We start from the raw sequence: 57,671 nt of genomic DNA on the forward strand, positions 1-57,671 counted from the left end.
GCGTGTCGCTCTCGCTCAAGGCCACCCAGGAGGACCCGTGGCAGGTCTTCGCCCGCACCCACGCCATCGGCCAGGTTGCACCGGGTAAGGTCACCAAGCTCGTTCCCTTCGGTGCGTTCGTTCGCGTTGCCGACGGCATCGAGGGCCTCGTGCACATCTCCGAGCTGTCGGGTAAGCACGTTGAGCTCGCCGAGCAGGTTGTCTCGGTTGGCGAAGAGGTCTTCGTCAAGGTCATCGACATCGACCTCGAGCGTCGCCGCATCTCGCTGAGCCTCAAGCAGGCCAACGAGGGTGTTGACCCCGAGGGTACCGAGTTCGACCCGGCACTCTACGGCATGCTCACCGAGTACGACGAGCAGGGCAACTACAAGTACCCTGAGGGCTTCGACTCCGAGACCAACGAGTGGCGCGAGGGCTTCGAAGCTCAGCGCGAGAAGTGGGAGCAGGACTACGCTGCCGCTCAGGCACGTTGGGAAGCTCACAAGAAGCAGGTCGCACAGGCCGCAATCGAAGAGGCAAACGCACCCGAGGCTCCGGCCGCCGGTTCGTCCTTCTCGAGCGAGTCCACCGGCGCCGGCACCCTTGCCGACGACGAGTCGCTCGCCGCACTGCGCGAGAAGCTCTCCAGCAACAACTAATTTTCTTAGTGGTTCGCTGAGCACTTCGCTTCAGTAAACAAACGGGCCGTTCTCCTTCGGGAGGGCGGCCCGTTTGTTGTACGTCCGGGGGTATGGTGGATCTGTACCAACCGCGAAAGGGCACAGCGTGTATCTGATCGGCCTCACCGGGGGAATCGCCTCCGGCAAATCCACCATCGCCAAGAGACTCAAAAAACGTGGTGCCGTGCACCTGGATGCCGACCGCCTCGCCCGCGAGGTTGTCGAACCGGGGGAGCCCGCACTCGAGCGGATCCGCGCACGCTTCGGCGATGCGGTGATCGCCGAAGACGGCTCGTTGAACCGCCCAGCGCTCGGCGCAATCGTGTTTACGGATCCCGCCGCGCTGGCCGATCTCAACGGCATCGTGCACCCCGCCGTTCAGGCACGGACCCGGGCCCTGTTCGCGGCCGCCGAGGCCGAGAACCCGAACGCGGTGGTCGTGTACGACGTGCCGCTGCTGGTCGAGGCCAAGCTGCCGTATGAGTTCGACGCCGTCGTCGTGGCCGAGGCGCCCGCCGAGGTGCGCATCGAGCGCATGGTGCGCCTCCGCCAAATGGAGCGCGCCGAGGCCGAACGCCGCATTGGGGCGCAGGCCACCGATGCCGAGCGTCGCGCCGTCGCGACCCACCTCATCGACACCGGGGGCACCCTCCTCGACACCCTGGCCACGGTTGATGCCTTCGCCGACACCGTGCCTGGCCTCGACACACGGGCATAACGAAGTTGATGCCTTCGCCAACACGGTGCCGGGCCTCGACACACGGGCATAACGAAGTTGATGCCTTCGCCGACACGGTGCCTGGCCTCGACACACGGGCATAAAGAGGGGCCCGGATGAGTAATCATCCGGGCCCTTCTTTCGTAACGATCGAGGCTAGTGGCGCGAGGCGGCCGTCTCATCGCGGTTGATCATCGCGAGGAAGATCACGGTGAGCAGCGACAGCACGATCAGCATGATGAACGTGACGTCCCAGCCGAAGGTGTGCACCACAAAACCGATACCGGTCGAGGCCATGGTGGCACCGATCACGTATCCGAACAGACCGGTGAAACCGGCGGCCGTTCCGGCGACGTGACGCGGGGAAAGGTCGAGTGCCTGCAGCCCGATCAGCATCACCGGGCCATAGATCAGGCCACCGATCAGGGTCACGGCGATCAGCGGGATCCACAGCGGTGCATCAGCCGGGAGCAGCCAGTACACCGCGGTCATGCCGGCCACCGCAACCATGAAGGCGATTCCGGTCATCGAGCGGTTACCGCGGAACACCTTGTCCGAGAGCACACCACAGAGAATGGTGCCACCGATACCGGCGAGCTCAAACAGTGAGAATCCGGCAATACCGCCCTCGACGCTGGCGCCGCGCACCTCAGAGAGGTAGATCGGGGTCCAGGTGAGGATACCGTAGCGCAGGGCATAGACGAACACGTTGGCCAGCGCGAGCAGCACCATGGTGCGGTTCGTGAGCACGTGCTTCTTGACGACGCTCCAGGTGCTCTCCTTGGACTCGGCATCCTCATCCACGCTCACCTTTGCGGGGTCATCCCGGAACTCCTCGATCGGGGGCAGGCCCTGTGACTCCGGGGTGTCCCGGATGGTGATGAACGCAAACACGGCCACGGCCAGCGCCACGAGCGCGGGCAGCCAGAATGCCGAGGTCCAGTCGTTGCCCGTCATCTGCAGACCCACCGCGGCCAGCACACCCACGGCGAATCCACCGACGTTGTGCGCCACGTTCCAGATCGCGGTCTTGATGCCGCGCTCGCTGGTCGAGAACCAGTGCACGAGCACGCGGCCGCTGGGAGGCCAGCCCATACCCTGGAACCACCCGTTGATGAACATCACCACCGCGAAGATACCGATCGAGGCGGTCACGGCGGGTACGAACGCAACAAAGAGGTTCGCCACCGCCGACAGCGCGAGGCCAATCGGCAGGAAGTAGCGGGCATTCGAGCGGTCGGACACGATGGCCGAGAAGAACTTCGAGAAGCCGTAGGCGATCAGGGTCGCGTTGGCGACGATTCCGACGCCGACCTTGTCAATGCGGCCCTCCTCGATGAGGAGGGAGGCAACCAGGGGCAGGTTGTTACGGATCAGGTAGAACCCGGCGTAGCCGATGAAGATTCCCATGAATACCTGCGTGCGCAGGCGCGGGTACTTCCGCGCGGCCTCCTCCGGGGAGACCCGCGGAGCGGGTGGTGGTGCGGCAAACAGGCGCAGTGCCCGCGTCGAGATCGACATTGATAGCGTCCTTTGGTCCGGGGCCCGCCCCCTCACCCCCGGATAGGGGCGATAGCAAGGCGTGACCGAAGCAACCATAGGCAGCTACGACGATTCGTCACGGATGCACGTCGCAAAACGAATGTTCGTCTGTCATCCCGGTGTGTCCGGGATTCTCGCGTTACGGGCGGTAATAGCCCGACGCTCTCGGAGGAAATCCAGGCGGAGGGACTATCGAACGCGCGCCTCGAGGAGCGCGACGCTCACCGTGCCGCCCTTCGTGGTGAGGTCACCCACGCGCTCGAACCCGAGCCGGGTGTGGAAGGCGAGCGAGCCCGGGTTGGGCGGATCGGTGTTCACCTCGCAGGTGACCGCGCCCAGGTCGGCGGCGCGGGCGGCGTCAAAGACCGCGGCGTAGAGCACCGGGCCGAGGCCCCGCCCCCGGGCGGTCTCCGCCACGATGATCCGGTCGACGTAGAGGAAGTCGCCTCCGCGCGCGGAGAACCAGGCGTAGTTTTCGCTCTCGTAGGCGGCACCAGGGGCAAAGGCAATGATTACGCCCAGGATTTCGGCGGGTGAATCAGAATCCACCACCGCGCGGGCGAGGTGGGAGGTCTCGATCAGGACGCGCAGTTCCGGGGTCGTGAGCGCGTTGACCGCGGGAACGGCCGCGTTGTTGAGCGTGAGGACCGCGGTGAGCTCGTCGGGGTTGGCGGAATCGAGGGGGCGGGTAGTGATGGCCATTCCTCAACCCTAACCGCCAGGCCCTACCCGCTCGTCCCTCTCGGCCTGGCCTAGGCCGCGGGCAGTGGCTCCAGCCCGGTGCGATTCACGCTGAGCTCCCAGATGCGCGCAGCCAGCTCGGCATTGCGCAGCTTGCGGGGCAGCCGCTCGCGTACCGGGGCACCGCGACTCGAAAGGAACCGCGGCCCCCAGAGCGTTCCGCCCTCCAGATCTTCCTGCAGGGTTGCGCGTACCGCGGGCCATGCCCCGGCGTCTTTCCCCTGAGAGAACAGTCTTGCGGGCACGGCCCGGTAGGCGGGCCAGGGCACATACGGGAGCGCGGGGCGGCGATCCGGCGCCAGCTCATCCATCGCGACACCGGGGTGTGCGGTAACGCTGGTGACCCCCGAACCCGCCGCGCGTAGGCGGCGATCCAACTCGAAGGCGGTGAGCATCTGGGCGAACTTGGATGCCGTATAGAACGGGAGTGAACGATAGGGCTGGCCCTCGTGGTTGACGTCTGCCGGGTCAAGCTTTGCGAGGGTGTAGCCGAGGCTGCCCATGGTCACGATCCGCGATCCCGGGGTGCGTTCAAGCGCCGGCAGTGCGCGGGCAATGAGCGCGAAGTTGCCCAGCTGGTTCGTTCCGAAAACCAGCTCGTCACCCGCGGGGGTCTTCTGGTGGACGTCCTGGGGCTTGAGACCGGCGTTGAGCACCAGGGCGTCGACCCGGCGCAGCGCGGAGATCTCCTCTGCGGCCGACTCGATCGAGCGTGCATCGGCGAGGTCGAGGCGAATGAAGCCCAGCTTCGCGGCGGGGTTCCTGATCGAGAGTGTTTCCAGCGCGCGCGTGGCGCGCTCCTCGCTGCGCGCGGCGATGATGACCTCCGCGCCGGTGGACGCCAGCTGCTCGGTGATGAAGTAGCCGATTCCCGCGGCTCCTCCGGTCACGACGAAGGTCTTGTTCGCGGCGCGGGGGAGGCGTTCCGGATTCCAGGTGCTCATGGGCTCACGTTAGCGGACATAACGAAAGGTTTGTAAGCATTGGGGTGCGCCGGCGGCGAACGCTTCGCCCGGTGTCGGTGGTGATCCGTAGACTGAGGGTATGGAACCCACCCGCTCCGTTCGTCCGTTCGAGGTCATCAGCGAATACACCCCGAGTGGTGATCAACCCACCGCCATCGCAGATCTCGCCGCGCGCATCAACGCCGGCGAGGCAGACGTCGTGCTCCTGGGTGCCACCGGTACCGGTAAGTCCGCCACCACCGCGTGGCTGATCGAGCAGGTGCAGCGCCCCACCCTTGTGATGGCGCATAACAAGACCCTCGCGGCCCAGCTCGCCAACGAGTTCCGAGACCTCCTGCCCAACAACGCGGTTGAGTATTTTGTCTCCTACTACGACTACTACCAGCCCGAGGCTTACGTCCCGCAGACTGATACGTTCATTGAGAAAGACTCCTCGGTCAACGCCGAGGTTGAGCGCCTGCGGCACTCCACCACCAACTCGCTGCTGAGCCGCCGCGACGTCGTCGTGGTCTCCACTGTCTCCTGCATCTACGGTCTGGGTGCGGCCGAGGAGTACTTAGACGCCATGGTGGCGCTGCAGGTAGGCGAAAATGTGGGGCGTGATCGCCTCATCCGCCGCTTCGTGGGCATGCAGTACAACCGCAACGACATCGACTTTTCCCGCGGCAACTTCCGCGTGCGCGGCGACACCATCGAGATCATCCCCGTGTATGAGGAGCTCGCGGTGCGGATCGAGCTGTTCGGCGACGAGATCGAGGCCATCTACTCGCTACACCCGCTCACCGGCGAGATCGTCAAGCAGCTCGATGCCGTTTCGATCTTCCCGGCCACGCACTATGCGGCGAGCCCCGAAACCATGCAGCGCGCGATGAAGACCATCGAGGAGGAGCTCGAGATTCGTCTCGCCGAGCTCGAGGGGCAGGGCAAGCTGCTCGAGGCCCAGCGGCTGCGCATGCGCACCACGTTTGACCTCGAAATGATGCAGCAGATCGGCTTCTGCTCGGGTATCGAGAACTACTCGCGCCACATCGATCAGCGCCAGGCGGGGGAGGCCCCCAACTGCCTGCTCGACTACTTCCCGGATGACTTCCTCACCGTCATTGACGAGTCTCACGTGACCGTGCCGCAGATCGGCGCGATGTTTGAGGGCGATGCCTCCCGCAAGCGCACCCTGGTCGATCACGGCTTCCGCCTGCCCAGCGCGATGGACAACCGCCCGCTGACCTTCTCTGAGTTCAAGAACCGCGTGGGCCAGACGGTGTATCTGTCGGCCACCCCGGGAAAGTACGAGATGGGCATCGCCGATGGCGTGGTTGAGCAGATCATTCGCCCCACCGGCCTGGTCGACCCCGAGATCGTGATCAAGCCGAGCGAGGGCCAGATCGACGACCTGCTCGAGGAGATCACCGCCCGCGCCGAGCGCGATGAGCGTGTCCTCGTCACCACGCTGACAAAGAAGATGGCCGAGGAACTGACCGACTTCCTCACCGAGGCCGGGGTGCGCGTGCGCTACCTGCACTCCGATGTCGACACCCTGCGCCGGGTCGAGCTCCTGACCGAGCTGCGCCAGGGTGTGTACGACGTCCTGGTGGGTATCAACCTGCTGCGTGAGGGCCTCGACCTCCCCGAGGTCTCGCTCGTCGCGATCCTCGATGCCGATAAGGAGGGCTTCCTGCGGTCGGCCACCTCCCTCATCCAGACCATCGGTCGTGCGGCGCGTAACGTCTCCGGCGAGGTGCACATGTACGCCGATAAGATCACGCCGTCCATGCGTCTCGCGATCGACGAGACCGATCGCCGACGCGAAAAGCAGGTCGCGTACAACCTCGAACACGGGATCGACCCGCAGCCGCTGCGCAAGAAGATCGCCGACATCACCGACCAGCTGCTGCGCGAGGGCGCCGACACCGCCGAGCTCCTCGTCGGCAAGCAGGGTGATAAGAAAAAGTCACCCACCCCGCGTCTGCGTCGCGAGGGCATCGCGGCCGAGGGGGCGGCCGAGCTGGAGTCGGTCATCGCCGACCTCACCGAGCAGATGCTCGCCGCCGCGGCCGAGCTGAAGTTTGAGCTGGCCGGGCGCCTGCGCGACGAGGTGCAAGACCTCAAGAAGGAGCTCCGCCAGATGGAGAAGGCCGGGCATATTTAGCTCGGGGATGCGCGGGATGCCGGGGGGAGTGCCACACTGGAATCATGATTCTTGAACACGCAGTGCTCCCGGTGGTTCCCGGCCGCGAGGCCGAGTTTGAAGTGGCCTTCGACCGGGCTCGCACGCTGATCGCGCAGATCTCCGGTTTCCGCGGGCTCGAACTGCGCCGCAGCCTCGAAACCCCGGAGCACTACCTGCTGCTCGTGCGGTGGGAAACCGTCGAGGATCACACCGAGGGGTTCCGGGGTTCACCGCAGTATCAGGGTTGGCGAGAGCTGCTCCACGAGTTTTACTCGCCGTTCCCCGTGGTGGAGCACTTTGTGGCCGTAGCCGAGGTCTCAGATCCCGGCCCGAGGGGCTAGCCCGGCTCGCGAACCTGTGGACTTAATTAGCGAAGCGTGTCCCCCGTTCAGGTGTCGCGGCCATCGGGCGTAGGATGACTCCATGCTGTCCGATTCATCATCCTCGCAAGGCCCCAAAACCTCCCGCCGCGGCGCGGAGAAGGAGCATCGGCGCGCGTCAGATGCGGGCGGACGAGGCGGCGGCGCTGTGCCGGGAAACCGCCGACACCGCGCACGTTTCGCGCTGCTGGCGGGGGCGATTCCCGTGGCCCTCATCGCGCTGCTCGCGATTCCCGGCGATGATGGCGTGCTGGGCGCCGTGGGTGCCGATGCTCGGGGTATCGAGCTCTCGGTGGCCGGTGCGTTTCACGCCAAGGCCGCCCCCGGCGGGGTGTCAAACTCGGCGGTGTACATCATCGGCGACTCCTACTCCCGAGACAGCGGGGCGAGCGATCCGCAGCACGACAATATGCACCTCGTCGCCGCGCACTTCGGGTGGCCGGTAGACAACCTCGCCGTGGGCGGGGTCGGATACGGGGTGTCCATCGAGGGATCAAACAGTCAGGGTGAGTGTGGGCAAACCCGTTGCCCCTCGTATCTGGAACAGATTGCGCAGATTCCCGCCACCGCCACCCGAATCCTGGTGAACGGCGGCAAAAATGAGGTCAACGTCGACGAGGCCGACTCTGATGCGCACATCGACACGTTCTATGCGATGCTGCGTGCCGCGCACCCGACCGCCGATATCGTGGCGACCAGCCCCCTCTGGCAGCAGGAGGATGAGCCCGATTCGATGGCGCACATGCGCGCACGGGTCGAGGCCGATGTGGAGGCCATTGGGGGGAAGTATCTCGATCTCGGCCAGCCGCTGGTGTCGGAACCCGACCTGATTTCCGACGATGGGGAACACCCCAACGATGACGGTCAGGCCGTACTCGCCGGTGCCATCGTGAACGCGTTCACGAAGCTGGGGGATCGCGAGTGGACCACGGCGAAGGGCATCCAGCCCGTGCCCGCCCCCACGCAGCCGTAGCCGGGTTTCGCCAAATCGGTGCCCGAGCGAAACGCAATGTCGGTGGTGCCGCGTAGACTGAGCGGGTGTCGATCCAACTGCCTGATTCCCTGAATTCGCTTAGCGTCCGTGGCGCACGCGTGCACAACCTGCGCGACGTTAACCTCGAGATTCCCCGCAACTCGCTCGTGGTATTTACCGGCCTCTCCGGCTCCGGTAAATCCTCGCTCGCGTTCGATACCATTTTCGCCGAGGGGCAGCGCCGCTACGTCGAGTCGCTCTCGGCGTACGCCCGCCAGTTCCTCGGGCAGGTGGATCGTCCCGACGTCGACTTCATCGAGGGGCTGAGCCCCGCGGTGTCGATCGACCAGAAGTCGACGAACCGCAACCCGCGCTCCACGGTGGGTACCATCACCGAGGTGTGGGACTACATGCGTCTGCTGTGGGCTCGCATCGGTATCGCGCACTGCCCCGAGTGTCACGAGCCCATCCAGAAACAGACCGTACAGCAGATCGCCGATCAGCTCATGGAGCTTGAAACCGGCACCCGCTACCTCATCATGAGCCCGGTCGTGGTGCAGAAGAAGGGCGAGTTTGTTGACCTCTTCGCCGAGCTCGTGGCCGCCGGCTTCTCCCGCGCCCTCGTCGACGGCGAGCAGATTCAGCTGAGCAGCCCGCCCACCCTGAAGAAGAGCTACAAGCACGACATCTCGGTCGTTGTTGACCGCCTGGTGGCCGGCCCTGAGCTCCTCGGCCGCCTCACCGACTCCCTCGAAACCGCGCTGCGCCTCACCGACGGTATCGTCCAGGTCAGTTTCGTGGATCGCGAGGGGGAGGATGCCCTCCGCAGTTACAGCGAGAAGCTTTCCTGCCCGAATAACCACCCGATCTCGCTCACCGAGATCGAGCCGCGCACCTTCTCATTCAACGCGCCGTTTGGTGCCTGCCCCGAGTGCTCGGGCCTCGGTACGCGCATGAGCGTCGATGAAGAACTCCTGGTCGGAGACCCGGAGGCAAGCATCAATGGTGGGGCAATCGTGCCCTGGTCCACCCAGGGCAAGGGTCTCTACCAGTACTACGAGAAGCTCCTGGTGGGCCTTGCCGACGACCTCGACTTCTCGCTGAACACCCCCTGGAATCAGCTTCCCAAGAAGGTACAGGAGGCCGTCCTCCGCGGCAACAACTTCTCCGTCAAGGTCCGCTACAAGAACCGCTTCGGTCGCGAGATGACGTACTCCTCCGGCTTCGAGGGCGTGATGCCCTATATCGAGCGTCAGTACCTGCAGGCCGAAACCGATACCCAGCGCCAGCGCTGGACCGAATACCTGCGCGAGGTGCCCTGCCAGGTGTGCGCGGGGAAGCGCCTGAAGCCCGAGGTGCTGGCCGTGCTCATCAACGGCGAGAACATTTCCGACGTGGCCGAGCTCAGCCTGACCGACGCCCGCGCCTTCATGGAGACCCTGACCCTCTCCGAGCGTGAGGCAAAGATTGGCGCCCAGGTGCTGCGCGAGATCAAGGTGCGCCTCGACTTCCTGATCCAGGTTGGCCTGAACTATCTGAACCTCGCCCGATCCGCCGGCTCGCTCTCCGGTGGAGAGGCCCAGCGCATCCGCCTGGCCACCCAGATCGGCTCCGGCCTGACCGGCGTACTCTACGTGCTGGACGAGCCGAGCATCGGTCTGCACCAGCGCGATAACCGCCGCCTGATCGAAACGCTCGTCGCGCTGCGCGACCTCGGTAACACCCTGATCGTGGTGGAGCACGATGAAGACACCATTCGCACCGCCGACTGGATCGTCGACATCGGCCCCGGTGCCGGCGTCAACGGTGGCCGCGTGGTCCACTCCGGTGGCTACAAGGAGCTGCTGGCCAACACCGAGTCCGTGACCGGAGACTACCTCTCGGGTCGCCGCGCGATCGCTCCGCCGAGCGTGCGCCGGCCGATTGATAAGCAGCGCATGCTGCACGTTATCGGCGCAACCGAGAACAACCTCAAGAACGTCAGCGCGGACTTCCCGCTCGGCGCTTTCGTCGCCGTGACCGGTGTCTCCGGCTCGGGAAAGTCCACCCTGGTGAACGACATCCTGTACCGGGTGCTCGCGAACAAGCTCAACGGCGCCCGTCGCGTGGCCGGAAAGCACACCCGCATCACCGGGCTCGAGCACCTCGACAAGGTCATCCACGTTGACCAGGCCCCGATCGGCCGCACCCCGCGCTCGAACCCCGCCACCTACACCGGCGTGTTCGACAAGATCCGCAACCTCTTCGCCGAAACGCAGGAGGCCAAGGTCCGCGGCTACCTGGCCGGACGCTTCTCCTTCAACGTCAAGGGCGGGCGCTGTGAGGCCTGTGCGGGTGACGGCACGATCAAGATCGAGATGAACTTCCTGCCGGACGTCTATGTCTCCTGCGAGGTGTGCCATGGCGCGCGCTACAACCGGGACACCCTGGCCGTGCACTACAAGGGCAAGAACATCTCCGAGGTTCTCGACATGCCGATCGCCGAGGCGGCCGACTTCTTCGAGCCGATCTCGGCCATCCACCGCTACCTGAAGACCCTCGTGGAGGTGGGGCTGGGCTACGTCCGACTGGGGCAGAGCGCGACCACGCTCTCCGGCGGTGAGGCGCAGCGTGTGAAGCTCGCGACCGAGCTGCAAAAGCGCACCAACGGGCGTTCGGTCTACGTGCTGGATGAGCCGACCACGGGTCTGCACTTCGAGGACGTGCGCAAGCTCCTGCTGGTGCTGGATGGCCTGGTGGACAAGGGCAACACGGTGATCACGATCGAGCACAACCTCGACGTGATCAAGTCCGCCGACTGGATCATCGACATGGGCCCCGAGGGTGGTGCTGGCGGTGGCACGATCATTGCCACCGGTACCCCCGAGCAGGTTGCCGAAAACCCGGCGAGCTTCACCGGCATGTTCCTCAAGGAGATCTTTGAGCTGAACCCGGAGCGCTTCGAGCGGGTGCTGCCCAAGGCAACCGCCACCGCCCCCGTCGCTGCGAAGAAGACTCCCGCCAAGAAGGCGACGACGGGGAAACCCGCGGCGAAGTCGGCCGCGAGCACCGCGGCCGCGAAGACCACGGAGAAGCCTAAGCGGGCACGCTCCTCGAAGGTCGTGACCACCCGCGTAGCCCCGACCAAGACGCGGAAGACGGGTACCGACTCCTAAATGAGCGACGTCCTCAGCTATCGTCCGAAGGCGGGGGAGATACCCACGAGCCCCGGCGTGTATCGGTTTTCCGACGCGTCGGGGCGGGTTCTCTATGTCGGAAAGGCGAAGAACCTCCGGCAGCGCCTGAGCAACTACTTTGCGCCGCTGCGCAGCCTGCACGAGCGTACCCGGCGGATGGTGACCAGCGCGGCGAAGGTCGACTGGACCGTGGTCGGCAGCGATATCGAGGCGCTGCAGCTCGAGTACACCTGGATCAAGGAGTTTGATCCGCCCTTCAACGTCAAGTTTCGCGACGATAAGACCTACCCGTACCTGTGTGTGACCCTCGGCGAGGAGTCGCCGCGGGTCATGGTTACGCGCAACCACAAGATCCGTGGTGCCCGGTACTTCGGCCCGTACCCGAAGATCTGGGCCGTGCACGAGACCATGGACCTCATGGTCAAGGCCTTCCCGATTCGTACCTGTAATGACGCGAACTATAAGCGTGCCATGCAGACCGGGAAGCCGTGCTTTGCCGGGCAGATTGGGAAGTGCGGCGGGCCGTGCTCGGGAAAGGTGACCATCGAGGAGCACCGCGAGCGGGTGAACGACTTCGTGTCGTTCCTCGCCGGCGGTGACCGCCGGTTCGTGACCGAGTTCACCAACAAGATGAAGCAGGCCTCGGCCGAGCTCGACTTCGAAAACGCCGCCCGCTACCGCGACACCCTGCTCTCGCTTGAGGCCGTGCTTGAAAAGAGCGCGATGGTGCTGCGGGACTCTCTCGATGCCGATGTCTTTGGTGTGGTGCACGATGAGCTCTCGGCCGCCGTGCACCAGTTCATGGTGCGTGGGGGTCGCATCCGCGGTGTGATGAGCTGGACGGTGGATAAGGAGCTTGAGCTTTCGACCGGTGAGCTGGTGGACGGCCTGCTGCAGCGCGTCTACGCGAGTGCCGACCGGGTGGATATTCCGCGCGAGATCATCGTGCCAGAACTGCCCGAGGACGTGAGCGAGCTCGAGGAAATTCTCGCCGAGCGCCGCCACGCAAAGGTGCGGATCAAGACCCCGCAGCGCGGCGAAAAGGCCGCGCTGATGCAGACCGCGCAGATCAACGCCGCCGGGACGCTCAAGCTCTACAAGACGCGCCGCACGGCCGATTTCGCGGCTCGCTCCCAGGCTCTGGCGGACATCCAGGAAGCCATCGGGATGGATCAGGCACCGCTGCGCATCGAGTGCTACGACGCCTCGCACCTGCAGGGTACAAACATCGTGGCCTCGATGGTGGTGTTTGAGGACGGCCTGCCGCGTAAGGACCAGTACCGCCGCTTCAACGTGGCCGAGTCCACCGATGACACCGACTCGCTCTACCAGGTGCTCTCGCGCCGCCTGGCGTACCTGGGCGAGCCCGAGGAGCCCGTTCTCGAGGCCGCCCTCGCCGCCGGCCCCGCGGCCCCCTCGGGCACCGATGCGGACGGGGAGGCCCTGGCGATCGCGGCGGAGATCGTCGCGAAGCCGAAGAAGTTTGCCTACCCGCCCCAGCTGCTGATCGTCGATGGCGGCCAGCCACAGGTGGCCGCGGCGAAGCGCGCGCTCGAGGATTCCGGCCAGACCGGCATCCAGCTCGCCGGGATCGCGAAGCGACTCGAGGAGCTGTGGTTGCCGGATAGCGACTACCCGGTGATTCTGCCGCGCAACAGCGAGGCTCTGTTCCTCATTCAGCGTCTGCGAGACGAGGCGCACCGGTTCGCAATCACGCACCAGCGTTCGCGTCGCAAGCGGGACATCACCACGATCCTGGGTGAGATCCCGGGCCTCGGCCCCGCCAGAATCTCGGCGCTGCTGAAACACTTTGGCTCGGTTTCGCGGCTGCGCGAGGCCGATGCGGTGGCGATTGCCGAGGTGCCGGGCTTGGGGGAGACCCTGGCCGAAACCATCGTTTCGACGCTGGCGGCCCCGCGGGAGAAGTAGCGAGCGCCCGCCCTGGGTGCGCGCTGAGCGCCGGTTTGTGGACCCCGTTTCCCGGGCCCCTGAGCCGGCACCGCTCGCGCTTGGCTCGTGTGAACGCTACTCTGGGAGTTTCCGCCGGACGACTGTGAATGTGCTCGAACTTTCGCACAGCGGTCGCGGCTCAAGAGATCCCCGGAAACCCGGGGCGACACGCCGTAACGGCGCAGATACTTACAGTGTCCCTCGAATGGGGCACGCGGGATCCCACGGAACCGCGCCGCGCCGGATAAGCTAGACGATGCCCACGAACCAAGACGGGGCAGAAAGGGTAGGCCATGAACGTCCAAGCCGAAGGAACACCCCAGCAAGAGGTGCTCATCGTTACCGGCATGTCCGGTGCGGGGCGATCGACCGTGGCCAACGCCCTCGAAGACCTCTCCTGGTACGTGGTGGACAATCTGCCCCCGCAGATGCTGCGGCCGCTGATCGACCTGGCCGAGCGCGCCGAGGGTGCGCTCCCCAAGATCGCGGTGATCGTCGATGTGCGCGGTCGTGATTTCTTTGGCGACCTGCAGTCAATGATTCAGACGCTGCGCGAGGGCACCCTGTTGCGGGTTTTGTTCCTCGATGCGTCGGATACGGTGCTCGTGCGTCGCTTTGAAGCGGTCCGCCGACCCCATCCGCTGCAGGGTGGAGGCACCACCCTGGACGGAATTGCATCCGAGCGTGCACGTTTGGCCACAATTCGTGAATCCAGTGACATGGTGATCGACACCTCCGAGCTGAATGTCCACCAATTGGGCGGAAAAATCCGCGACTATTTCGCGGCCGAAGGTACCCCCGGCGTCACCCTCACGGTGATGAGTTTCGGGTTCAAATATGGAATACCGACGGACGCCGATATGGTTGCTGATGCACGTTTTATTCCGAACCCCTTCTGGGTGCCGGAGCTACGCCCGCTTACCGGGCAGGATGCTGCGGTCAGTGAGTACGTGCTCTCCCAGCCTGGAGTCGAGGAATTCGTCTCCAGCTACCTGAACGTGCTGGAGCCGGTTCTCGCCGGCTACCAGCGTGAAAACAAGCGGCACGCCATGCTCGCGATCGGCTGTACGGGTGGTAAACACCGTTCCGTCGCCATCGCGACCAAGATTGCCGCTGCCCTGGCCGCGTCTCCGGGCGTCGCAGTGACACTGTCTCACCGCGACCTGGGGCGCGAGTAGTACCGGGCAGAACTTACCCTTTCAGAGATTCAACGATTGGAACACGCGTGGCATTGACCGACGAGGTCAAGAAAGAACTCACCTCGGTTGTCTCACCCAAGACAACCGTGCGCGCAGCGGAGCTCACCAGCATCCTGCGCTTTAGTGGCGGACTTCACCTGATTAACCAGCGCCTGGCCATTGAGGCCGAGGTTGACACCCCCGAACTTGTTCGCCGCGTCCGGAAGGACCTGGCGGAGCTCTTTGGCATCCGCAGCGAGGCCGGCCGTATGGCCCCCTCGGGATCGCGCCGAAACGAGTTCTTCCTCATTCGAGTGCTGGATGGCGAGACCCTTGCCCGGCAGACCGGTCTGATGGACCAGCGTCGTCGCCCGGTTCGCGGCCTCCCGAACCGACTGACCACCGGTGGCCGCGAGGAGCTCGCGGCGATCTGGCGCGGCGCCTTCCTGGCTCGCGGAACCCTCACCGACCCGGGTCGCAGCGCGGCCCTGGAGGTCACCTGCCCCACCGGCGAGTCTGCAATGGCGCTCGTGGGTGCTGCCGGTCGCCTGGGCATCCCCGCCAAGGCGCGCGAGGTGCGCGGCATCAACCGCGTCGTGATCCGCGACGGTGAGGCCATCGGTGCCATGCTGATCGCGATGGGTGCCGCGGGAACCGTCGCCGAGTGGGAGGCCCTGCGCCAGCGCCGCGAGGTGCGGGCGACCGCCAACCGCCTGGTGAACTTCGATGACGCCAACCTGCGCCGCTCCGCGCAGGCCGCCGTGGCCGCCTGTGCGCGGGTCGAGCGGGCCATCGAGATCCTCGGTGAGGAAATCCCGGACCACCTCAAGTACGCCGGTCAGCTGCGCCTGACCCACCGCGAGGCCAGCCTCGACGAGCTGGGTCAGCACGCCGAGCCGCCGATGACGAAGGACGCGATCGCGGGCCGGATTCGTCGTCTGCTCGCGATGGCCGACAAGCGCGCCACGGACAAGGGCATCCCCGGTACCGAGGCAAACCTGCCCGCGGACATCGACGCGGTGTAATTTCAGTAATTTCTCGATATCGAGAAATTATCGGGGGCAACTTCCGGTTGCCCCCGATAGGCTGAGTATGTGACTCAGTGGTTCGCCCCCAAATGCGAACCCCACAAAAGAGGAGATAGGTTTATGGCTATTTACACCCTTCCCGACCTGGGCTACGACTACGGCGCTCTGGAGCCCGCAATCAGCGGCGCAATCATGGAGCTGCACCACTCGAAGCACCACCAGGCATACGTCACCGGCGCGAACACCGCCCTCGAGCAGCTCGCCGAGGCCCGTGACTCCGGCAACCTCGCAAACGTCAACAAGCTGCAGAAGGACCTCGCGTTCAACCTCGGTGGCCACATCAACCACTCGATCTTCTGGACCAACCTGTCCAAGGACGGCGGGGACAAGCCCGTTGGTGAGCTCGAAAGCGCCATCAACGATTTCTTCGGTTCGTTCGACAAGTTCCAGGCTCACTTCACCGCCGCGGCGCTGGGTGTGCAGGGTTCTGGCTGGGCCGTTCTGGCCTGGGACGCCGTGGGTCAGCAGCTGATCGTTCAGCAGTTCTTCGACCAGCAGGCAAACTTCCCCGCCGGCATCATTCCCGTTCTGATGCTGGATGTCTGGGAGCACGCCTACTACCTCGACTACCGCAACGTTCGTGCAGACTACGTGAAGGCGTTCTGGACCATCGTTGACTGGGAAAACGTGCAGCAGCGCTTCGAAAACGCACGCTCGAACGCAAACGGACTCCTGGTACTGTCTTAAGGGACAGAGAAGTCCCGGATAGCACTCGCTGTCCGGGACTTTTTCGTTTGCGCACTGTTCACCACAGAAAAATAGCAGCGCTTCGGCGCTCCAGCGACAGGAGAAATCCTTTGACCGTCAAGATCGGTATCAACGGCTTTGGCCGTATTGGCCGTAACTACTTCCGCGCCGCCCTCGCCAAGGGCAGCAACATCGAGATCGTCGCCGTGAACGACCTGACCGACAACAAGACCCTCGCGCACCTGCTGAAGTACGACTCCATCACCGGTCGCCTCGATGCAGAGGTTACCTACAACGAGAACGAGATCGTTGTGAACGGCAAGGCCATCAAGTCCTTCGCCGAGCGCGACCCCGCAAACCTCCCCTGGGGCGAGCTGGGTGTCGACATCGTGATCGAGTCGACCGGTTTCTTCACCAAGGCCGAGCTCGCTCAGAAGCACATTGACGCCGGTGCCAAGAAGGTACTGATCTCGGCTCCCGCTTCGGGCGACGCCGCGACCTTCGTCATGGGTGTTAACGAGCACGAGTACGACCCGGAGAACCACCACATCATCTCCAACGCGTCCTGCACCACCAACTGCCTGGCCCCGCTGGCGAAGGTCTTCAACGACAACTTCGGCATCGAGACCGGTCTGATGACCACCGTGCACGCGTACACCGCAGACCAGAACCTGCAGGATGGCCCGCACAGCGACCTGCGTCGCGCCCGCGCCGCCGCCGTCAACATCGTGCCGACCTCGACCGGTGCCGCCAAGGCTATCGGCCTGGTTCTGCCCGAGCTGAAGGGCAAGCTGGATGGCTTCGCTCTGCGCGTTCCGGTACCCACCGGTTCGATCACCGACCTGACCGTGACCACCTCGCGTGAGCTCACGATCGACGAGATCAAGGCTGCCTACAAGGCCGCTGCTGAGTCGGGTCCGCTCAAGGGCATCCTGAAGTACACCGAGGACGAGATCGTCTCGAGCGACATCGTGACCGACCCGCACTCCTCGATCTTCGACGCCGGTCTGCTGCGCGTCCAGGGCAAGCAGGTCAAGCTGTCGTCCTGGTACGACAACGAGTGGGGCTATTCCAACCGTCTCGTAGACCTCACCGTCTACGTCGCGGATAAGCTCTAACCACCAACTAGCAGCAAAGGAACCCCGCGAGCATGACGCTTCGTACTCTGGACTCCCTGGGAGATCTCGCCGGCAAGCGCGTGATCGTCCGCTGTGATCTGAACGTCCCTCTGTCGGACGGCAAGATCACCGATGACGGCCGCATCCGTGCGTCCCTGCCCACGCTCAACACGCTCATCGAGCGTGGTGCGCGGGTTGTGATTGTTTCCCACCTCGGCCGCCCCAAGGGCGAGCCGGAGGACCGCTACAGCCTCGCTCCGGTGGCCGCTCGTCTGAGTGAGCTGCTGGGCCGCGAGGTGGCCTTCGCGTCGGACACCATCGGTGCCTCCGCCGCCGAGGCCGTCGCGGGCCTCGAGAACGGATCCGTTGCGCTGCTGGAAAACCTGCGCTTCAACGCCGGTGAGACCGCGAAGGACGACGCCGAGCGCGCCGCCTTCGCGGCCTCGCTGGCGCAGTTCGGAGACGCTTTTGTCTCCGACGGATTTGGTGTTGTTCACCGCAAGCAGGCGAGCGTTTACGAGCTCGCCGGCCTGCTCCCCAGCGCTGCCGGCCTGCTGATTGCGGCCGAGCTCGACGTGCTTGACCGCCTGACCGAAACCCCCGAGCGTCCCTACGCGGTCGTGCTGGGTGGCTCGAAGGTGTCGGACAAGCTCGGCGTGATCGGTCACCTGCTGCCGCGCGTTGACCGCCTCCTGATCGGTGGCGGCATGCTCTTTACCTTCCTGGCCGCTCGCGGTTACAAGGTGGGTTCGAGCCTCCTCGAGGCCGACCAGATCGACACCGTTCTGGGGTACCTCGCTGAGGCCGAAAAGCTCGGTGTGGAGATCGTTCTGCCCACCGACGTGATCGTCGCGGAGAAGTTTGCCGCCGACGCCGCTCACGAGGTGCGCCCGGTCGACTCGATCGAGGACACCGCGTTCGGTGCCTCCGGCATCGGACTGGACATTGGCCCGGACACCGCCGCCGCGTTCGCGCAGGCCGTGGCCGGCTCCAAGACCGTCTTCTGGAACGGCCCGATGGGTGTGTTCGAGTTTGAGGCCTTCTCCGGCGGAACCCGCGCGGTTGCCGAGGCCCTCACCGCTGTAGACGGCCTGAGCGTTGTGGGTGGTGGCGACTCCGCCGCCGCCGTGCGCGCGCTCGGATTTGCAGACGATCAGTTTGGTCACATTTCAACCGGCGGTGGCGCGAGCCTCGAATTCCTCGAGGGTAAGCGCCTGCCTGGACTGGAGGTCCTCGGATGGTAGCCACCCGTACCCCGCTCATCGCGGGTAACTGGAAGATGAACCTGGATCACCTCCAGGCCATCGCGTTCGTTCAGAAGCTCGCCTGGGCCTTGGATGATGCCAAGCACAGTGAGGCGGACGCCGAGGTTGCGGTTTTCCCGCCCTTCACCGATCTGCGCAGCGTACAGACCCTGATCGCCGCCGACAAGCTGAAGATCGCCTTCGGTGCACAGGACGTCTCGACGCAGGAGTCGGGCGCCTACACCGGCGAGATCTCGGCCGCTTTCCTCGCAAAGCTCGACGCTCAGTACGTGATCATCGGTCACTCGGAGCGTCGCACCCTGCACAACGAGGGCGATGACGTTGTCGCAGCCAAGACCGCCGCCGCACTCAAGCACGGTCTGGTTCCGGTCATCTGCGTCGGCGAGACCGCCGAAGACCTCGAGAAACACGGACCGAGCGCCGTGCCGGTTGCTCAGCTGGAGGAGGCCCTGGCCTCGGTTTCGGCCGACTCCGACATCGTCGTGGCTTACGAGCCCGTCTGGGCCATCGGCTCGGGCAAGGCCGCCACGCCCGAGCAGGCAGAGCAGGTCTGTGCCGCCCTGCGTGAGAGCCTCCGCGCTCGTCTCGGTGACGCGATCGCCGACCGCACCCGCATCCTCTACGGTGGTTCGGTCAAGGCCGCAAACATCGCCGGTTTCATGCGTGAGCCCAACGTGGACGGCGCTCTCGTCGGTGGCGCAAGCCTCGACGTGGACGAGTTCGCCGGGATCGTTCGCTTCCGTCAGCACGTCGGAAGCTAGCGAACCGCACAATTTCGTCGGTCCCGGCAGAAATGCCGGGACCGATTTGTGTTTGATACGCGTCGCCTGGTCCCGAAAGGGTATCGGACGCGATAAGCTGAATCAGTACGGCCGCAGACAGGGTTTGTGGCCACGTTATACTTGACCGGATCGCGTGGATGCGCGTTCGGCACATGAAAGGTCCTTCGTGGAGATTCTTCAGATCGTTCTGCAGGTGCTGCTGGGCATTACCAGCCTCCTGCTCACCTTCCTTATCCTGCTGCACAAGGGTCGCGGAGGCGGTCTCTCCGACATGTTCGGTGGTGGCGTTTCGTCGAACCTCGGTGCATCCGGTGTGGCCGAGCGCAACCTGAACCGGATCACCGTGATCCTCGGTCTGGTGTGGTTCGTCGCGATCGTGGCTCTGGGCCTGATCACGAAGTTCCAGTCGGTTATCTAACGTTCCGCACTCTGCATTTCTCAGACTGAGCGGTATAAGGAGTAAACATGGCTACCGGAGGTAGTGCAATTCGGGGTTCTCGCGTCGGTGCGGGCCCCATGGGCGAGCAGGATCACGGCTTCCACGCGGATCGCGTGGCGGTCTCCTACTGGGATGCCCTGGGCAACAAGACCGTTCGGTACTTCGCGGCAAACCTGCCCGACGAGGAGATCCCCGAGACCATCGACAGCCCCACCAGCGGCCTGCCCGCCGGTCGGGACAAGGAGAACCCGCCGGCGCTGGCCAAGCTGGAGCCCTATAAGACGCACCTCGCGTACGTGAAGGAGCGTCGCACCGAGGAGGAGGCAGCCTCCCTCCTCGAGGATGCCCTGACCGCCCTGCGCGAGCGTCGCGGTACGGCTTCGCCGCGCAAGTAGTTTTCACCTGAGGTGCCCCGGGGTTTTCCCGGGGCACTTTGCGTTTCCGCCGACCGCGCGTGCCGTTCTTCTGGGCATCGTGCAAATCCCCAGCCAGAGCGGGCACGATTCGAGGGTTGCCCGCGAACCCGCCGGTAACGGTCGGACAGCGTTGTGATGGCTTCGGGGGACACATGAGTAATGGGCGTACGACTACCCGCGCGGGACGAGCGATGGGGGCCGGAGTGCTTATCGGGGTGTGTTCCCTGCTGTTCTCCGGCTGTATGGCACAGGTCGAAATCGAGTCTCGGGGCGGCGACCTTGAGGGTGTGAGCATTGAGGGCCGCGAGTCCGTGGTTGCGCAGCTCGATTTTGACACCGGGGCCGTGCAGCTGCCGCTGGATCAGTTTTCGGCGGACGCCCCCGAGTTTACGAGTCGAATGACCGCGGCAATGGAGACGCTGGTGCAGCGCTGTCTGGTGGAGCGCGGGTTCCCCGGTCCCGTCACCATCGAGTCAAAGGTCTCGGAGGAGGGCCGCACGTTCGGCGCGTGGAGCGTATCGAAGGCGGCGGCATTCGGGTTCGCGGGGGAGCCTGAACGCACCGCCGAGGATGCCGTGCCACGCGGGGCCGGCTACGACGAGGCGTTTGGATCGTGTCTCGACGACATGAGGAATTCGCTCCGGTCTGAGTTCAGCTATACGGATGCGGCGAATATTGATCGGCAAATCTCCACCGCTGCCTATGGGCTGACCGTGCAGTCGGCTGCGGGCAAGCAGGCCTACGAGGATCGCGCGCTGTGTGCCGAAAGCAAGGGCATCGTGATGGATCCCGATCGAATCAGCGCATCCGTCCAGTATTACGAGGAAGCTCCCGACATGCAGATTCGCACCGCCACGGCGTTCGCGGAGTGTTCGGTATCGACGGGGGCGGTGCAGACGCTCTTTGACCTGATGGCGCGGTACCAGACCGCGATGATTGAGCGGTCTGCGGGCGCGCTCAGTGAGCATCAGAAGAAGCTCGCCGAGATTAGCGCGCGCTTCGACGCGATCATCAGCGGCGCGGAGGTGCCCGAGTGAACGGGCGCGGAGGGTCCCTGAGGCGTGTATTGCCCGCCACTATCGGTGCCCTTCTCGCGGTCGGGCCGCTGTCGGGGTGTGTCGGGCAGGTCGGGATATCGCCGGTTACCACCGCGACGGCGAGCATCGATCTGGACGCGGGAACCGTGGAGCAACCCCTGGACCGCTATGACGGCGACGCGAACGCCTTCGTCGCAAAATATCGCCACGCGCTCGCCCTGAACGTGGATCGCTGCGTCGTGGAGAGGGGGTTCCCCGCGTTGGCGCTGCGTGTGGAGTGGGCCGAGATTGGGCCGCAGGAGCGCAGCGAGTTCCTGCGGTGGAAGCTCGATTCCGTTGCACAGTACGGTTTGGATCCCGACGCCCGTGATCCGGTACCAAACGTACCGATATCGTCGAGTGCGGGTGAGGAAGCTGCAAGCAAGGCATGCAGCGAAACGGCCACCGGTGATTTCACCGAGGTATTTGATTTTCTGTACGGGCTGCGTGTGGATAAGGACGTGAAAAACCGCGCGATTGCCATCACCACGCTGTACACACTTCTCGGCGGGTACCAGGGTGCCCTCATCGCCGAAAACCTGAGCGACCTGGAGGCGGTCGTCGAAAGACGCGATGCGCTGGAGCGAGATCTCGACCAGCGAATCGCGGCCGGATAGTGGCGGCAGAAGCCGGCGGACAGGCCGAGGTGCGGCTGCGACGCATCACGCATCCGGCGCGGATCATCGTGTTCCTCGTTGTCATCGCCGTACTGCTTGCGGGATCGTTTCTTGCCGGTCAGGCGCTCACCTCACCCACCGATCAGGCCCTGCGGGCGGCACCGGATGCGGTGCCGGTGACCGCCCGGGTTGAGACGCGGGTGGTGTCCACCGGGATTCGCATTGCGGCCAGCGTGCGTGCCGGGACCACCGTCGCCGTGTACTACGGTGGGGCGGCGCGTCCGGCCGAAGCCACGCCGCCCGAACCAGCGGCCGACGTTCCTCCCGAAGCCGCGGGCGCCGCGCCCGCCGGTCAGAAGCCCGCCCAGAAACCGAGCGAGGCCGCGGCCGGAACACCCGCCGACGAGACGGTGCTCAGCGATGTGCGCGTCGAAGCGGGGGAGACCCTGGGTTTCATCCGGCTCATCGCCGAGATATCCGGACGCCCGGTCGTCACCATCCCGGCATCCGTTCCGCTCTACCGCGACCTCGTGGTGGGAGATCGCGGCAATGATGTGCGCGCACTGCAGCGAGTACTCGTGGATGCCGGACACGGCCATATCCGCGTGACGGGCACCCTGACCGCGGCGGATCTCGCGGTGTTCACCACGCTGTATCGGGCAGCCGGCTACGCGCTCTCGACCATCGGTGATCGTGGCCCCGGGCTCGCCCGCGCGGAGTTCATCGCTCTGCCCGCGGGCGGCCTGCCGATCATCACCATCGCCCCGGTCGGGACGGGCCTCTCCGGCGGCACACCCCTGCTGAGCCTGGGGGACAGCCCCGCCACCATCGTGGGCCGCGCCAGCGTCGTGCAGGGCGACCGCCTCGCGGTGGGTACGGCGGTGCAGGTCACCGCGGGTGGTGGCGTGCCGCTCGCCAGCGAGGTTGTCGCCCTGGGCGAGGTGGGAACCGATGAATCAACCGGCGGGATGGGCCGAGACGTCACCGTGCGCATGCCCGATGATCCGGAGGGGGTACTGACCGCGGCCGCGATGATCCAGATCCTCTCCGGCGACATCGGCACCGAGGGCGCGGCCATTCCGGTGATCGCCATTCGGCAGGACGAGCGTGGCAGCTACGTGCGCCTCGCCCGGCCGGAAGGGGAGGGCCCTACGCCCACTGCCGCGACGGATGCGCGTCGGGTCGACCTCACCGTGACGGCCCAGGCCGAGGGGTGGGCCGCGATCGAGCCCCGCGAAGACCTGCCCGTGGGCACCGCGCTCGAGGTGGGGCCGTGAGCGACCCCGCGAACGGCACGCAGAACGGTGTAGACACGGAACCCCTGCTGAGTCTGCGCGGAATCGGTCGACACTTCGGCAGCGGAACAGGCACCACCCACGCGCTGCGCGACATCACCTTCGACGTCTTCCCGGGTGAGTTTGTGGCCATCATTGGGCCCTCCGGCTCGGGGAAGTCGACGCTCCTCAACGTGCTGGGACTCCTCGACACCGCGAGCGAGGGGGAGTACCGGATCGCCGGATCCTCGGTGTCATCGCTGAGCCAGCGCCAGCGAGACACCCTTCGCGCACACACCCTCGGGTTCGTGTTTCAGGCATCCCACATCCTCCCCGGCGAGAGCGCCGCCGAAAACGCGGCGCTGGGGCTGCGCATTCAGGGAGTCGCCCTCCCCGAACGGAGGGCCGCCGTTCGAGGGGCACTGGAGCGCCTTGGCATCCTCGCGCGGGCGCAGGCGCTTGGGAAGAACCTCTCCGGGGGTGAGCGTCAGCGCGTGGCCATTGCGCGCGCCATCGCCACCGGACCGCGGCTCCTGCTCGCCGATGAGCCCACGGGCGCACTCGACTCGGAAAACTCGGCGCGCATCATCGAGCACCTGCACACCCTGAACGCCGAGGGCGTGACCATCCTGGTGATCACCCACGACCCGGTGGTCGCGGCCTCGGCCACGCGTCGCCTGGTGCTCACCGACGGGCGCATCCGTGAGGAGGCGGGTGTAGCCGCGGCCCCGCAACAGGAGCCGCCGCACCACGCAGCACTGCAGGCCAGACCAGCCCACCGCACCACACCGCCTGATAGGCGGCCCGCCCGGGGCCGGACCCGCTCCGGGATCGCGCGGTTTGGTGACGAGATCCTGGAGGCGATTTCCACCCACGCGGGCCGCCCCGGCCGCACGATGATGCTGCTCTTTGCATTCCTGCTGGGAGCGGGCGGGCTCGTGGGCTCGATCGGGCTGAGCCAGAGCGCCGCCGCCCAGGTTTCCCAGCGCCTCACCAGCGCGGGTCTCGACGAGGTCGTGGTCTCCTCGCTCGGTGGCGGGATCGTGACCGACCCCGCCAGCAGCACGAGGATTCGCGAACTGGAGGGTGTGGTGGGAGTGGGCTACCGGGCGCAGGTGAGCGCCGTAAACGCCCGGGTATCCCTCCTCCCGCCGGGCACCGTGGCCGAGCAGCCAGGATTCACCGGACGCACCATGTATGCCTCAGCGGAGTACCTGCGGCTCGTCACGGCCACGACTCGGCCAGCATCGGCCCCGGCGGTCCTGGAGGCCACCTGGTCCGGTGACGTCGCCCTGGTTGGTGCCGCAGCAGCCCGAGAACTGGGCATCGCCGAGGCCGCACCGGGCATGCGAATCTTCGTGGCGGGCACCCCGGTGGAGGTGATCGGGATCATCACCTCGGCGGGCCGTGAATCCCTGCTGGATTCCAGCGTGGTGCTCTCACCCGCCCTCGCCGATCGGGTGCGGGGCGAACAGGCCGAGCTCGTGGTGCGCACGCAGCCCGGATACCCCGCGGCCCTCGCCGCGGCCATTCCGCCGATCGTTGCGCCGGGGAATCCCGGGGTCGTCACCGTGCAGACGGTTGCCGACCTTCGGGCGTTGCAGCGCGGTGTGAACGCCGACCTCGGCACCCTCGTGGGCATCATCTCGATCGTTCTGCTCGTGCTCGCCTGCCTGAGCGCCGCCACCTCGATGTACCTCACCGTGCGCGCCCGCGCCGCGGAGATCGCGCTGCGCCGCGCGGTGGGGGCAAGCAGGGCTATGATCTGGCGCATGTTCACCCTGGAGGGTGCCACCATCGGCGCGGCCGGAGGACTTGCCGGCAGCGCCGCGGGCATCGCAATGGTGCTGGTTGCCAGCGGCGTCCAGCAGTGGACCCCCATCCTCGACCCCGCCATCATCGGCGTGGGCGTCCTCGTCGGCACCCTCACCGGCATCGCCGCCGCCGCATACCCGGCCCTCGTGGCCGCCCGAGCCGACCCGGCCCAGGCTATCCGCGAGTAGCCGTTCACACCAGCCCGCGCCGATCCCGCCGACGCCACCCGCGAGTAGTTCTCGTGCCCGCGCGAGCCCACGAACGAGGGTCACGAACCCGAAGCCTTCCCCGATAGCATGACCAACATCGGACCCGACAACTCGAATTGGATGTTATGGAACTCTTACCCCGCCTCGCCGCCCTCGCCGAAAAGGTGCGCGATCAGCACCAGCAGATTGCCACCGAGGAGGCGACCAAAAACGCCTTCATCATGCCCTTCATCGCAACCGTCCTCGGCTACGACGTCTTCAACCCGATCGAGGTGATTCCCGAGTTCACCGCGGACGTCGGGATCAAAAAGGGCGAAAAGATCGACTACGCGATCATGCAGGATGGCGAGATCCAGATGCTCATTGAGTGTAAGAAGGCGGGTGCTCCGCTCAACCTCGAAAATGCGTCGCAGCTCTACCGATACTTTGCGGTCACGAGCGCTCGTATCGCCGTGCTCACAAACGGCATCGTGTACAACTTCTACTCCGATATCGATGCGCCCAACCGCATGGACGAGAAGCCGTTCCTCGTGCTTGACCTTCTGGACATCGATGAGAGCATCGTCGGGGAGCTGCAAAAGCTCACCAAGACCGACTTCGATCTCGAATCCATCATCAGCGCCGCGGGTGAGCTCAAGTACATCGGGCAAATCAAGCGCGTTATCGGCCGCCAGTTCCGCGAGCCCGATGACGAGTGGGTGCGGTTCCTCACCACCCGCGTGTACGAGGGTGTCATCACGCAGAAGGTGCGCGAACAGTTCCGCGGGCTCGTGACCAAGGCCGCCGGGCAGTACCTCAACGACCAGGTAAACGACCGCCTGAAGTCGGCGCTGGGAAGCGCCCGTCCGCTGACGATTACCCGGGTCGAGGAGGAGGAACCCGAAGTAAAACCGGTCAGCAGTGAGGCCCGGCCGGAACCCGATGACGATGACGGTATCAACACCACCCTCGAAGAACTTGAGGGATTCCACATTATTCGAGCAATCGTCTGCTCGGACGTTGATGTTGACCGCGTGGTCTATCGCGACGCAAAATCCTACTTCGCGATTCTCTTCGACGACAACAACCGTAAGCCCATCGCAAGGCTCCACTTCAATCGCGCCCAGAAGTACCTCGGTTTGGTGGACGCGGAAAAGAACGAGACCCGAATTCCCATCGAAAACCTCACCGAAATCTATGCGCACGCCGATGCGCTCCGCGAGACAGCTCGCCGCTATCACGAGGTCTAAGTACCCGCACGTAAAAACACCGCGGCCCCCGTTCTCGAAAGAACGGGGGCCGCGGTGCGTAGGGGAGACCTAGTAGGACTGTGCGATCAGATCCTCGGGAACCTCCGAGGCCGCAGCCTCGTCCACGAAGAATACCGTGCGGCGACGGCCCTTCACACCCGCGATCGGGACATCCGCGTAGGATGCACCGGCGAGTGCGAGGCCCAGCGGCGACGCCTTCTCCGCGCCGGCCAGCTCCACCCACACGCGGCGGGAGGTGTTGATCGCGGTGCGAGTCAGGGTGAGACGCTCGCTCGGCGGCTTCGGCGAGTTACGTACCGGCAGAACCGTGTGGTCCTTGTCCAGTACCTCGGTGAAACCGGGGAACAGCGACGCGGTGTGGCCGTCCGGCCCGACACCCAGGAAGGTGATGTCGAAGCGGGGCAGGTTCGAGTCGCCATCGGCGAAACGAGCCAGCTCCTCGGCATAGGCCACGGCGGCGGCATCCAGGTCGAGACCGGCATCCGATGCGGGCATCGGGTGAATGTTCTCGGCCGGGATGGTCAGGTGATCCAGCAGAGCCGAATACGCCTTCACGTCGTTGCGGTCCTCGTGGCCGGCGGGCACAAAGCGCTCGTCGCTCCACCAGAAGTGAACACGAGACCAGTCAACGCTGTCGCGCGCGGCGGAAGCATTGATGGATTCGAGCACCGCGATCCCCACACGGCCACCCTCCAGCACAACGTTTACACGATCGTATTCGTCGAGCAGGTCGAGGGTCTTGGTGAGGAAGCGTGCGGCCAGGGAGGCCGTCAGCGCTTCGCTGTCCTTATGAATGAGGACGCGGCGTTCGTTGGTCATCGTTGATCCCTTACTTTACTTCGTGGTGGACTCGGCCAGCAGCTCGGCCAGTCCGGTGGTGATTACATCGCCGTACAGTGCGTCCGGGTCAAGTCGGCGCAGTTCCTCAGCAAGGCAGTCGCGTAGGCTGCGGCGGGGCAGCGCAATCTCGTGCTCGGGCTGACCCGGCAGCTTCAGCGTAGCCGAAGTGCTGGTGAACGGACGAACGATGGACACCTCGCCGCTCTCGCGGACCAGGGTCACCGAGTGGATTCCGGTGTCGTTCGGGCCGCGCTCGGTCTCCACCTGCTCGACCGGGGCCTGCAGCGCGCTACGCAGCCACGCGGCGAGCAGGATGGTCGAGGGGGAGTCCGAAGCACCGGACACGATGACCTTGGTGACCGGCTCGTACGGCGGCTGGTCCAGCGCCGCGGCGAGCTGTGCACGCCACAGGGTCAGACGGGTCCACGCGAAGTCGGTGTCACCGGCGGTGTAGGTGGTGGCACGAACGTTGAGTTCGGCCAGCACGTCCTCACCGATCGAGGCGTCGGTGATTCGGCGCTGCGCCATGCGACCCAGCGCGGTGTGCGCTACGTCGGCCGGAGCCTTGCCGGGCCACCAAGCCACAACCGGAGCATCCGGCAGCAGCAGGCCGGTGATCAGCGATTCCTCGCTGGTCGCGACCGCACCGTAGACGCTGAGGATGATGACCTCGCTCGCACCGGCGTCGCCACCGACGCGGATCTCCGCGTCCAGGCGATCAACGGTACCGGTGGTGGCCTCGTTGGAAACCACGATCACGCGCATCGGGTGCTCACGAGAAGCCTCGTTTGCGGCCTGAATGGCGTCCTCTTCCTGACCGTGCTCGGAGCTGATCACGAGGGTCAGCACGCGGCCGAGGGCAACGGCACCGCCGTCTTCGCGCAGGGTTACCAGGCGCTTGGCCACCGCACTGACGGTGGTATCGGGCAGTTCGACGATCATGGGCGTCTCCAATTCCGGCCGTCACGCTGCAGGAGTTCATCGGCCGAAGCCGGTCCCCAGGATCCGGGCTGATACTGATCAAGCGGGCCACCCTGTGCGGCCCAGAACTCCTCGATCGGGTCGAGGATCTTCCAGGAGAGCTCAACCTCCTCGTGGCGCGGGAACAGGGGCGGGTCGCCCAGGAGAACGTCGAGAATCAGGCGCTCATAGGCCTCGGGGCTCGCCTCGGTGAACGCGTGGCCATAACCGAAGTCCATGGTCACATCGCGCACCTGAGTGCTGGCGCCGGGAACCTTCGAACCGAAACGAATCGTGACGCCCTCGTCCGGCTGGACGCGGATCACGAGTGCGTTCTGGCCGAGCTCAGCGGTCTGGCTCTCCTCGAACAGGTACTGCGGTGCACGCTTGAACACAACGGCGATCTCGGTCACACGACGGCCAAGACGCTTACCCGCACGCAGGTAGAACGGCACGCCGGCCCAGCGACGGGTGTTGATGTCGAGGCGCATTGCTGCGTAGGTCTCGGTGATCGACTCGGGGTTCATGCCGTCCTCATCGAGGAAGCCGGGAACCTGCTCGCCACCCTGCCATCCGCCGGCGTACTGGCCGCGGGCGGTAGCGGTGGAGAGGTCCTCGGGCAGACGCACGGCGGCCAGAACCTTTTCCTTCTCGGCACGCAGGTCCGAGGCGTCGAAGGAGTTGGGCTCCTCCATCGCGGTCAGGGCCAGCAGCTGCAGGAGGTGGTTCTGGATGACGTCGCGGGCGGCACCGATACCGTCGTAGTATCCGGCACGACCACCCACGCCGATGTCCTCGGCCATGGTGATCTGTACGTGGTCTACGTGGTTGGCGTTCCACAGCGGCTCGAACATCTGGTTTGCGAAGCGCAGAGCCAGGATGTTCTGAACGGTTTCCTTACCGAGGTAGTGGTCGATACGGAAGACCGAGTCGGCGGGGAAGACGGATTCGACCACGGCGTTGAGCTCGCGGGCGGTCTTCAGGTCCGAACCGAACGGCTTCTCGATGACCACGCGACGCCAGGAATCTTCCTTGTGGTCGGCGAGGCCCGAGCGGCGCAGCTGCTCGGTCACGATCGGGAAGGCCTTCGGCGGGATCGACAGGTAGAACGCGTGGTTGCCCATGGTGCCGCGCTCGCGGTCCAGGGTCTCCACGGTCTGCTTCAGGCGGTCAAACGCCTCGTTGTCGTCGAACTCTCCGGGAACGAAGCGGATACCCTGCGCAAGCTGGGCCCACACCTCTTCCCGGAACTCGGTCCGGGAGTGCTCCCGGACCGAGTCGTGCACTACCTGCATGAAGTCCTGGTCTTCCCAATCACGGCGGGCGAACCCGACCAGGGAGAAGCCCGGGGGCAAGAGCCCCCGGTTCGCCAGGTCGTAAACGGCCGGCATGAGTTTCTTACGTGACAGGTCACCGGTAACACCAAAGATGACCAGTCCGCTCGGGCCGGCGATTCGGTTCAATCGCCGGTCCGAGCTCAGCCGGAGCGGATTAAACTCCGGCGTAATATCCACGGGGGACATGGGACTCCTAGAAGGTTTTGCGGGGGGTTGTTAGCGCGCGATGGCGGCGAACAGGGTTTCGATGGTGCTGGCCGGGTCGGTCAGGGTGAGGGTAACAACCGGGCGACCGTGGTCGGCCAGTACGCTTGCGTCACCCTGTGCCTGAGCGCCAATCAGCTCACCGAAGGTAAACGGACGCTCCGGGATCTCGAGGTCCGCCGGGGCGGTCTCGGTGATCTGCAGGAATACGCCCACGGCCGGTCCGCCCTTGTGGAACTGACCGGTCGAGTGCAGGAAGCGCGGGCCCCAACCGAAGGTGACCGGACGACCGGTTACCGCGGCGAACTGGTCGCGAATACCCTGCAGCTGCGGGTTTGCGACACGGTCTACGTAGGCCTGCACGGAGAAGTAGCCATCCTCGGGGAGGGTGCCGATCAGGGCAGCCAGAACCTCGCGGACGGTGGTGGCGGAGCCGATAACCTCGGCCGGGCCGCGCACCTCGATACCGGCGTCAACGAACGCCGGCTCGGTGGGCTCGGGGCGGGAGTCCAGCAGACCGCGGGTAGCGATCTTGGCGGACTCCACGTCGGGCTGGTCGAACGGGTTGATCCCGAGCAGACGACCGGCCACCACAACCGCGTACTCCCACACCAGCAGCTGGGCACCCAGGCTGCCGCTGACGAGGATTTCACCCTCGCGTGCGTGGTTGTCGAAGTGGGTGTGGGCGTTGTCTACCAGGCGCACGATCTGGGTGTCCGCGTAGCCCGCGGTCACCTCGGTCGAGAGCGGCTCGAGAACAACCGGCAGAACGCCGGTGCCGAGCTTGCCGGTGGACTCGGCGATCAGCTGCTCAACCCAGTCGCCGAAGCCGACGATGTGGCTGCCGTCGGTGACGATACCGAGCTTGCTGCGGTGGGCGATGGCCGCACCGAGCACGAGGCCCGGGTTGGTCTCGTTGTCTACCGCGAGCTCAACCGAGATGGCCTCGGCCTCGTTCAGCAGCTCCTCGATGTCCGCACCGGCGAGTCCCGAGGGGACCAGGCCGAAGGCGGTGAGGGCCGAGTAGCGGCCACCCACGTTGGGGTCCGCGTTGAAGACGGTGTAACCGGCCTCACGTGCGGACTTGTCCAGCGGGGAACCCGGGTCGGTGACCACGATGATGCGCTCGGTCGGGTTGATACCCGCCGCGGTGAACGCAGCCTCGTAGGCGCGACGCTGGCTGTCGGTCTCCACGGTCGAACCCGACTTGGAGGACACCACGAGGGCGCTGGTCTCCAGGCGGTCGCCCAGTGCGGCCAGGATCTGACCGGGGGCGGTCGAGTCCAGGATGGTCAGCGGGGCACCGAGGGTGTTGGTGATAACCTCGGGGGCCAGCGAGGAGCCGCCCATGCCGCCCAGCACGATGTGGTTCACACCGGCTGCGCGCAGAGCGTCGCGCAGCTCAAGGATGGGAGCCACCAGCGGACGCGAGATCGCAACGGCCTCGGTCCAGCCCAGACGGATCGAGGACTCGGCCTCGGCGTCTGCGCCCCACAGGGTGGGGTTCTGCGCGGTGATACCCGAGGCGACCAGGTCGGCAACCAGGGTGGGGACGGCCGCGGCTACGGCCTCCTTGACGTCTCCGGAGAGGTGGATTTCGAAGCTCACTTCGAGGCCTCCAGAGCGGCGTTCACGGTGTCCAGCAGTTCGTTCCAGGAGACGATGAACTTCTCAACGCCCTCCTTCTCGAGCTGAGCGGTCGCGTCGTCGTAGGAGACGCCCGAGGCGGCCACGGCATCCATGATCTCGTGAGCGGCGGCGTAGGCCACGGTCACGGTGTCACCGGTGATGACGCCGTGGTCGGCGGTAGCCTCGAGGGTCTTCTCCGGCATGGTGTTGACAACACCGGCGGCAACCAGCTCGGTCACGTACAGGGTGTCGGGCAGAGCGGCATCCTTGACACCGGTCGAGGCCCACAGCGGACGCTGCTTGTTGGCACCGGCGGCCAGCAGGCCGGCTGCGCGCTCGGAGGCGAACTCCTGCTCGAAGGCCTCATAGGCCAGCTGAGCGTTGGCAACGCCAGCCTTCGACTTCAGGGCCACGGCCTCGGGGGTGCCCACGGCGTCGAGGCGAGCGTTGATCTCGCTGTCCACGCGCGAGACGAAGAACGAGGCAACCGAGTGGATGCCCGAGATGTCGATGCCCTTGGCCTTGGCCTGCTCGAGACCGGCGAGGTAGGCGTTGACCACGGCGCGGTAGCGCTCGAGCGAGAAGATCAGGGTCACGTTGACGCTGATGCCCTCGGCGATCACGGCGGTGATGGCCTCGAGGCCCTCAACGGTTGCGGGGATCTTGATCATGGCGTTGGGGCGGTTGACCTTGGCCCACAGCTCCTTAGCCTGCGCGATGGTCGCGGCGGCGTCGTGAGCGAAGCCCGGCTCGACCTCGATCGAGACGCGGCCATCGAAGCCCTTGGAGGAGGCGTAGATGTCGGCGAAGATGTCGCTTGCGGCGGCAACGTCGTCGGTGGTGATCTCGAAGACTGCCTTCGATGCGTCAACACCGGCGGCCTTGAGTTCGGCTACCTGCTCGGCGTAGCTCTCACCGTTGCTGAGTGCACCGGCGAAGATGGTCGGGTTGGTGGTCACGCCGACGACGTTCTTCTCGGCGATCAGGGCCTGGAGGCTGCCGGACTGGATGCGTCCACGGGACAGGTCGTCGAGCCAGATGCTGACGCCGGCGTTGGACAGCGCTGCGGTACGTTCGTTAGTCATTGAATCTTCTTCTTTCCTGTTCAACGCCTACGCGTTGAGCGAGTCCTTGGCCGCGGCCACAACGGCCTCGGTCGTGATACCAAACTTGGTGTACAGGGTCTTCTCGTCTGCCGAAGCACCGAAGTGCTCCAGGGAGATGGAACGTCCACGGTCGCCAACAATTCCCCGCCAGGTGAGGGCGATACCGGCCTCAACCGAAACGCGAGCGGTGATGGCGGCCGGGAGTACCGACTCCTGGTAGGCGGCGTCCTGCTCGGCGAACCACTCGAGCGAGGGAACCGAGACGACGCGGGCCTGGATACCCTCGGCGGCGAGAACGGTGCGGGCCTCAACGGCCAGCTGTACCTCGGAACCGGTGGCGATCAGCAGCACCTCGGGGGTACCGTTCGGTGCCTCCAGCAGGGTGTACGCGCCACGAGCGGTCAGCGATGCCGATGCGAAGGTCTCGCCGGCGGCAGCACCCTCGCCACGTGCGTACACGGGGAGGTTCTGACGCGACAGGGCGATACCCTGCGGTGCGGTGTGACGCTTCAGCATCTCGAGCCACGCGTGAGCGGTCTCGTTGGCGTCGGCCGGACGGATGATGTCCAGGTTGGGGATGGCGCGGAGCGCTGCGAGGTGCTCAACCGGCTGGTGGGTCGGACCGTCTTCGCCGAGGGCGATCGAGTCGTGGGTCCAGACGAAGATCGGAGCGATGTTCATCAGGGCGGCCAGACGGACGGCGGGACGCATGTAGTCGGCGAACTGCAGGAAGGTTCCACCGAAGACGCGGGTCTTACCGTGCAGGGCGATACCGTTCATGATTGCGCCCATGGCGTGCTCACGGATACCGAAGTGCAGGACGCGACCGTAGTCGTTACCGGTCCACGCGCTGGTCGAGTGCTCGGCCGGCACGAACGAGGGGGCACCCTCGATGGTGGTGTTGTTCGAACCGGCGAGGTCGGCGGAGCCACCCCACAGCTCGGGCAGAACCGAGGCGAGGCCGTTGATGACCTTGCCCGAGGCAACACGGGTCGAAACCGACGAGCCACCCTCGAAGACCGGCAGAGCGGACTCGACGTCGGCGGGCAGTTCGCCAGCCTCGAGGCGAGCGAGCAGCTCGGCGCGCTCGGGGTTTGCGGCGGCCCAGGCGTCAAAGCGAACCTGCCATGCGGCGTGCAGCTCGGCACCGCGTGCCACGGCACCGCGGGTGTGCTCGATGACGTCCTCGTCCACCTGGAAGTTCTGCTCCGGGTCGAAGCCCACAACGGTCTTCAGAGCGGCGAGCTCCTCGGCACCCAGCTTGGAGCCGTGGATGCCACCGGAGTTCTGCTTCTTGGGGGAGGGGTAACCGATGATGGTCTTGAGGATGATGAGCGACGGCTTCTTGGTCTCTGCCTTGGCAGCCTCGATGGTGTCGTTCAGCTCCTGCACGTCTTCGACGTACTCGCCGTTCTTCTTCCAGTCGACGATGCGCACGTCCCAGCCATAGGCCTCGTAGCGCTTTGCGACGTCCTCGGTGAAGGCGATGTTGGTGTCGTCCTCGATCGAGATCTGGTTGGAGTCGTAGATGGCGATGAGGTTGCCGAGCTCCTGGTGGCCGGCGAGGGACGAAGCCTCGCTGGTCACGCCCTCCTGCAGGTCACCGTCTCCGGCAACGACGTACACGAAGTGGTCGAAGGGGCTGGTGCCGGCTTCGGCCTCCGGGTCGAACAGGCCACGCTCGTAGCGGGCGGCGTAGGCGAAGCCCACGGCGGAGGCGAGACCCTGGCCCAGCGGGCCGGTGGTGATTTCCACGTGGTCGGTGTGACCGAACTCGGGGTGACCGGGGGTCTTCGAGCCCCAGGTGCGCAGTGCCTCGATGTCGGCCTTTTCGAGACCGAAACCGCCGAGGTACAGCTGGACGTACTGAGTGAGGGAGGAGTGGCCAACCGACAGCACGAAGCGGTCGCGTCCCAGCCAATCCTGGTCGCTCGGGTCCTTGTGCATGACCTTCTGGAAGAGGAGGTAGGCGACCGGTGCGAGGCTCATTGCCGTTCCGGGGTGGCCGTTACCGACCTTTTCTACGGCATCCGCCGCGAGAACGCGAGCGGTGTTAACCGCCTTGTTGTCGATGGGATCCCACTTCAGAGCTGCCAAGATTATTGACCTTTCCTAATCGAACCCGGTGGCCTGGGTTGGCCGCCGTGGCTGAGCGAACTGCGTGTCGCGCACGGCGCCGCTCCCGCGGGGCGTGCACTACGACCGAGTGCGGTTCCGGGGGACGGGCGTCGCGTTGTTGCGAGCGTCTACCAGTATAGGGAGTTCAGCTCCCATTAGCGGGGGACCGGGGGCGCGTGTGCACGGTTGGCCGCTCGAAAACGATCCCGTAGGATGGGCGAGTCGAGTGAAGAGGTATATAGAACTAATGGACGTCGCAGAATTGGCCCCCGCCACCACCGAGAAGATCGGGGTGAAGCGCAAGGTACGTGCGTACATTGCCCTCACAAAGCCGCGTGTTATGGAGCTTCTCCTGGTCACGACGGTACCCGTCATGATCCTGGCCCAGGGCGGCCTGCCGAGCCTCGGGCTGGTACTCGCAACCGTGATCGGTGGCGCGCTGAGCGCGGGTTCCGCCGGTGCGTTCAACTGCTATTTCGACCGCGATATCGACCGCGTGATGAACAGAACCCAGGGCCGACCTCTTGTGACGGGTGAGGTAACCCCGCGCGAGGCGCTCGTGTTTTCCTGGATCCTCGCGGTCGTTTCGACGGCGTGGCTCGCGCTCACGACCAACCTCCTGGCCGCCGCACTGTCGGTCGCGGCCATCGCCTTCTACGTGCTGATCTACACGCTGTGGCTCAAGCGCCGCACCGCCCAGAACATCATCTGGGGCGGAATCGCGGGGTGTTTCCCGGTACTGATCGGCTGGAGCGCCGTGACCGGCTCGCTCTCCTGGGAGCCCTTCATCCTCTTCGGTGTGGTGTTCCTCTGGACCCCGCCGCACTACTGGCCGCTCTCGATGAAGTACCGCGAGGACTACCGCTCGGTGGGCGTCCCGATGCTCGCCGTGGTGCGTGGCCGCGCCCAGGTGGGCCTGCAGGTCATCCTCTACGCGTGGGCCACCGTGGCCTGCTCGCTGCTGCTGATCCCGGTGGGTGACATGGGCATCGTCTACACGGCCGTTGCGGTGCTCGCGGGTGGCTGGTTTATCTACGAGACACACCGCCTGTACAACCTCGCGATCCGCGGCGCGGCGGCCAGCCCGATGCGCGTGTTCCACGGTTCGATCTCGTACCTCACCCTGGTGTTCCTCGCGGTGGGAATCGATCCTTTGCTCCCGTTCTAGCTCGAATTTGCACGTTCGTGCAGCGCTTTTCGGGCTGAGCGGATCGGGCGGGTCGATTTCCCTGCACGAACGTTCAGCCTCGCTGGGTCGATGTGAATCAGACAGGCCCCCACACAAATGCGGCGGGCCCCTCCCGGAGGAGGGGCCCGCCGCATCTGCGTGTGGCGACTAGGCGCGCTGTGCGAGCGTCTCCGGCTCGGGGATCGAGGCTCGGGTCTCGAGTACTACCCGGGTGGCCAGCGCGATCACGACGCCGGCCAGGACCATGTGGGTGCCCACCATGATCTCCGGCAGCCCGAGACGCGACTGGGCGATGCCGAGCAGGATCTGACCCACCTGGGCGATCAGCAGCCACACCACGGGCTTCACCGCGTACTTCTGGCGCACGGCCACGATCAGGATGAGCACGGTGGCGCCGAACATCAGGTAGCCGGGCCATGCGTGGAGGTGCTGCATGAGCTCGGGGTCGAGGCCGTTGCGCGGCACATCGGCGTCGCCGGCGTGCGGGCCGGAGCCGGTGGTGAGGATGCCCACCACGGCGGCGATCGCGACCAGCGCGCTCATCACGTGGGTGAGGAGCTTGTAGCCGCGCGAGGTGCGCACCGCGCCGGCGGCACCGAAGTAGACGCGGTAGACGAGGGTGGTGGTGAGGGCCACCAGGATCAGCGAGATCACGAAGTGCGCGCCCACGAGGTAGGAGTTGAGTCCGGTCAGCACAACGATGCCGCCGAGGACGGCCTGCAGGGGAATGCTCATGCCCTGCAGGAAGGTCAGCCAGAAGAGGTCGCGACGGGTCTTGCGCAGGTTCCAGACCGAGAGGAACGCGGCAATCGCGATGATCACGAGTACGAAGGTGAGCGTGCGGTTACCAAACTCGATGATTCCGTGGATGCCCATTTCCGGGGTCGACGTGTACGACTCGGGGGTGCACTTGGGCCAGGTCGGGCAGCCGAGGCCCGAGCCGGTGAGGCGAACCGCGCCGCCGGTACCGATCAGGACGGTCTGGAAAATGAGCGAGAGCCAGGCGAACACCCGCACCGGGCGGTTGATGCCCTGCGGCAGCCAGTTCGTGAACCGCTGGTAGAGGCTTGCTGTCGGCCGGGAGGTCGTGGTCACGGGAATCTGCCCCATCCTTAGTTAGCGGTGCGGCTCGCGGCAAACCCCCATGCGGAAATATGCCGGAACCTATAGAATACGAAGAGTTCAAGTTGTTGCCTGCGTTTGACACGTTGCATGTCGGTCGCAGGCCAGGTACTGAAACCCCTATGAACTAATTGTAGAGACGCCGGAGAGCGACTCGCGCCACCCCCCTCTCATGCCCGCGCCTGATAGCGCATCACCGTGAGGGAATGCCAGGTACGGAAATTCTGTTACCGGCAGGTAGAAAAGAGGTAGAGACATGTCAGACGTGCTCATTGACCGCCCCGAGCTGGACTCCCTGGGAGTCTACGAATTCGGTTGGTCCGACTCGGATGCGGCGGGACAATCCGCCAAACGAGGTATCTCCAAAGAGGTCGTTACCAACATCTCGAACCTCAAGAGCGAGCAGGACTGGATGCTGCAGCGCCGGCTCAAGGCCCTGCAGATCTTCGAGCGTAAGCCGATGCCCGCATGGGGTGCCGATCTCTCGGCCATCGACTTTGACAACATCAAGTACTTTGTGCGCTCCACGGAGAAGCAGGCCCAGACCTGGGAAGACCTCCCCGAGGACATCAAGAACACCTACGAGAAGCTGGGTATCCCCGAGGCCGAGCGTCAGCGCCTGGTTGCCGGTGTGGCCGCCCAGTACGAGTCCGAGGTTGTGTACCACCAGATCCGTGAGGATCTCGAGCAGCAGGGCGTCATCTTCCTTGACACCGACACCGCGCTTCGCGAGCACCCCGAGTTCTTCGAGGAGTACTTCGGTACCGTCATCCCCTCGGGTGACAACAAGTTTGCCGCGCTGAACACCGCCGTGTGGTCGGGTGGTTCGTTCGTGTACGTTCCCAAGGGTGTGCACGTCGAGATCCCGCTGCAGGCCTACTTCCGGATCAACACCGAGAACATGGGTCAGTTCGAGCGCACGCTGATCATCGCCGATGAGGGCTCCTACGTGCACTACATCGAGGGTTGCACCGCCCCCATCTACAAGTCCGACTCGCTGCACTCCGCCGTGGTCGAGATCATCGTGAAGAAGAACGCTCGCGTTCGCTACACGACCATCCAGAACTGGTCGACCAACGTGTACAACCTGGTCACTAAGCGCGCCATCGCCGAAGAGGGCGCCACCATGGAGTGGATCGATGGCAACATCGGCTCCAAGGTCACCATGAAGTACCCGTCGATCTACCTCACCGGCGAGCACGCCAAGGGTGAGACCCTCTCGGTGGCCTTCGCCGGCCCCGGTCAGCACCAGGACACCGGTGCCAAGATGATCCACATGGCCCCGCACACCCAGTCGACCATCCTGTCGAAGTCCATCGCTCGCGGTGGCGGTCGCGCCGGATACCGCGGTGAGGTTCGGGTGGATGCCAACGCGCACCACTCGAAGAACACCGTGGCCTGTGATGCCCTCCTGGTTGACCGCATCTCCCGCTCCGACACCTACCCCGCGATCGATATTCGCGTGGATGACGCCGAACTCGGTCACGAGGCAACGGTGACCAAGGTCAGCGAGGAGCAGCTGTTCTACCTCATGAGCCGTGGCCTCGAGCAGGATGAGGCGATGGCGATGATCGTCCGTGGCTTCATCGAGCCGATCGCACGTGAGCTCCCGATGGAATACGCACTCGAACTCAACAAGCTCATCGAAATGGGCATGGAAGGATCCGTCGGCTAAATGACGACCACATCCCCTGCAACCAGCAGCACCGAAACCGAGCAGCACGGGTTCAAGGCTCACAGCGACGGCGGCGACGCCTTCGTGCCGGTCCAGACCCGCTCCGAGCGCTTTGGCTCGACCAACGTCGCGGATTTCCCCGCGGTTACCGGTCGCGAGCCCGCCTGGAAGTACACCCCGGTTGCTCAGCTGAGCGATCTCATCGACGGCGAGCTGAACGGATCCGAGTATCCGTTTGAGGCGCCTGCCGTCGATGGCGTGACCGTGGCCTGGGTGGGCCGCGACGATAAGCGGATTGGCACCGCCGGTACTCCGGAGAACAAGGCCGCGGCGAATGCGTGGACCGCATTCGAGAAGGCCCTCGTGATTTCGGTCACCGGCGAGGAGGAGAAGACCTTCCGCCTACACCGCACCGATCTGGGTGACGGCGCGCGCGCCGCACACACCGTGATCGAGGCCGCGCCGCACTCGCGTGCGCTCGTTATTCTCGAAAACGCCGGCCAGGCCGCGCTCACCGAGAATATCGAGATCATCGTCGGCGACGGTGCTCAGCTCACCGTGGTGAGCGTTCAGGAGTGGGCGGAGGACGCCCGCCACTTGGCCGAGCACTTCGCCGAGATTGGTCGCGACGCGAAGCTCAAGCACGTCGCCGTGACCCTCGGCGGCAAGATCGTGCGCGTGAACCCGTCGACCCACCTGGGCAGCCAGGGTGCCGACATCGAGGCCCTCGGCGTGTACTTCGCCGACGCTCACCAGCACCTCGAGCAGCACGTGTACGTCGACCACGACGCCGAGAACACCCGCTCCCGCGTGAGCTACAAGGGTGCTCTTCAGGGCGAGGGTGCGCACACCGTCTGGATCGGCGATGTCCTGATCCGCCAGACCGGTACTGCCACCGACTCCTATGAGGAGAACCGCAACCTCGTGCTGAGCGAGGGTACCCGAGCCGACTCGGTGCCGAACCTCGAGATCGAGACTGGCGACATCGCCGGGGCCGGTCACGCCAGCGCCACCGGTCGTTTCGACGACGAGCAGCTGTTCTACCTCATGGCACGCGGTATCGCCGAGGCTGACGCCCGTCGCCTCGTCGTGCACGGCTTCCTGGTGGAGATCATCCAGCGCATCGGCGATGCCGAGCTGGGTGAGCGCATCGAGGCAGCAATCGAGCGTGAGCTCGCGGCGGGTGACCTCCCGTCGTGAGTACCCGCGTTGCCGCCCTTTCCGATCTGACCCTCAACCAGGCCTTCCGTGTGGTGGTGGACGGTATCCCGATCGCACTCGTCCTGGATGCCCAGGGTGACGTGCACGCCATCGGCGATACCTGCACCCATGGCGATATTTCGCTCTCCGAGGGGTTTGTTGAGGGTGACACCCTCGAGTGCTGGGCCCACGGCTCCGCATTCTCACTGAAGACCGGTAAGCCCCAGAACTTCCCCGCCTATGAGCCCGTCCCGGTGTACACCGTGGAGCTGCGCGATGGCGACATTTTTATCGACCCGACCGTAACGAAAGAGATCTAGCGCCATGTCAGTACTTGAGATTCGCGACCTGCACGTCAGCGTGGAAACCGACCAGGGCACCAAGCCGATTCTGCGCGGTGTCGACCTGACCCTCAACTCGAATGAAACCCACGCCATCATGGGCCCCAACGGTTCGGGAAAGTCGACCCTGGCGTACACCATCGCCGGTCACCCGAAGTACACCGTTGACTCCGGCTCGATCACCCTGGACGGCGAAGACGTCCTGGAGATGAGCGTGGACGAGCGCGCCCGCGCCGGCATCTTCCTCGCCATGCAGTACCCGGTGGAGATCCCCGGCGTGACCGTGTCGAACTTCCTGCGCACCGCCAAGACCGCCATCGACGGTGAGGCTCCCGCGATCCGTACCTGGATCAAGGACGTCCGTACCGCCATGGACAACCTGCGCATGGACAAGGTGTTCGCCGAGCGCAACGTCAACGAGGGCTTCTCCGGTGGAGAGAAGAAGCGTCACGAGATCCTTCAGCTCGAGCTGCTCAAGCCGAAGTTCGCCGTGCTCGACGAGACCGACTCCGGCCTCGACGTCGACGCGCTGAAGATCGTCTCCGAGGGTGTCAACCGCGCCCAGGAGAACACCGACCTCGGTGTGCTGCTGATCACCCACTACACCCGCATCCTGCGCTACATCAAGCCGGATCACGTGCACGTGTTCGTCAACGGTAAGGTTGCCGAGCAGGGCGGCCCCGAGCTGGCCGACCGCCTGGAGAACGAGGGTTACGACCGCTACCTCCAGACCGCAGACCAGGCGTAGGCTAGACACATGTCTACCACCCTGAGCCCGGCCCGCTACGACGAGGTCACCGAGGCGCTCAAAGACGTGATGGACCCCGAGCTCGGGGTCAACGTTGTTGACCTCGGCCTGATCTACGACCTCGGCTGGGATGATGAGAACAACGCCCTCATCATCCACATGACCCTCACCTCGGCCGGCTGCCCGCTGACCGACGTGCTCGAGGAACAGACCGGCGAAGCCCTCGATGGCGTCGTGGAGGCCTTCCGGATCAACTGGGTCTGGATGCCGCCGTGGGGTCCGGAACGCATCACCGATGACGGCCGCGACATGATGCGGGCCCTCGGCTTCGCGATGTAATGCGTGGGGTCTAGTACTCCTGCGTGCATCACCGATGACGGCCGCGACATGATGCGGGCCCTCGGCTTCGCGATGTAGTTTGCCCCTCAAAACCCCGCCCGCCTTTTGGCGGGCGGGGTTTTGCGCTGCCCGGTGCCGGTAAACTGGCAGCATGACTTCCCGTACCGGCCGCGAACAGCTGCACGACTCCATCCGCGACTATGAGGCCGGCGATTTCGCCGTCTCCCGCATCATCGACTGCGTCTGCACCTGCGGCAACGAGGTCTTCGCGCTCGGCTATGACGACGAGCAGGGCGTGGCCGTGCGGCTGTGCTCAAACTGCGACACCGAGGTCGCGCTGCTCGACTCCGCCGACCTGCTGGACCGCGCCGATTCGGACATCGAACTCGATGCCGCCGAGTGCACCTGCGACGGCACCGACTTCACCGTGGCCGTCGGCTTCGCGATCGAGGGCGAAGACGTGCGCTGGGTCAGCGTGGGCCTGCGCTGCGAGGACTGCGCCATCGCCGGCGTCTACACCGACTGGGCGATCGACTACTCGCCGAGCATGCAGCTGCTCGAGCGCGTCTAGGGCTCGCCCCTCGCTCCTAGGCGGGCGTGCGCACCCAGTAGACCTCGGTGATCATGGTGTGTGAGACCTCGCCGTCGACGGTGTTTGCGGCGATTGCCGCGTCCAGGGCCGACTCGAAGGTGTCACCCGCGGCGGCCAGTGCGGCCTGCATCTTGCTGGAGGACAGCGCGCGGCCGCGGGTGTCTTCGGGGGAGCGGGTGAGGGTCCAGTCGGCCTGATACACGCCGTGATCGGCATCGGCCGGGGCAAACGCCTCGACGAGCTCCTGTGCATAGGGGAAATCGCGGTACGTGCGGGTGTAGCCAGGGGAGTAGGCCTCGGCCAGTTCCTCCCAGGCCTGGGCAAAACCGCCGCGGGTGTAGTCGCGGTTGTTCTGAATGATCGCGAGCACGCCGCCGGGACGCAGCGCCCGGAGCGCAGCCGCATAGAAGCGCGGGCGATCAAACCAGTGCGCGGCCTGGCCCACGGTGATGAGCGCGAGGTCACGGCGCTGCTCGAGGTCCGGCTCGACCGGCGAGTGCACCCAGGTGGCCTCGGGGAGGCGGGCCGCGCCGGTGGTAACCATGTCCGCGGAGATGTCCACGGCGGTGTAGTCGGCCAGCGGACCAAAGGTGGGCAACAGGTCTTCCAGGACCACGCCGGGTCCCGATCCCGCGTCCAAAATGTTGAGCGGCGGCGTTGGATCTACCAACTGCTCCAGGAGGGCGTATACGGCGCGGGGGTAGCGGGGGCGCTGCTCGTTATAGATTGTGGCCAGGCCATCAAATACCTCGGACATGAGTCTTCCTTCCGATTGGGAACCTGCGGCCAGTCTACGGTCGTGCCCACGCGCGGCCGGGTGTCTCCCCCCGGATTCCCAGACACCCGATATGCACACGGGTGCGGATATTGCGGCGCGGGGCGGCTCGGATAGGTCGCGGTGGCTAAACCGCGTAGACTGGGTGACTTACCTCGACTTTTACGGCGCTATTTGTGGTGCCTGGTTAGCAAAGGACACCCGCAGTGGCTCTCTCCGTTCAGGATCTCGAAATCCGTGTTGGCGCACGGCTACTCATGGAAAACGTGAGTTTCCAGGTCGCCGCGGGCGACAAGATCGGTCTGGTGGGGCGTAACGGTGCCGGCAAGACCACCCTCACCAAGACCCTCGCCGGCGAGATCCCCGCCGCCGGTGGCGAAATCAACAACCGTGGCGAGCTGGGCTACCTGCCCCAGGATCCCCGCACCGGAAACCCCGAAGACCTCGCGCGCACCCGCATCCTCGATGCCCGCGGGCTCGGCCAGATCGCCCTGAACATGGCCAAGGCCACGCAGGACATGGCGAGCACCGATCCGGCCGTGGCCGAGGCCGCGATGAAGAAGTACGGTAACCTCACCGACCGCTTCAACGCGCTGGGCGGCTACGCCGCCGAGGCCGAGGCCGCCTCGATCGCGAGCAACCTGAACCTGCCGGATCGCATCCTCGACCAGCCGCTGTCCACACTGTCCGGTGGTCAGCGTCGCCGCATCGAGCTCGCGCGCATTCTGTTCTCCGACGCGCAGACGATGATCCTCGATGAGCCCACCAACCACCTCGACGCCGACTCGGTGGTGTGGCTGCGCGAGTTCCTGAAGAACTACCGCGGTGGCTTCATCGTGATCACCCACGACATCGAGCTCGTGGGCGAAACCGTGAACCGCGTGTTCTACCTCGACGCCAACCGCCAGGTCATCGACATCTACAACATGAACTGGAAGAACTACCTGCGTCAGCGCGAGGCCGACGAGGAGCGCCGCAAAAAGGAGCGCGCCAACGCCGAGAAGAAGGCCACGACCCTGCAGCTGCAGGCGGCCCGCTTCGGTGCCAAGGCCTCCAAGGCCGCGGCCGCGCACCAGATGGTCGCGCGTGCCGAGAAGCTGCTCGCAGGCCTCGATGACGTGCGTCAGGTCGAGCGCGTGGCAAAGCTGCGCTTCCCGGACCCCGCGCCCTGTGGCAAGACCCCGATCATGGCGAAGAACCTCTCCAAGAGCTACGGTTCGCTCGAGATCTTCACCTCGGTGGACCTCGCAATCGACCGCGGCTCCAAGGTCGTGGTGCTGGGCCTCAACGGTGCCGGAAAGACCACCCTGCTGCGCATGCTCGCCGGGGTGGACAAACCCGACACCGGCGAGATCATCCCCGGCCACGGCCTCAAGGTGGGCTACTACGCGCAGGAGCACGAGAACCTCGACGTGAAGCGCACCGTGCTGGAGAACATGCTCTCGGCCTCACCGAACATCGGCGAAACCGAGGCGCGCAAGGTGCTCGGTTCGTTCCTGTTCACCGGTGACGACGGCCACAAGCCCGCCGGCGTGCTCTCCGGTGGTGAAAAAACCCGTCTGTCACTCGCGATGCTCGTGGTGTCTTCGGCCAACGTACTGCTGCTCGATGAGCCCACCAACAACCTCGACCCCGCAAGCCGCCTCGAAATCCTCGACGCCCTGGCGCACTTCACCGGTGCCGTGGTTCTGGTGAGCCACGACTCGGGTGCCGTCGAGGCGCTGAACCCCGAGCGGGTGCTCATCCTGCCCGACGGTGTGGAAGACCACTGGAACAAGGACTACAACGACCTGATCGAGCTCGCCTAGGCGGCACCTCGGTCCGCGGCCCCGAGCAACCTTTTGGTACTCGGGGCCGCGGCGTTTTCGGGATCGACGGGACGTGCTGGATACACTGAATCTATGACGTCCGAGCCCCAGATCACTCCCGGCGACCTCGAAACCGATGCGCAGTTCCGGGCCTGGTTTGTCGATTCCTTCGCCGGGTTCTGGCAGGGCGGCGGCGGCACCCGCACCGGGGGCCGCATCGCCGGATATCTGCTGCTGAGCGACGCCGATGGGGTCTCGGCCGATGAGCTCTCGCGCGAGCTCGACATCAGCCGCGGCTCGGTGTCCTCACACGTGCGCAAGCTCGAACAGGGCGGCTTCGTACACCGGGTGCGCCGCCCCGGTGCCCGCACCCACTACTTCACCATGGATGCCGACGTCTGGGGCGGCTTCCTCAAGCAGGAACAGACCTACCTCGCCAACCAGCGCACGCTCGCCGAACAGGCTCTCGCCCGGGTATCGCCGGGCGGTCTCGCGCAGGAGCGCGTGCGCAACATGCGCGACTACATGGGCTGGATGCTCGATAACCGCGCCCTCGACACCGAGTGGGCACGCTTCAAGGCCGAGCGGGATTCCCGCCCGGCCTAGCCCGCCCGAAACGCTAGACGCGTGCGAGCGGCACGATTAGCGGTGATCCGCTCTGCGGGTCGATCGTGATCTCCGCCGGCAGCGCAAAGACCTCGCGCACCAGATCGGCGCTCAGCACGTCCGCGGGTGTGCCCTCGGCCACGATTGCACCCTCGTGCATCACCACGAGGTGATCCGCATAGCGGGCGGCCTGGTTGAGATCGTGCAGCACCGCAACCACGGTTTTGCCCGCGCTACGCATGTCCTGGCAGCGGTGGAGGAGATCGATCTGATGCGAAATGTCGAGGAACGACGTGGGTTCATCCAGGAGTACGTAGTCGGTGTCCTGGGCGAGCACGAGCGCTACCCACGCGCGTTGACGCTGACCGCCGGACAACTCGGACACGAAGCGGTCGGCGAGGTGGGTGACACCGGTTTCGGCGAGCGCGCGATCCACCGCCTCGGTGTCTCCCGGTGCCCACTGCCGCAGCAGCGAGTGATACGGATGCCGGCCGCGGGCCACGAGGTCGCGCACCCGGATGGTGTCCGGGGCGATGGGGTCCTGGGGGAGGAGCGCCAGCCTGCGTGCGATTACTTTGGGGCGCAGACTCGCGAGGTCGGTCCCGTCGAGGGTGACGGCACCGGCCCGGGGCACGATGGCTCGCCCGAGGCTCTTCAGGAGAGTGGACTTCCCGCAGCCGTTCGGGCCGATGATCGCCGTGAACGCACCCGTGGGCAGGGTCACCGAGAGGTCGCTGAGGACGGTGCGGGATCCGTAGCCCACTCGGAGCTGATGGGCGCGCAGGCCCGGGGGTGTGGGTGTCATAGTCTGCCTTTCCGCCACTCGCGAATGAGGAGTGCGCCGAGATAGATGCCGCCGACGCCGGCGGTGAGGATGCCCACCGGGAGGCCGCGCGCCCAGGGGGCCTGCTGGGCGAGGAGATCCGCGACCACCAGGATGAGTGCGCCGAGGAGGGCCGAGAGGCCGAGGGAAAGTGCCGGGCTGCGGGTGAGTCGCTGCGCGATCTGCGGCGCGGTGAGCGCGACAAACGAGATGGGCCCGGCCACGGTGACCGCACCCGCGGCGGCCACCACGGCGACGATGATCGCGGCCGTGCGGGTGGCCGTGACGCGGATGCCCAGGGAGTGCGCCAGTGAGTCGCCGAGGGCGATCTGGTTGAGCGAGGGGGAGAGCGCCCAGGCCGCGGGCAGGCACAGCGCGAGGGTGATCGCGATGATGCCGACCGCGCCCCAGCCCACCGAGTTGATCGATCCGGCCAGGTAGCCGGCGAGCTGGCTCGCCTCATCTCGCAGCTTGACGCTCACCACGTACTGGGTGACGGCGTGCGCCATGGCCGAGACGCCGATGCCGGCGATGATAATGCGGGCGGGGGCGGCGAATCCGCGGCCGGTCGAGAGATACACGATCGTGATGGCCAGCATGGCACCGAGGAGCGCGCCCGCCGGGGTGGGCAGCACGCCCGGCCAGAGTAGACCGCAGATGGCGACGCCGGCACCGGCGCCCGCGCCGAGGCCGATCACGTCGGGGCTGCCCAGCGGGTTGCGGGTCACGATCTGGAACAGGGCGCCGGAGATGCCGAGCGCCGCGCCCACGCCGATGGCGACGAGCAGGCGCGGCCCGCGCAGGGTCGTGAGGGTGAATCCGGCCGCGCCGCGCGGGGGATCAAACAGGGCGGCGGGGAGTGACTGAGGGGCGATGCCGAGCTTTCCCATGCTCAGGGTCAGCACGGCGGCAACGATCAGGCCCACCAGGACAATGCCGGACCAGATCAGCGCGCGCGGATGCACCGGGAGCGCGATCCCGGGCCCGATGCGAAACAGTCGGGGAGCGCGTCGGCCCGCGAGTGCGGGTGCCGCCGCGGCCACGGGGGACTCGAGGTGTGGAGCGGCGCTCATCCGCGCACCGCCCGCCCCGCCCGCACGGCGATGAGGAGGAAGGGGGCACCCACAAACGCGGTCACAACGCCCACCATGAGCTCACCCGGGCGGGCGATGATTCGGCCCACAATATCGGCCGCGATGAGCACGGAGGCCCCGAGTAGGATCGCGGCGGGAATCTGCCAGCGGTGATCCGTGCCGACGAGGGCGCGCACGATGTGCGGGACGGCCAGGCCGATGAAGGCGATCGGCCCGACCAGCGCGGTGGCGCCGGCGCACAGCAGGGCCGCGGCCAGCAGGCCTCCGGCACGCACGCGGGGCACGGAGACGCCGAGGGAGTGGGCCATATCGTCGCCGAGCGCCAGGGCGTTGAGCCCAGAGGCGAGGATCAGCGCGAGGACGAGGCCGAGAATCAGTGCGGGTGCGACCTCGGCGAGGGTTTCCAGCCGGCGGCCGGAGAGCGAACCGATGACCCAGAACCGGAACGAGTCAAACACCGCGGGGCGGGTCAGGATCATGGCCTGAATGTAGGTGCCGAGCACCGCGGAGACCACGGCCCCGGCCAGGAGCAGCGGCACGATACCGCCCGCGGTGGGGCGACCCGCAACGAGGACAACCAGGACCACGGTGGCGAGGGCCCCGGCGAGCGCGACCCACACTGTGCCCGCACCAATGGCGGTGCCGGTGATCGCGGTGGCGGTCACGACGGCGGCGGAGGCGCCGACGCTCACGCCGAGGAGTCCGGGATCACCCAGCGGATTGCGGGTGATGCCCTGCACGATGACCCCGGCTACCGCGAGGCTCGCACCCACGACGGCACCGATGATCGTGCGCGGGATGCGTTCGGTGACCACCAGCTGTAGGTGGGGATTCCCGGTGCCGGAGAGTGCCTGCCAGACCTCGGACACGCTCGTCACGCGGCTGCCCGCTACCAGGGACAACGCGGACAGCACGAGCAGGAGCAGCAGGAGCGCGATCAGGATGAGGGTGCGGCTGCCGAGCGTGCGCACGCGAGCGCGGCCGCTCCGGGAAACCCGGGCGGCCGCGTGCGTGGGGGAGAGCTGGGTCACCGAGAAACGTGCGCGAGGGCGTCGTCGATCAGCGGAACGTAGCGCTCCAGTGCCCACGGAACGGTGAGCGGGTTGATCATCGAGGACCCGGTGACGAACGGCTGGTCGGTCGGGGCCACCACCGCACCGGCGGCGATCGCGGGGATCGCGTGGTACAGCGGCTGGGCCTCGATCTCGGCGCGGTTTGCCTGGTCCGAGTAGAACGTGAAGATGAGGTCGGAGTTCGCGAGCTTATCGGCGTTCTCCAGCCCGATCAGCGCCGAGTCGGTGCCCTCGGTCTCGGTGAAGGTGTCGACCACGGGGTCAACCGTCAGGCCGAGGGCCGCGGCCATGGCCACCCGCTGCTCACCGGGGAAGAACACGCCGAGCGTGCCGGGACCGGTGTTGTAGATGTAGGAGAAGCTGACGCCCGCGTATTCGGGGCGCTTCGCGTTTGCGAGGGTGTCGTTGATCTCGGTGATCAGGTCGGCGGCCTCGGCGGGCTTGCCCATGGCCTTTCCGATGGTGGTGATCTGGTCGTCCCAGGTGATCGTCCACGGCTTTTCCGGGTAGGCGATGGTCGGGGCGATCTTGTCCAGGACGTCGTACTGCTCCTGGGTCACGCCGGACCACGGGGCCAGGATCAGGTCGGGCTCCAGGTCGGCGATAGTCTCGACATCGAGCTCGGTGTTGCCGGTGAAGGTCTTCGGGAGCGTTCCGCCGGCCTTGGTCACGGCCTCGTGTACCCAGGGCAGGTATCCGGTGTCATCGCTGCCCCAGGGGTATTCCTCCATGCCGACCGGGATGGTGCCGAGCGCGATGGCGGTCTCGGCGGATCCCTGGCCGAGGGTCACGATGCGCTTCGGGGTGCCGGTGATCTTCGCGGCACCGAGGGCGTGGGTGATGGTGGTGGCACTTTCACCGGCGGCCGGGTCGGCCTTTTCGGCGGAGGGTCCGGCGGTGGAGCAGCCGGTGAGGATCAGGGCGGCCGCGGTAATGGTGGCGGCGAGGAGCGCGCGGCGGGGCCGCGAAACGGGGCGTCGCATGGGAGCCTTTCGTGAGGGAGGGGGAGCTTGGTTAGTCTAGCCTTACCTCACCTCAACTTTCAAATAAATTGATATTTCGATCAAAGAGCGCACAAAAACCCCGTTCGAACACGTGTTCGAACGGGGTCCATCTGTGGTGTGCGGGGCTACTTTCCGGCGTGAACGCGAACGTCCTCGACCTCGGCATCCTCCACATCCGCATCGGTGGTCTTTGCCGCTCGCTTTGCCGCGCGCTTCGCGGCCCGAACCTTCTCGGCCGGATCATCGGCGTTCACGCGGCGGTACTCCTCGCGCACGGCCCACCCCAGGAAGGTGAAGCCCATCAGCGCAAAGATGATCCACTGGAACGCGTAGGACAGGTGCGGCCCCTCATCGGGCTCGGGCTTCTTCACCGCGGCCGGGCGATCCTCCGTGGAGGGCGGCGTCTCGCTCGCCAGCAGGCCGAACGCGCCCGAGTAGATCGGCTGCTTCACGATCTTCTCGGCCTCGCCCAGGTTGATCGTGGCGAGCTGGCCCTCGGGGGCCCCGCGGCCACGAATAATGTCCTCGCTGGCCTTGAGGCGTGCCACCACGGTGACCTCGCCGCTCGGCGGTGCCGGCACGTGATCGGGGTGATCGGGATTGTTGCCCTGCGGCACCCAGCCGCGGTTCACCAGGAAAACGTCACCGTTGTCCAGGCGCAGCGGGGTAAGGATCTCATACCCCGGCGAGCCATCGTAGGGGCGGTTGCGCACGAGGATCTGCTTGTCCTCCTCATACCGGCCACTCATGGTGACCGGCAGCCAGCGCTGATCGATGCTAAACGAGTTCAGGTGCGGTAGCGCCTCGGTCAGCGGAATCGGGGTCGCGTCGAAGTTCTTCGCGACGCGGGCGATCTCCGCCTCACGATCGCCGCGACGGTCGAGCTGCCAGTTCGAGAGCATCACGCAGGCGATGGCAAACACGATCGCCACGCCCAGGTAGGCAAACCAGCGCCTCTGGAATGCAAAACGCCAACGGTTCACGCGGTCTCCTCGGGGATGAAGGGGGTGACCTCGACCGGGAAGCCACGGGAGGTCAGAAACTCGATCAGGAACGTGTTGTGGGCATCACAGGCGATCCACACCTTTTTCCGCGACTCATCGTGAATCTTCGGGTTGCGCCAGGTGATCGTCGTGGTGGCCTCCGCGCGGCAGCCCGCGCGGGAGCACTCGTGCACGCCGGGGCTGCCGAAGAGCCCGCCTAGCACGGGGACTGCCGGGGGAATCGGGGGAGGGTCATGCGGGCTCCGTCGTCGCGGTGGTGGGGGATTCGGTGGTGGGGGCTTCGGGTGCGCCGGGCTGGGACGCTCCCGCGTTCGGCGTCGCGCGGGTTTCGTACACCACCCAGTCGGCCTCGTAGGCGGGGGTCGGGGCGCTCGCCGCATCGGCATCGCCGCCCGCGGGGGCGTCGCCCTCGAAATCGGTGGCGGCCGCGGAGGGAGTGGCGGCAGGGTCGGCCGTGGCGTAGGCGGTGCCGTTGGCCGAGCGCACGATGCCGCCGGGGGACTCCCGGTAGCCGTCTTCCGCGGTGCCCGGCTGGTTCGCGAACAGCATCGCAAAGTAGGGGATCACGATCGCACCGACCGCGGGAATGACGAGCCACCAGCCGTGTAAAAACGGCAGGCACGCGATACACGCCACCCGGATCAGCATCGAGATGAAGTACTGCCGCATCCGTCGACGACGATCTTCCTCGGGTGAGCGCGGAAGCGTGGTGATCGAGGACTCATTCATGTCGCCTCCTAGCCTACGCTCTTTCCCTGGACACCTCGGTTGGCGAGCGTGTGTGGGGCCCGAACGCCCTAAGCTGGAATCTACGGCGCCGCTGTGCGTGCGCGAACCGTTCCAGGCATCAGGAGAAGACATGACCGAAGCTCGTACCGTACTCGTGACCGGAGGCAACCGCGGAATCGGGTATGCCATTGCCGAGGAGTTCCTCGCGCGCGGCTACCGCGTGGCCGTGACCGCCCGTTCGGGATCCGGGCCGGAGGGTTCGCTGACCGTCCGCGCCGACGTTACCGACGCCGCCTCGGTGGATGCGGCCTTCACCGAGATCGAGGCCGCCTACGGCCCCGTTGAGGTTCTCGTGGCTAACGCGGGCATTACCCGCGACACGCTGCTCATGCGCATGTCGGAGGACGACTTCGACTCCGTCATCGACACCAACCTCGGCGGATCGTTCCGCGTGGTCAAGCGCGCCTCGAAGGGCATGCTGAAGGCCCGCTACGGCCGCATCGTCCTCATCTCGAGCGTCGTCGGTCTCTACGGCGGCCCCGGCCAGGTCAACTACTCCTCCTCGAAGGCCGGCCTCGTGGGCATGGCTCGTTCGATCACCCGCGAACTCGGCGGCCGCGGCATCACCGCCAATGTCGTCGCCCCCGGCTTCATCGAAACCGACATGACCGCCGAACTGCCCGAGGATACCCAGAAGCAGTACAAGGCCTCGATCCCGGCCGGCCGCTTCGCCTCGCCCTCCGAGGTTGCCAAGGTAGTGGCCTGGATCGGTGGCGAGGACTCCGGTTACATCTCCGGCGCCGTCATCCCCGTCGATGGCGGACTGGGCATGGGCCACTAGGTTTTAGCCACCCACCCACGCAAAAACGCGGGGCGCTTCGAAAAGAAGCGCCCCGCGTTTTTGCGTCCGCATGCGGTGCTGCGTTTTAGCCGCGCAGGCCCAGCAGCGGCAGGATGTCCGACAGGTTGCGGCTGCCGACGGCGACGCTCGCCTGCGCACGCACGGCGGGCTTCGCGTCATAGGCGACCGAGAGCCCGGCGATCGCCATCATCTTCAGATCATTGGCACCATCGCCCACGGCGACGGTGCGCTCGAGCGGCACGCCAAACTCCGCCGCCCACTCGCGCAGCGTGGTGGCCTTCGCCTCGGCGTCCACGATGTTGCCCAGCACGCGGCCGGTGAGTGCACCGTCCACCACCTCGAGGCGGTTTGCGCGCCAGCGGTCAAGGCCCAGGCCCTCGGCCAGCGGATCCAGCAGCTCGTGGAAACCGCCCGACACCACCGCGATGCGGCCGCCCGCGGCGTGCACGCCGGCGATCAGCTCCCGTGCGCCATCGCTCAGCTCGATCCGCTCCCGCACCGCATCAATCTCGGTGACCGCGAGGCCCGCCAGCGTCGCAACCCGCTCGCGCAGGCTCTCCGAGAAGTCCAGTTCGCCGCGCATCGCCCGCTCCGTGACCGCAGCCACGTGCTCGAGGCTCCCGGCACGCTCGGCAATGAGCTCGATCGCCTCATTCTTGATCAGGGTGGAATCCACATCCAAAACCACGAGGAAACGGGCGGGGGAGGCGCTCATAGGGATCTGCTCTCTCAAATCGGGGGCTGTTCTCACATTCTGGCATCAACTCGGCGACGGATGTGTCAGCGGGTCCCCGCAGGTCGAGATAGGCTAGGGGTATGGCGAAGGTTCTGCACGTAGAAGACGTATCGGTGCTGCGCGAAGGCAGCCCCATTCTCGATTCGGCCACCTGGACGGTCGGCTCCGATGAGCGCTGGGTCATCCTCGGCCCCAACGGCGCGGGAAAGACCACCCTGCTGCAGCTCGCAGCCACCCTGCTCTACCCCACCCTCGGGACCGTCGATGTTCTGGGCGAGCGCCTCGGCCGTACCGACGTGTTCGAGCTGCGCCCCCGCATTGGCTTCGCCTCCAGCGCGCTGTCCAAGCGCCTGCCGCAGAGTGAAACCGTCCTTAATGTGGTCATGACCGCCGCCTACTCGGTCACCGGTCGCTGGACCGAAGAGTACGAGGGCATCGACGAAAAGCGCGCCCTCCGCGTGCTCTCCGAGTGGAAGCTCGACCACCTCGCCGACCGCGCATTCGGCACCCTGAGCGACGGCGAGCAGAAGCGCGTCCAGATCGCCCGCGCCGTCATGACCGACCCCGAACTCCTCCTCCTCGACGAGCCCGCATCGAGCCTCGACCTCGGCGCTCGCGAAGAACTCGTCGCCCTGCTCGGCGGATTCGCCCGCTCGAGCGAAGCCCCCGCCATCGTGATGGTCACCCACCACGTCGAGGAGATCCCCGTGGGCTTCACCCACGCCCTCCTCATCCGCGAGGGACGCATCGTCGCCCAGGGCCCGCTCGCGGACACCGTGACCTCCGACACCCTCACCTCGACGTTCGGCCTGCCGATCACCGTCACCGAAACCGGCGGGCGTTACAGCGCCCGCGCGGTCTAGACCCAAGACCCGCCGGGCCGTGCGCGCACGACCCGGTATGAAGTCTGCTAAAGTTAGTAGCTGACTTAGCTGCGCAGGTTTCGCGCCGCGCGGCCAAATCCCAAGACGTTTATCGTTACCACCATCCACTATCAAGGAAGTCCTCATGAAGACCGACATCCACCCCACCTACGAAGCAGTTGTGTTCCGCGACCTCGCATCGGGTGAAACCTTCCTGACCCGCACCACGGTCAGCAGCGACAAGACCATCGAGCTCGACGGCGTGACCTACCCGGTCATCGACGTCGAAATCTCCTCGGCTTCGCACCCCTTCTACACCGGCAAGCAGCGCATCATGGACTCCGCCGGCCGCGTGGAGAAGTTCAACCAGCGTTTCGCAGGTTTCGGCGCGTAAGCACCCAACCTTTAGACCGGGTTCCTCTTTCGAGAGGGGCCCGGTTTTGCTTTGCTCGGGTGGTTCAACCAGCGTACTGAGTTGATAACGAGGAGGTTTCGGCGCGTAAGCACCCAACCTCGAAAACCGGGTTTCCTCTTCGGAGGGAGCCCGGTTTTGCTTTGCTCGGGTGGTTCAACCAGCGTACTGAGTTGATAACGAGGAGGTTTCGGCGCGTAAGCACCCAACCTCGAAAACCGGGTTTCCTCTTCGGAGGGAGCCCGGTTTTGCTTTGCCCGCGACACGGGCTTGCCGAGAGGCGGGCGAGGGGGCAGGATGATTTCATGAGCAGCTCCGACCACCTGCAGGCTATCCTCGCGGCTAATCCCGCGCGCGAGGAGGGCTCCAGCCTGCCCGCCACTGCGGGAGGCGACCGGCTGGTCATCACCGACCCAGACACGCCCGCAGACCCCCTGAGCGACCTCGCCGTGGCCACCTTCGCCGCCGCCCAACTCGCCGCCGAAGACGCCGCCGCACACCACGACGCGCCGACGCACACCGGACCGATCCGGGTGAATCGCGCGGGTGCCGCCGCCTGGTTCGCCGGATCGCTGCGCCCGCTGGGTTGGAACCCCGGTAACCCGTGGAACCCGCTGTCGGTCACCGCGCAGACCGCCGACGGATGGATCCGCACCCACGCCAACGCCCCCGCCCACCACGCCGCCCTCCTCGACGCCCTGGGCCTCGCCGCGGACACCGGTCGGGACCGCCTCATCACCCGCCTCTCCCAGCTCACCGCCGCCGAGGCCGAGGATCGCATCGTCGGGTTCGGAGGAGCCGCCGCCCGTCTCCATACCGCGCAGGAATGGGAGCACAGCCTCCCCGGGCAGGCCGTGGCCAGCGAACCGCTGATCGCCTGGGAACCCACCGGATTTCCGGTACATCGAGACCTCGACACGGTTTCCGCGCAGCCCCTGCTGGGCGTGCGGGTGCTCGACCTCACCCGCGTCATCGCCGGGCCCGTCGCGACCCGTGCCCTCGCGCTGCTCGGTGCCGACGTCGTGCGAATTGACCCGCCGGACTGGTCCGAACCCGCCCTCGAGGCCGAAATGCTGCTGGGCAAGCGCACGGCCCGCCTCGACCTGCACCACCGCATCGATCGCGAACGCTTCCTGAACCTCCTCGCCGAGGCCGACGTTCTCGTCCACGGCTATCGCGCCGACGCCCTCGAAAAGCTCGGTTTCGGCGATCGCGAACGCGCGCGCATCCGCCCGGGGCTCACCGAGGTGGCCCTCAACGCCTACGGGTGGAGCGGCCCCTGGCGAAACCGCCGCGGATTCGACTCGCTCGTGCAGTTCAGCACCGGCCTCGCGGCCGTCACCGCTCCCGGCGGCTCCCCGGTATCGCTCCCGGTGCAGGCGCTTGACCACGCCACCGGAATGATCGCGGCGACCGCGGCCCTCCGCGCCTGGACGCACTCCCGCACCCACGGCGAGGGGCTGCGTGCCCGCGTCTCGCTCGCGCGCACCGCGGAGCTCATCCGCGGGGTAAACCCCGAAACACCCCTCGCCGGCGGCGTTTCTGCCGGCGCGCCCGACCCGCGGATCGAACACACCTCCTGGGGCCTGGCCCAGCGCCTGCCCTGGCCCGCGGCTAGCGGGAGAGTACGGCCGCACACCGACCACCCCGCGCGGGCCCTCGGGGCCGATGCGCCCCGCTGGGCTGTCTAGCTCGGGCCTCCTCGCTCGAGCTTCCTCGCTACGAGGAACCAGCCGCTAGCGAACCGGCCACTCCCCGGAAGCCACAAAGCTCGGGTTCTTTGAGCGGCGCATGTACTCCTGGAAGCTCGCGGCCTGTTCGGCGCACCAGTCGACCTGCTTCGCGTGCAGCTCGGCGGCGCTTAGGCCTTCGAGCTTCTCGGCGTGGGCGCGAATGAGTGCCTGGGCCACGTGACCGGCGGCGATCGCATCGGAGGCGGCATCGTGGGCGTCAAGCAGCGACACCCCGTAGAACTCGGCCGAGGCCTCGAGCGTGCGCTTGCCCTTGCGGAACCGATCGACGGCCTTGTCAATTACCAGCGGGTCAACGATGGGGGAGGGATTCTCCAGCGGCGCATAGCCGTAGCGCAGGGCCTCGTGGTGCAGCAGGCTGAGGTCGTAGGGGGCGTTGTAGATGACCACGGGAACGTTTGCGTTCAGCAGCTCACGCAGCGCGGAGATGATCTCGGCCACCACGAGGGCGGCGGGCTGCCCCTCGGCGCGGGCACGCTCGGTGGTGATGCCGTGCACCGCGGTGGCCTGCTCGGGAATCTCGACCCCCGGGTCGGCGAGCCAGTCGTGGTTGCGGATGACCGCACCCTGCGCATCGAGAATACCGACGTGCGCGCTCACGATGCGGCTCGTGGTGACGTCGATCCCGGTGGTTTCCAGGTCAAAGACGGCGATCGGCTGGGTCCAGATACTCGCGGTGTTGTTCACGGTATCCAGCTTAGGCCGCACCACCGATACCGGGGTGGCACCACGCACCAGCACGCAGAAAAGGAGCGCTGAAACGGCCGTGGCCGATCCCGAGACGGGACCGGCCACGGCCGCGCATCAAACAAGTGCCCGCGCTAGCGAACCTCGCGGCTGACGTGCAGCCAGTAGAAGCTCTGCGAACCCATGGTCAGGGTCATCGAGCCGTTTTCGTCGAAGGTGGGGAACGGAGCGCCACCGAACATATCGCGTACGCGACGCCCGGCGAGGGAGGCGTCGGTGATCGTTACCGGGGTGGGGTGGTGCGCGAAACTGAACACGCAGACGACGTCCTCGGCGGGCTCGTTCGTCGGCCCAACCTTACCCTCGTAGCTGCGTCGGAACGCCAGCACCGAGCCGTGATCGGTATCGATGACCTGCAGCGTACCGAGCCCAAACACCGGGTGTGCCTTGCGGGTGTGAATCACGTTGCGCACCCAGTGCAGCAGCGAGGCCGACTGCGCGAGCTGCGATTCGACGTTGACGCTCTGATAGTTGTACACCAGCGACTGCACGACCGGGAGATAGAGCTTGCCCGGGTCGGCGGCCGAGAATCCGGCGTTGCGGTCCGGGGTCCACTGCATCGGCGTGCGCGAGGAGTCGCGATCTTCGAGCCAGATGTTGTCGCCCATCCCGATCTCGTCACCGTAGTACAGGAACGGACTCCCACCGAGGGAGAACAGCAGCGCGTGGGCGAGTTCGAGCTCGGCCCGCGAGTTGTCGAGCAGCGGGGCGAGGCGGCGACGAATACCCACGTTCACGCGCATCCGCGGATCGTAGGCATACCAGCCGTACATTGCCTGACGGTAGTCCTCGCTCACCATCTCGAGCGTGAGCTCATCGTGGTTGCGCAGGAACACGCCCCAGCCCGCCCAGTCCGGAATGTGGGTGACCTCGCGCAGTACGCGCTCGAGCTCCTCCGACTGCTGCGACCGCAGCGCGTAGAAGATGCGCGGCATCACCGGGAAGTCGAACGCCATGTGGCATTCGGGATCGTCGTCGGTGCCAAAGAATGCCGCGGTTTCCTTGGGCCACTGGTTGGCCTCGGCGATCATGATCCGGCCGGGGTACTCCTCGTCCAGCATCGCGCGCAGGTTCACCAGGAACTCGTGGGTCTCCGGCTCACCCTCGCCGGTGCCGCCCTCCGATTCAAACAGGTACGGCACGGCGTCCAGCCGGAAGCCGTCCACGCCCAGGTCGAGCCAGAACCGCACCACGTCAAAGATCGCCTCGTGTACGGCCGGCTCGGCATAGTTGAGGTCCGGCTGGTGGGAGAAGAAGCGGTGGAAGTAGTACTGCTTGCGCTCGGAATCAAACGCCCAGTTCGACTCCTCGGTATCGGTGAAGATGATCCGAATATTGGGGAACTTCTCGTTGTCATCACTCCACACGTAGAAGTTTCCGTAGGGGCCGTCGGGGTCCTGCCGCGAGGCCTGGAACCAGGCGTGCTGATCCGAGGTGTGGTTCAGCGGAATATCGATGATGACGCGCATATTGCGCTCGTGTGCGCGGGTGACGAGCTC

54 protein-coding genes (1 of these 54 running past the window's edge) are annotated in these 57,671 nt (G+C 66.0%); 33 read left to right on the forward strand and 21 right to left on the reverse strand.

The features are described from left to right. On the forward strand, nt 1–638 hold a 638-nt coding region (locus D9V32_RS12955), incomplete at its 5' end, for a S1 RNA-binding domain-containing protein (RefSeq protein ID WP_121649342.1). Nucleotides 639–765: 127 nt separating this feature from the next. Then, the gene (gene coaE, locus D9V32_RS12960; protein ID WP_121649343.1) at nt 766–1,377 is read left to right on the forward strand and encodes a dephospho-CoA kinase; all 612 of its coding nucleotides are present in this window, start codon (nt 766–768) and stop codon (nt 1,375–1,377) included. Nucleotides 1,378–1,533: 156 nt separating this feature from the next. Here coaE and D9V32_RS12965 read toward each other — a convergent pair whose 3' ends face one another. The 3 genes from D9V32_RS12965 to D9V32_RS12975 all read right to left on the reverse strand — a co-directional run bounded on the left by D9V32_RS12965 (nt 1,534) and on the right by D9V32_RS12975 (nt 4,604). After that, nucleotides 1,534–2,898, reverse strand: coding sequence for an MFS transporter (locus tag D9V32_RS12965; protein WP_121649344.1), 1,365 nt, complete (start codon nt 2,896–2,898; stop codon nt 1,534–1,536). Nucleotides 2,899–3,108: 210 nt separating this feature from the next. After that, on the reverse strand, nt 3,109–3,621 hold the full coding sequence (locus D9V32_RS12970; protein WP_121649345.1) for a GNAT family N-acetyltransferase: 513 nt from the start codon (nt 3,619–3,621) through the stop codon (nt 3,109–3,111). Between the two features lie 50 nt (nt 3,622–3,671). Then, entirely contained in the window at nt 3,672–4,604 is a 933-nt protein-coding gene (locus D9V32_RS12975; RefSeq protein ID WP_121649346.1) for an SDR family NAD(P)-dependent oxidoreductase, read from the reverse strand. Nucleotides 4,605–4,704: 100 nt separating this feature from the next. On the opposite strand from D9V32_RS12975, the gene uvrB reads away from it, so the two are divergent. From uvrB to D9V32_RS13065, 18 genes are all read left to right on the forward strand, one after another. After that, nucleotides 4,705–6,771 (forward strand): excinuclease ABC subunit UvrB, encoded by a 2,067-nt coding sequence (uvrB, locus tag D9V32_RS12980; RefSeq protein WP_121649347.1) that lies wholly within the window; start codon nt 4,705–4,707, stop codon nt 6,769–6,771. Nucleotides 6,772–6,815: 44 nt separating this feature from the next. Then, a complete protein-coding gene (locus tag D9V32_RS12985) occupies nt 6,816–7,133 on the forward strand; it encodes an antibiotic biosynthesis monooxygenase family protein (protein ID WP_121649348.1) in 318 nt (105 codons plus the stop codon). 82 nt (nt 7,134–7,215) lie between these two features. Continuing rightward, a complete protein-coding gene (locus tag D9V32_RS12990; protein ID WP_121649349.1) occupies nt 7,216–8,145 on the forward strand; it encodes an SGNH/GDSL hydrolase family protein in 930 nt (309 codons plus the stop codon). A gap of 65 nt (nt 8,146–8,210) precedes the next feature. Next, nucleotides 8,211–11,300, forward strand: a complete 3,090-nt coding sequence (uvrA, locus tag D9V32_RS12995) for an excinuclease ABC subunit UvrA (protein ID WP_121649350.1) — start codon at nt 8,211–8,213, stop codon at nt 11,298–11,300. Continuing rightward, entirely contained in the window at nt 11,301–13,250 is a 1,950-nt protein-coding gene (gene uvrC / locus D9V32_RS13000) for an excinuclease ABC subunit UvrC (RefSeq protein WP_121649351.1), read from the forward strand. A 314-nt stretch (nt 13,251–13,564) separates the two neighbouring features. Beyond that, entirely contained in the window at nt 13,565–14,449 is an 885-nt protein-coding gene (gene rapZ / locus D9V32_RS13005; RefSeq protein ID WP_121649352.1) for an RNase adapter RapZ, read from the forward strand. A 47-nt stretch (nt 14,450–14,496) separates the two neighbouring features. Next, a complete protein-coding gene (gene whiA / locus D9V32_RS13010) occupies nt 14,497–15,474 on the forward strand; it encodes a DNA-binding protein WhiA (RefSeq protein WP_121649353.1) in 978 nt (325 codons plus the stop codon). Between the two features lie 123 nt (nt 15,475–15,597). Further along, complete coding sequence (locus tag D9V32_RS13015; protein ID WP_121649354.1) at nt 15,598–16,224, forward strand: superoxide dismutase; 627 nt, start codon at nt 15,598–15,600, stop codon at nt 16,222–16,224. Between the two features lie 110 nt (nt 16,225–16,334). Next, nucleotides 16,335–17,342 carry a type I glyceraldehyde-3-phosphate dehydrogenase gene (gap, locus tag D9V32_RS13020; protein ID WP_121649355.1) on the forward strand — a complete coding sequence of 336 codons (1,008 nt, stop codon included), beginning with the start codon at nt 16,335–16,337 and terminating at the stop codon, nt 17,340–17,342. Between the two features lie 32 nt (nt 17,343–17,374). Beyond that, a complete protein-coding gene (locus D9V32_RS13025) occupies nt 17,375–18,586 on the forward strand; it encodes a phosphoglycerate kinase (RefSeq protein ID WP_121649356.1) in 1,212 nt (403 codons plus the stop codon). After that, nucleotides 18,580–19,368 (forward strand): triose-phosphate isomerase, encoded by a 789-nt coding sequence (gene tpiA, locus D9V32_RS13030; protein WP_121649357.1) that lies wholly within the window; start codon nt 18,580–18,582, stop codon nt 19,366–19,368. Before D9V32_RS13025 ends, tpiA begins: the two co-directional genes overlap by 7 nt. Nucleotides 19,369–19,555: 187 nt before the next feature. Then, the gene (secG, locus tag D9V32_RS13035) at nt 19,556–19,807 is read left to right on the forward strand and encodes a preprotein translocase subunit SecG (protein ID WP_121649358.1); all 252 of its coding nucleotides are present in this window, start codon (nt 19,556–19,558) and stop codon (nt 19,805–19,807) included. 47 nt (nt 19,808–19,854) lie between these two features. Further along, on the forward strand, nt 19,855–20,223 hold the full coding sequence (locus tag D9V32_RS13040; protein WP_121649359.1) for an RNA polymerase-binding protein RbpA: 369 nt from the start codon (nt 19,855–19,857) through the stop codon (nt 20,221–20,223). Between the two features lie 263 nt (nt 20,224–20,486). Further along, on the forward strand, nt 20,487–21,281 hold the full coding sequence (locus D9V32_RS13045; protein WP_147440484.1) for a hypothetical protein: 795 nt from the start codon (nt 20,487–20,489) through the stop codon (nt 21,279–21,281). 29 nt (nt 21,282–21,310) lie between these two features. Then, entirely contained in the window at nt 21,311–21,937 is a 627-nt protein-coding gene (locus tag D9V32_RS13050; RefSeq protein ID WP_121649361.1) for a hypothetical protein, read from the forward strand. Continuing rightward, nucleotides 21,937–23,214: a hypothetical protein gene (locus D9V32_RS13055; protein ID WP_121649362.1), complete on the forward strand. Its 1,278-nt coding sequence runs from the start codon at nt 21,937–21,939 to the stop codon at nt 23,212–23,214. The genes D9V32_RS13050 and D9V32_RS13055 overlap by 1 nt, the downstream gene beginning before the upstream one ends. Continuing rightward, nucleotides 23,211–25,214 carry an ABC transporter ATP-binding protein/permease gene (locus D9V32_RS13060; protein ID WP_183086317.1) on the forward strand — a complete coding sequence of 668 codons (2,004 nt, stop codon included), beginning with the start codon at nt 23,211–23,213 and terminating at the stop codon, nt 25,212–25,214. Before D9V32_RS13055 ends, D9V32_RS13060 begins: the two co-directional genes overlap by 4 nt. Before the next feature lie 146 nt (nt 25,215–25,360). Continuing rightward, a complete protein-coding gene (locus D9V32_RS13065) occupies nt 25,361–26,464 on the forward strand; it encodes a type I restriction endonuclease (RefSeq protein ID WP_121649364.1) in 1,104 nt (367 codons plus the stop codon). Nucleotides 26,465–26,533: 69 nt separating this feature from the next. Here D9V32_RS13065 and pgl read toward each other — a convergent pair whose 3' ends face one another. The 6 genes from pgl to tkt are packed head-to-tail and all read right to left on the reverse strand — an operon-like array spanning nt 26,534 to nt 34,658. Further along, nucleotides 26,534–27,304 (reverse strand): 6-phosphogluconolactonase, encoded by a 771-nt coding sequence (gene pgl, locus D9V32_RS13070; protein ID WP_121649365.1) that lies wholly within the window; start codon nt 27,302–27,304, stop codon nt 26,534–26,536. A 15-nt stretch (nt 27,305–27,319) separates the two neighbouring features. After that, entirely contained in the window at nt 27,320–28,267 is a 948-nt protein-coding gene (locus D9V32_RS13075) for a glucose-6-phosphate dehydrogenase assembly protein OpcA (RefSeq protein WP_121649366.1), read from the reverse strand. Next, on the reverse strand, nt 28,264–29,808 hold the full coding sequence (zwf, locus tag D9V32_RS13080) for a glucose-6-phosphate dehydrogenase (RefSeq protein ID WP_121649367.1): 1,545 nt from the start codon (nt 29,806–29,808) through the stop codon (nt 28,264–28,266). The genes D9V32_RS13075 and zwf overlap by 4 nt, the downstream gene beginning before the upstream one ends. Nucleotides 29,809–29,838: 30 nt before the next feature. Then, on the reverse strand, nt 29,839–31,434 hold the full coding sequence (locus D9V32_RS13085) for a glucose-6-phosphate isomerase (RefSeq protein WP_121649368.1): 1,596 nt from the start codon (nt 31,432–31,434) through the stop codon (nt 29,839–29,841). After that, the gene (gene tal / locus D9V32_RS13090) at nt 31,431–32,540 is read right to left on the reverse strand and encodes a transaldolase (protein ID WP_121649369.1); all 1,110 of its coding nucleotides are present in this window, start codon (nt 32,538–32,540) and stop codon (nt 31,431–31,433) included. The genes D9V32_RS13085 and tal overlap by 4 nt, the downstream gene beginning before the upstream one ends. Before the next feature lie 27 nt (nt 32,541–32,567). Continuing rightward, nucleotides 32,568–34,658: a transketolase gene (gene tkt / locus D9V32_RS13095; RefSeq protein WP_121649370.1), complete on the reverse strand. Its 2,091-nt coding sequence runs from the start codon at nt 34,656–34,658 to the stop codon at nt 32,568–32,570. A gap of 268 nt (nt 34,659–34,926) precedes the next feature. On the opposite strand from tkt, the gene D9V32_RS13100 reads away from it, so the two are divergent. After that, the gene (locus D9V32_RS13100; RefSeq protein ID WP_121649371.1) at nt 34,927–35,847 is read left to right on the forward strand and encodes a heme o synthase; all 921 of its coding nucleotides are present in this window, start codon (nt 34,927–34,929) and stop codon (nt 35,845–35,847) included. 168 nt (nt 35,848–36,015) lie between these two features. Here the strand turns inward: D9V32_RS13100 and D9V32_RS13105 are convergent, their stop codons facing one another. Continuing rightward, complete coding sequence (locus tag D9V32_RS13105; RefSeq protein ID WP_245982330.1) at nt 36,016–36,963, reverse strand: COX15/CtaA family protein; 948 nt, start codon at nt 36,961–36,963, stop codon at nt 36,016–36,018. 283 nt (nt 36,964–37,246) lie between these two features. Here D9V32_RS13105 and sufB point away from each other — a divergent pair, with 283 nt between their 5' ends. From sufB to D9V32_RS13135, 6 genes are all read left to right on the forward strand, one after another. Further along, nucleotides 37,247–38,665 (forward strand): Fe-S cluster assembly protein SufB, encoded by a 1,419-nt coding sequence (sufB, locus tag D9V32_RS13110; protein WP_121649373.1) that lies wholly within the window; start codon nt 37,247–37,249, stop codon nt 38,663–38,665. Further along, nucleotides 38,666–39,865: a Fe-S cluster assembly protein SufD gene (gene sufD, locus D9V32_RS13115; RefSeq protein ID WP_121649374.1), complete on the forward strand. Its 1,200-nt coding sequence runs from the start codon at nt 38,666–38,668 to the stop codon at nt 39,863–39,865. Then, nucleotides 39,862–40,185: a non-heme iron oxygenase ferredoxin subunit gene (locus D9V32_RS13120; protein WP_121649375.1), complete on the forward strand. Its 324-nt coding sequence runs from the start codon at nt 39,862–39,864 to the stop codon at nt 40,183–40,185. Before sufD ends, D9V32_RS13120 begins: the two co-directional genes overlap by 4 nt. Nucleotides 40,186–40,189: 4 nt before the next feature. Further along, on the forward strand, nt 40,190–40,954 hold the full coding sequence (gene sufC, locus D9V32_RS13125; RefSeq protein WP_030143389.1) for a Fe-S cluster assembly ATPase SufC: 765 nt from the start codon (nt 40,190–40,192) through the stop codon (nt 40,952–40,954). A 9-nt stretch (nt 40,955–40,963) separates the two neighbouring features. Further along, on the forward strand, nt 40,964–41,293 hold the full coding sequence (locus tag D9V32_RS13130) for a metal-sulfur cluster assembly factor (protein ID WP_030143390.1): 330 nt from the start codon (nt 40,964–40,966) through the stop codon (nt 41,291–41,293). Nucleotides 41,294–41,444: 151 nt separating this feature from the next. Further along, nucleotides 41,445–41,864 carry a hypothetical protein gene (locus D9V32_RS13135; RefSeq protein WP_121649376.1) on the forward strand — a complete coding sequence of 140 codons (420 nt, stop codon included), beginning with the start codon at nt 41,445–41,447 and terminating at the stop codon, nt 41,862–41,864. A 16-nt stretch (nt 41,865–41,880) separates the two neighbouring features. Here the strand turns inward: D9V32_RS13135 and D9V32_RS13140 are convergent, their stop codons facing one another. Then, on the reverse strand, nt 41,881–42,642 hold the full coding sequence (locus tag D9V32_RS13140; protein WP_121649377.1) for a class I SAM-dependent methyltransferase: 762 nt from the start codon (nt 42,640–42,642) through the stop codon (nt 41,881–41,883). A 275-nt stretch (nt 42,643–42,917) separates the two neighbouring features. Here D9V32_RS13140 and abc-f point away from each other — a divergent pair, with 275 nt between their 5' ends. Then, entirely contained in the window at nt 42,918–44,468 is a 1,551-nt protein-coding gene (abc-f, locus tag D9V32_RS13145) for a ribosomal protection-like ABC-F family protein (RefSeq protein ID WP_121649455.1), read from the forward strand. Between the two features lie 93 nt (nt 44,469–44,561). After that, the gene (locus D9V32_RS13150; RefSeq protein WP_121649378.1) at nt 44,562–45,074 is read left to right on the forward strand and encodes a GbsR/MarR family transcriptional regulator; all 513 of its coding nucleotides are present in this window, start codon (nt 44,562–44,564) and stop codon (nt 45,072–45,074) included. A gap of 13 nt (nt 45,075–45,087) precedes the next feature. Here the strand turns inward: D9V32_RS13150 and D9V32_RS13155 are convergent, their stop codons facing one another. The 7 genes from D9V32_RS13155 to D9V32_RS13185 all read right to left on the reverse strand — a co-directional run bounded on the left by D9V32_RS13155 (nt 45,088) and on the right by D9V32_RS13185 (nt 50,801). Further along, on the reverse strand, nt 45,088–45,879 hold the full coding sequence (locus D9V32_RS13155) for an ABC transporter ATP-binding protein (RefSeq protein WP_121649379.1): 792 nt from the start codon (nt 45,877–45,879) through the stop codon (nt 45,088–45,090). Next, nucleotides 45,876–46,970: a FecCD family ABC transporter permease gene (locus D9V32_RS13160; protein WP_220700711.1), complete on the reverse strand. Its 1,095-nt coding sequence runs from the start codon at nt 46,968–46,970 to the stop codon at nt 45,876–45,878. The genes D9V32_RS13155 and D9V32_RS13160 overlap by 4 nt, the downstream gene beginning before the upstream one ends. Continuing rightward, nucleotides 46,967–48,022: a FecCD family ABC transporter permease gene (locus D9V32_RS13165; protein WP_121649380.1), complete on the reverse strand. Its 1,056-nt coding sequence runs from the start codon at nt 48,020–48,022 to the stop codon at nt 46,967–46,969. Before D9V32_RS13165 ends, D9V32_RS13160 begins: the two co-directional genes overlap by 4 nt. After that, nucleotides 48,019–49,047: an iron-siderophore ABC transporter substrate-binding protein gene (locus D9V32_RS13170; protein ID WP_121649381.1), complete on the reverse strand. Its 1,029-nt coding sequence runs from the start codon at nt 49,045–49,047 to the stop codon at nt 48,019–48,021. The genes D9V32_RS13165 and D9V32_RS13170 overlap by 4 nt, the downstream gene beginning before the upstream one ends. A gap of 146 nt (nt 49,048–49,193) precedes the next feature. Then, a complete protein-coding gene (locus D9V32_RS13175) occupies nt 49,194–50,051 on the reverse strand; it encodes an SURF1 family cytochrome oxidase biogenesis protein (RefSeq protein ID WP_121649382.1) in 858 nt (285 codons plus the stop codon). Next, nucleotides 50,048–50,275 carry a hypothetical protein gene (locus D9V32_RS13180; protein WP_220700712.1) on the reverse strand — a complete coding sequence of 76 codons (228 nt, stop codon included), beginning with the start codon at nt 50,273–50,275 and terminating at the stop codon, nt 50,048–50,050. Before D9V32_RS13180 ends, D9V32_RS13175 begins: the two co-directional genes overlap by 4 nt. 28 nt (nt 50,276–50,303) lie before the next feature. After that, nucleotides 50,304–50,801: a DUF3099 domain-containing protein gene (locus tag D9V32_RS13185; RefSeq protein WP_183086318.1), complete on the reverse strand. Its 498-nt coding sequence runs from the start codon at nt 50,799–50,801 to the stop codon at nt 50,304–50,306. 130 nt (nt 50,802–50,931) lie between these two features. Here D9V32_RS13185 and D9V32_RS13190 point away from each other — a divergent pair, with 130 nt between their 5' ends. Continuing rightward, on the forward strand, nt 50,932–51,642 hold the full coding sequence (locus D9V32_RS13190) for a beta-ketoacyl-ACP reductase (protein WP_121649458.1): 711 nt from the start codon (nt 50,932–50,934) through the stop codon (nt 51,640–51,642). A gap of 85 nt (nt 51,643–51,727) precedes the next feature. On the opposite strand, the gene serB is transcribed toward D9V32_RS13190, so the two are convergent. After that, nucleotides 51,728–52,378, reverse strand: coding sequence for a phosphoserine phosphatase SerB (gene serB / locus D9V32_RS13195; RefSeq protein WP_121649384.1), 651 nt, complete (start codon nt 52,376–52,378; stop codon nt 51,728–51,730). A gap of 101 nt (nt 52,379–52,479) precedes the next feature. Between serB and D9V32_RS13200 the strand changes: the two genes are divergently transcribed. The 3 genes from D9V32_RS13200 (at nt 52,480) to D9V32_RS13210 (ending at nt 55,365) form a co-directional block, all read left to right on the forward strand. Continuing rightward, on the forward strand, nt 52,480–53,262 hold the full coding sequence (locus D9V32_RS13200) for an ABC transporter ATP-binding protein (RefSeq protein ID WP_121649385.1): 783 nt from the start codon (nt 52,480–52,482) through the stop codon (nt 53,260–53,262). Nucleotides 53,263–53,407: 145 nt separating this feature from the next. Next, nucleotides 53,408–53,656, forward strand: coding sequence for a type B 50S ribosomal protein L31 (locus D9V32_RS13205; protein WP_030143405.1), 249 nt, complete (start codon nt 53,408–53,410; stop codon nt 53,654–53,656). A gap of 323 nt (nt 53,657–53,979) precedes the next feature. Then, complete coding sequence (locus tag D9V32_RS13210; protein ID WP_121649386.1) at nt 53,980–55,365, forward strand: CoA transferase; 1,386 nt, start codon at nt 53,980–53,982, stop codon at nt 55,363–55,365. A gap of 45 nt (nt 55,366–55,410) precedes the next feature. Here the strand turns inward: D9V32_RS13210 and D9V32_RS13215 are convergent, their stop codons facing one another. After that, nucleotides 55,411–56,136, reverse strand: a complete 726-nt coding sequence (locus D9V32_RS13215; RefSeq protein WP_245982336.1) for a 3'-5' exonuclease — start codon at nt 56,134–56,136, stop codon at nt 55,411–55,413. Nucleotides 56,137–56,246: 110 nt separating this feature from the next. Then, nucleotides 56,247–57,671, reverse strand: partial view of a maltose alpha-D-glucosyltransferase gene (treS, locus tag D9V32_RS13220; RefSeq protein WP_121649387.1) — the 3' portion only. Its footprint extends 285 nt past the window's final position; the window shows 1,425 of its 1,710 coding nt (coding positions 286–1,710); its start codon lies off the right edge, out of view; it ends in the stop codon at nt 56,247–56,249.

This window comes from Mycetocola tolaasinivorans, assembly GCF_003667565.1.
Taxonomy (GTDB): domain Bacteria; phylum Actinomycetota; class Actinomycetes; order Actinomycetales; family Microbacteriaceae; genus Mycetocola; species Mycetocola tolaasinivorans.

Excerpts from the sequence above, each read along its gene's own strand:
- tal (WP_121649369.1), bottom strand. The coding sequence starts at position 32,540 with ATGACTAACGAACGTACCGCAGCGCTGTCCAACGCCGGCGTCAGCATC.
- uvrB (WP_121649347.1), top strand. The coding sequence starts at position 4,705 with ATGGAACCCACCCGCTCCGTTCGTCCGTTCGAGGTCATCAGCGAATAC.
- zwf (WP_121649367.1), bottom strand. The coding sequence starts at position 29,808 with ATGTCCCCCGTGGATATTACGCCGGAGTTTAATCCGCTCCGGCTGAGC.
- D9V32_RS13130 (WP_030143390.1), top strand. The coding sequence starts at position 40,964 with ATGTCTACCACCCTGAGCCCGGCCCGCTACGACGAGGTCACCGAGGCG.
- D9V32_RS13205 (WP_030143405.1), top strand. The coding sequence starts at position 53,408 with ATGAAGACCGACATCCACCCCACCTACGAAGCAGTTGTGTTCCGCGAC.
- rapZ (WP_121649352.1), top strand. The coding sequence starts at position 13,565 with ATGAACGTCCAAGCCGAAGGAACACCCCAGCAAGAGGTGCTCATCGTT.
- D9V32_RS13190 (WP_121649458.1), top strand. The coding sequence starts at position 50,932 with ATGACCGAAGCTCGTACCGTACTCGTGACCGGAGGCAACCGCGGAATC.
- D9V32_RS12990 (WP_121649349.1), top strand. The coding sequence starts at position 7,216 with ATGCTGTCCGATTCATCATCCTCGCAAGGCCCCAAAACCTCCCGCCGC.
- pgl (WP_121649365.1), bottom strand. The coding sequence starts at position 27,304 with ATGACCAACGAACGCCGCGTCCTCATTCATAAGGACAGCGAAGCGCTG.
- D9V32_RS13200 (WP_121649385.1), top strand. The coding sequence starts at position 52,480 with ATGGCGAAGGTTCTGCACGTAGAAGACGTATCGGTGCTGCGCGAAGGC.
- tpiA (WP_121649357.1), top strand. The coding sequence starts at position 18,580 with ATGGTAGCCACCCGTACCCCGCTCATCGCGGGTAACTGGAAGATGAAC.
- sufC (WP_030143389.1), top strand. The coding sequence starts at position 40,190 with ATGTCAGTACTTGAGATTCGCGACCTGCACGTCAGCGTGGAAACCGAC.
- D9V32_RS13150 (WP_121649378.1), top strand. The coding sequence starts at position 44,562 with ATGACGTCCGAGCCCCAGATCACTCCCGGCGACCTCGAAACCGATGCG.
- D9V32_RS13185 (WP_183086318.1), bottom strand. The coding sequence starts at position 50,801 with ATGAATGAGTCCTCGATCACCACGCTTCCGCGCTCACCCGAGGAAGAT.
- sufD (WP_121649374.1), top strand. The coding sequence starts at position 38,666 with ATGACGACCACATCCCCTGCAACCAGCAGCACCGAAACCGAGCAGCAC.
- sufB (WP_121649373.1), top strand. The coding sequence starts at position 37,247 with ATGTCAGACGTGCTCATTGACCGCCCCGAGCTGGACTCCCTGGGAGTC.
- D9V32_RS12970 (WP_121649345.1), bottom strand. The coding sequence starts at position 3,621 with ATGGCCATCACTACCCGCCCCCTCGATTCCGCCAACCCCGACGAGCTC.
- D9V32_RS13210 (WP_121649386.1), top strand. The coding sequence starts at position 53,980 with ATGAGCAGCTCCGACCACCTGCAGGCTATCCTCGCGGCTAATCCCGCG.
- D9V32_RS13040 (WP_121649359.1), top strand. The coding sequence starts at position 19,855 with ATGGCTACCGGAGGTAGTGCAATTCGGGGTTCTCGCGTCGGTGCGGGC.
- abc-f (WP_121649455.1), top strand. The coding sequence starts at position 42,918 with ATGGAAAACGTGAGTTTCCAGGTCGCCGCGGGCGACAAGATCGGTCTG.
- D9V32_RS12985 (WP_121649348.1), top strand. The coding sequence starts at position 6,816 with ATGATTCTTGAACACGCAGTGCTCCCGGTGGTTCCCGGCCGCGAGGCC.
- D9V32_RS13075 (WP_121649366.1), bottom strand. The coding sequence starts at position 28,267 with ATGATCGTCGAACTGCCCGATACCACCGTCAGTGCGGTGGCCAAGCGC.
- D9V32_RS13135 (WP_121649376.1), top strand. The coding sequence starts at position 41,445 with ATGACTTCCCGTACCGGCCGCGAACAGCTGCACGACTCCATCCGCGAC.
- D9V32_RS13015 (WP_121649354.1), top strand. The coding sequence starts at position 15,598 with ATGGCTATTTACACCCTTCCCGACCTGGGCTACGACTACGGCGCTCTG.
- D9V32_RS13170 (WP_121649381.1), bottom strand. The coding sequence starts at position 49,047 with ATGCGACGCCCCGTTTCGCGGCCCCGCCGCGCGCTCCTCGCCGCCACC.
- uvrC (WP_121649351.1), top strand. The coding sequence starts at position 11,301 with ATGAGCGACGTCCTCAGCTATCGTCCGAAGGCGGGGGAGATACCCACG.
- D9V32_RS12965 (WP_121649344.1), bottom strand. The coding sequence starts at position 2,898 with ATGTCGATCTCGACGCGGGCACTGCGCCTGTTTGCCGCACCACCACCC.
- D9V32_RS13100 (WP_121649371.1), top strand. The coding sequence starts at position 34,927 with ATGGACGTCGCAGAATTGGCCCCCGCCACCACCGAGAAGATCGGGGTG.
- serB (WP_121649384.1), bottom strand. The coding sequence starts at position 52,378 with ATGAGCGCCTCCCCCGCCCGTTTCCTCGTGGTTTTGGATGTGGATTCC.
- D9V32_RS13155 (WP_121649379.1), bottom strand. The coding sequence starts at position 45,879 with ATGACACCCACACCCCCGGGCCTGCGCGCCCATCAGCTCCGAGTGGGC.
- D9V32_RS13140 (WP_121649377.1), bottom strand. The coding sequence starts at position 42,642 with ATGTCCGAGGTATTTGATGGCCTGGCCACAATCTATAACGAGCAGCGC.
- D9V32_RS13025 (WP_121649356.1), top strand. The coding sequence starts at position 17,375 with ATGACGCTTCGTACTCTGGACTCCCTGGGAGATCTCGCCGGCAAGCGC.
- D9V32_RS13160 (WP_220700711.1), bottom strand. The coding sequence starts at position 46,970 with ATGAGCGCCGCTCCACACCTCGAGTCCCCCGTGGCCGCGGCGGCACCC.
- D9V32_RS13045 (WP_147440484.1), top strand. The coding sequence starts at position 20,487 with ATGGCACAGGTCGAAATCGAGTCTCGGGGCGGCGACCTTGAGGGTGTG.
- D9V32_RS12975 (WP_121649346.1), bottom strand. The coding sequence starts at position 4,604 with ATGAGCACCTGGAATCCGGAACGCCTCCCCCGCGCCGCGAACAAGACC.
- D9V32_RS13065 (WP_121649364.1), top strand. The coding sequence starts at position 25,361 with ATGGAACTCTTACCCCGCCTCGCCGCCCTCGCCGAAAAGGTGCGCGAT.